The sequence below is a fragment of the Novosphingobium sp. AP12 genome, assembly GCF_000281975.1.
Taxonomy (GTDB): domain Bacteria; phylum Pseudomonadota; class Alphaproteobacteria; order Sphingomonadales; family Sphingomonadaceae; genus Novosphingobium.
Map to the genome: position 1 here is coordinate 1 of NZ_AKKE01000158.1, position 51,864 is coordinate 51,864.

General features: G+C 64.0%; 71 protein-coding genes and 2 tRNA genes (1 of these 73 only partly in view). 18 read left to right on the forward strand and 55 right to left on the reverse strand.

From position 1 onward, the window contains the following. The 4 genes from PMI02_RS22405 to PMI02_RS22420 all read right to left on the reverse strand — a co-directional run. The coding region (locus tag PMI02_RS22405) for an amidohydrolase (RefSeq protein WP_036505096.1) at positions 1-1,728 on the reverse strand (1,728 nt) is incomplete at its 3' end. A gap of 92 nt (positions 1,729-1,820) precedes the next feature. After that, positions 1,821-2,078 (reverse strand): DUF1427 family protein, encoded by a 258-nt coding sequence (locus PMI02_RS22410; protein WP_007687286.1) that lies wholly within the window; start codon positions 2,076-2,078, stop codon positions 1,821-1,823. A gap of 31 nt (positions 2,079-2,109) precedes the next feature. Beyond that, positions 2,110-2,946: an alpha/beta fold hydrolase gene (locus PMI02_RS22415; protein ID WP_007687287.1), complete on the reverse strand. Its 837-nt coding sequence runs from the start codon at positions 2,944-2,946 to the stop codon at positions 2,110-2,112. A 91-nt stretch (positions 2,947-3,037) separates the two neighbouring features. Then, entirely contained in the window at positions 3,038-3,709 is a 672-nt protein-coding gene (locus PMI02_RS22420) for a hydrolase (RefSeq protein WP_007687289.1), read from the reverse strand. 321 nt (positions 3,710-4,030) lie between these two features. On the opposite strand from PMI02_RS22420, the gene PMI02_RS22425 reads away from it, so the two are divergent. Both PMI02_RS22425 and PMI02_RS22430 read left to right on the forward strand, forming a co-directional pair. Beyond that, positions 4,031-6,538, forward strand: coding sequence for a bifunctional diguanylate cyclase/phosphodiesterase (locus PMI02_RS22425; RefSeq protein WP_007687297.1), 2,508 nt, complete (start codon positions 4,031-4,033; stop codon positions 6,536-6,538). Between the two features lie 89 nt (positions 6,539-6,627). After that, positions 6,628-6,703: transfer RNA gene (locus tag PMI02_RS22430), tRNA-Thr, on the forward strand. A gap of 96 nt (positions 6,704-6,799) precedes the next feature. On the opposite strand, the gene PMI02_RS22435 is transcribed toward PMI02_RS22430, so the two are convergent. From PMI02_RS22435 to PMI02_RS22655, 45 genes are all read right to left on the reverse strand, one after another. Further along, positions 6,800-7,924 carry a hypothetical protein gene (locus PMI02_RS22435; RefSeq protein ID WP_007687299.1) on the reverse strand — a complete coding sequence of 375 codons (1,125 nt, stop codon included), beginning with the start codon at positions 7,922-7,924 and terminating at the stop codon, positions 6,800-6,802. A 262-nt stretch (positions 7,925-8,186) separates the two neighbouring features. Then, positions 8,187-8,381 carry a hypothetical protein gene (locus PMI02_RS22440; protein WP_007687301.1) on the reverse strand — a complete coding sequence of 65 codons (195 nt, stop codon included), beginning with the start codon at positions 8,379-8,381 and terminating at the stop codon, positions 8,187-8,189. A gap of 605 nt (positions 8,382-8,986) precedes the next feature. Beyond that, positions 8,987-9,982: a DUF4062 domain-containing protein gene (locus PMI02_RS26650; protein ID WP_081496762.1), complete on the reverse strand. Its 996-nt coding sequence runs from the start codon at positions 9,980-9,982 to the stop codon at positions 8,987-8,989. A 231-nt stretch (positions 9,983-10,213) separates the two neighbouring features. Further along, positions 10,214-11,053, reverse strand: a complete 840-nt coding sequence (locus tag PMI02_RS22450; RefSeq protein ID WP_202948646.1) for a DNA adenine methylase — start codon at positions 11,051-11,053, stop codon at positions 10,214-10,216. A gap of 306 nt (positions 11,054-11,359) precedes the next feature. Further along, the gene (locus PMI02_RS22455) at positions 11,360-11,626 is read right to left on the reverse strand and encodes a hypothetical protein (protein WP_007687307.1); all 267 of its coding nucleotides are present in this window, start codon (positions 11,624-11,626) and stop codon (positions 11,360-11,362) included. Further along, on the reverse strand, positions 11,620-11,961 hold the full coding sequence (locus tag PMI02_RS22460) for a DUF6527 family protein (protein ID WP_007687309.1): 342 nt from the start codon (positions 11,959-11,961) through the stop codon (positions 11,620-11,622). Before PMI02_RS22460 ends, PMI02_RS22455 begins: the two co-directional genes overlap by 7 nt. Beyond that, positions 11,958-12,404: a hypothetical protein gene (locus PMI02_RS22465; protein WP_007687310.1), complete on the reverse strand. Its 447-nt coding sequence runs from the start codon at positions 12,402-12,404 to the stop codon at positions 11,958-11,960. The genes PMI02_RS22460 and PMI02_RS22465 overlap by 4 nt, the downstream gene beginning before the upstream one ends. Further along, entirely contained in the window at positions 12,401-12,769 is a 369-nt protein-coding gene (locus PMI02_RS22470) for a hypothetical protein (protein WP_157222655.1), read from the reverse strand. The genes PMI02_RS22465 and PMI02_RS22470 overlap by 4 nt, the downstream gene beginning before the upstream one ends. Continuing rightward, a complete protein-coding gene (locus PMI02_RS22475; RefSeq protein ID WP_007687314.1) occupies positions 12,744-13,208 on the reverse strand; it encodes a hypothetical protein in 465 nt (154 codons plus the stop codon). Before PMI02_RS22475 ends, PMI02_RS22470 begins: the two co-directional genes overlap by 26 nt. 41 nt (positions 13,209-13,249) lie before the next feature. Next, the gene (locus PMI02_RS22480; protein WP_007687316.1) at positions 13,250-13,642 is read right to left on the reverse strand and encodes a hypothetical protein; all 393 of its coding nucleotides are present in this window, start codon (positions 13,640-13,642) and stop codon (positions 13,250-13,252) included. Further along, on the reverse strand, positions 13,633-14,217 hold the full coding sequence (locus tag PMI02_RS22485) for a hypothetical protein (RefSeq protein WP_007687331.1): 585 nt from the start codon (positions 14,215-14,217) through the stop codon (positions 13,633-13,635). Before PMI02_RS22485 ends, PMI02_RS22480 begins: the two co-directional genes overlap by 10 nt. Before the next feature lie 108 nt (positions 14,218-14,325). Further along, a complete protein-coding gene (locus PMI02_RS22490) occupies positions 14,326-16,368 on the reverse strand; it encodes a hypothetical protein (protein WP_007687333.1) in 2,043 nt (680 codons plus the stop codon). Between the two features lie 14 nt (positions 16,369-16,382). Continuing rightward, a complete protein-coding gene (locus tag PMI02_RS22495; protein ID WP_007685858.1) occupies positions 16,383-16,655 on the reverse strand; it encodes a hypothetical protein in 273 nt (90 codons plus the stop codon). Positions 16,656-16,658: 3 nt separating this feature from the next. Beyond that, a complete protein-coding gene (locus tag PMI02_RS22500) occupies positions 16,659-16,838 on the reverse strand; it encodes a hypothetical protein (protein ID WP_007687335.1) in 180 nt (59 codons plus the stop codon). Continuing rightward, complete coding sequence (locus tag PMI02_RS22505) at positions 16,835-19,462, reverse strand: hypothetical protein (protein WP_157222656.1); 2,628 nt, start codon at positions 19,460-19,462, stop codon at positions 16,835-16,837. Before PMI02_RS22505 ends, PMI02_RS22500 begins: the two co-directional genes overlap by 4 nt. A gap of 50 nt (positions 19,463-19,512) precedes the next feature. Beyond that, entirely contained in the window at positions 19,513-23,394 is a 3,882-nt protein-coding gene (locus PMI02_RS22510) for a hypothetical protein (protein WP_007687339.1), read from the reverse strand. Positions 23,395-23,477: 83 nt separating this feature from the next. Continuing rightward, entirely contained in the window at positions 23,478-23,732 is a 255-nt protein-coding gene (locus tag PMI02_RS22515) for a hypothetical protein (RefSeq protein ID WP_007687341.1), read from the reverse strand. A 30-nt stretch (positions 23,733-23,762) separates the two neighbouring features. Continuing rightward, the gene (locus PMI02_RS26090) at positions 23,763-24,107 is read right to left on the reverse strand and encodes a hypothetical protein (RefSeq protein ID WP_007687343.1); all 345 of its coding nucleotides are present in this window, start codon (positions 24,105-24,107) and stop codon (positions 23,763-23,765) included. Positions 24,108-24,175: 68 nt separating this feature from the next. Beyond that, the gene (locus PMI02_RS22525; RefSeq protein WP_007687345.1) at positions 24,176-24,625 is read right to left on the reverse strand and encodes a hypothetical protein; all 450 of its coding nucleotides are present in this window, start codon (positions 24,623-24,625) and stop codon (positions 24,176-24,178) included. A gap of 107 nt (positions 24,626-24,732) precedes the next feature. Further along, entirely contained in the window at positions 24,733-25,206 is a 474-nt protein-coding gene (locus PMI02_RS22530; RefSeq protein WP_007687347.1) for a hypothetical protein, read from the reverse strand. A 69-nt stretch (positions 25,207-25,275) separates the two neighbouring features. After that, positions 25,276-25,482, reverse strand: a complete 207-nt coding sequence (locus PMI02_RS22535) for a hypothetical protein (RefSeq protein WP_007687349.1) — start codon at positions 25,480-25,482, stop codon at positions 25,276-25,278. 1 nt (position 25,483) lies between these two features. Continuing rightward, on the reverse strand, positions 25,484-25,891 hold the full coding sequence (locus PMI02_RS22540) for a DUF3168 domain-containing protein (protein ID WP_007687350.1): 408 nt from the start codon (positions 25,889-25,891) through the stop codon (positions 25,484-25,486). Then, entirely contained in the window at positions 25,891-26,457 is a 567-nt protein-coding gene (locus PMI02_RS22545) for a hypothetical protein (RefSeq protein WP_007687353.1), read from the reverse strand. The genes PMI02_RS22540 and PMI02_RS22545 overlap by 1 nt, the downstream gene beginning before the upstream one ends. Continuing rightward, positions 26,454-26,807: a head-tail adaptor protein gene (locus tag PMI02_RS22550; RefSeq protein ID WP_007687355.1), complete on the reverse strand. Its 354-nt coding sequence runs from the start codon at positions 26,805-26,807 to the stop codon at positions 26,454-26,456. The genes PMI02_RS22545 and PMI02_RS22550 overlap by 4 nt, the downstream gene beginning before the upstream one ends. Beyond that, a complete protein-coding gene (locus tag PMI02_RS22555; RefSeq protein WP_007687356.1) occupies positions 26,804-27,361 on the reverse strand; it encodes a head-tail connector protein in 558 nt (185 codons plus the stop codon). The genes PMI02_RS22550 and PMI02_RS22555 overlap by 4 nt, the downstream gene beginning before the upstream one ends. Then, positions 27,361-27,675 carry a hypothetical protein gene (locus PMI02_RS22560; RefSeq protein WP_007687358.1) on the reverse strand — a complete coding sequence of 105 codons (315 nt, stop codon included), beginning with the start codon at positions 27,673-27,675 and terminating at the stop codon, positions 27,361-27,363. Before PMI02_RS22560 ends, PMI02_RS22555 begins: the two co-directional genes overlap by 1 nt. Before the next feature lie 2 nt (positions 27,676-27,677). After that, positions 27,678-27,941, reverse strand: coding sequence for a hypothetical protein (locus PMI02_RS22565; protein ID WP_007687360.1), 264 nt, complete (start codon positions 27,939-27,941; stop codon positions 27,678-27,680). 93 nt (positions 27,942-28,034) lie between these two features. Beyond that, positions 28,035-29,282 (reverse strand): phage major capsid protein, encoded by a 1,248-nt coding sequence (locus tag PMI02_RS22570; protein ID WP_238539143.1) that lies wholly within the window; start codon positions 29,280-29,282, stop codon positions 28,035-28,037. A 20-nt stretch (positions 29,283-29,302) separates the two neighbouring features. Further along, positions 29,303-30,121 carry an HK97 family phage prohead protease gene (locus PMI02_RS22575; protein WP_007687364.1) on the reverse strand — a complete coding sequence of 273 codons (819 nt, stop codon included), beginning with the start codon at positions 30,119-30,121 and terminating at the stop codon, positions 29,303-29,305. A gap of 2 nt (positions 30,122-30,123) precedes the next feature. Next, entirely contained in the window at positions 30,124-31,506 is a 1,383-nt protein-coding gene (locus PMI02_RS22580; RefSeq protein ID WP_007687366.1) for a phage portal protein, read from the reverse strand. After that, the gene (locus PMI02_RS22585; RefSeq protein WP_238539144.1) at positions 31,506-33,188 is read right to left on the reverse strand and encodes a terminase large subunit; all 1,683 of its coding nucleotides are present in this window, start codon (positions 33,186-33,188) and stop codon (positions 31,506-31,508) included. Before PMI02_RS22585 ends, PMI02_RS22580 begins: the two co-directional genes overlap by 1 nt. 73 nt (positions 33,189-33,261) lie before the next feature. Next, positions 33,262-33,684 carry a hypothetical protein gene (locus PMI02_RS22590; protein ID WP_007687370.1) on the reverse strand — a complete coding sequence of 141 codons (423 nt, stop codon included), beginning with the start codon at positions 33,682-33,684 and terminating at the stop codon, positions 33,262-33,264. A 239-nt stretch (positions 33,685-33,923) separates the two neighbouring features. Then, positions 33,924-34,097 carry a hypothetical protein gene (locus tag PMI02_RS22595; protein ID WP_157222657.1) on the reverse strand — a complete coding sequence of 58 codons (174 nt, stop codon included), beginning with the start codon at positions 34,095-34,097 and terminating at the stop codon, positions 33,924-33,926. 8 nt (positions 34,098-34,105) lie between these two features. After that, complete coding sequence (locus tag PMI02_RS22600) at positions 34,106-34,501, reverse strand: HNH endonuclease (RefSeq protein WP_007687372.1); 396 nt, start codon at positions 34,499-34,501, stop codon at positions 34,106-34,108. Positions 34,502-35,096: 595 nt separating this feature from the next. Then, entirely contained in the window at positions 35,097-35,396 is a 300-nt protein-coding gene (locus PMI02_RS22610; RefSeq protein ID WP_007687373.1) for a hypothetical protein, read from the reverse strand. A 1-nt stretch (position 35,397) separates the two neighbouring features. After that, the gene (locus PMI02_RS22615; protein ID WP_007687374.1) at positions 35,398-36,036 is read right to left on the reverse strand and encodes a hypothetical protein; all 639 of its coding nucleotides are present in this window, start codon (positions 36,034-36,036) and stop codon (positions 35,398-35,400) included. 594 nt (positions 36,037-36,630) lie between these two features. Further along, positions 36,631-37,044, reverse strand: coding sequence for a DUF1064 domain-containing protein (locus PMI02_RS22620; protein ID WP_007687375.1), 414 nt, complete (start codon positions 37,042-37,044; stop codon positions 36,631-36,633). Beyond that, the gene (locus tag PMI02_RS22625) at positions 37,044-37,280 is read right to left on the reverse strand and encodes a hypothetical protein (RefSeq protein ID WP_007687377.1); all 237 of its coding nucleotides are present in this window, start codon (positions 37,278-37,280) and stop codon (positions 37,044-37,046) included. The genes PMI02_RS22620 and PMI02_RS22625 overlap by 1 nt, the downstream gene beginning before the upstream one ends. Beyond that, complete coding sequence (locus PMI02_RS22630) at positions 37,277-38,149, reverse strand: hypothetical protein (RefSeq protein WP_007687379.1); 873 nt, start codon at positions 38,147-38,149, stop codon at positions 37,277-37,279. The genes PMI02_RS22625 and PMI02_RS22630 overlap by 4 nt, the downstream gene beginning before the upstream one ends. Next, complete coding sequence (locus PMI02_RS27440; protein WP_007687381.1) at positions 38,146-38,313, reverse strand: hypothetical protein; 168 nt, start codon at positions 38,311-38,313, stop codon at positions 38,146-38,148. The genes PMI02_RS22630 and PMI02_RS27440 overlap by 4 nt, the downstream gene beginning before the upstream one ends. Beyond that, complete coding sequence (locus tag PMI02_RS26095; protein ID WP_157222658.1) at positions 38,313-38,708, reverse strand: hypothetical protein; 396 nt, start codon at positions 38,706-38,708, stop codon at positions 38,313-38,315. The genes PMI02_RS27440 and PMI02_RS26095 overlap by 1 nt, the downstream gene beginning before the upstream one ends. A gap of 94 nt (positions 38,709-38,802) precedes the next feature. Further along, positions 38,803-38,997, reverse strand: a complete 195-nt coding sequence (locus PMI02_RS22640) for a hypothetical protein (protein ID WP_036505076.1) — start codon at positions 38,995-38,997, stop codon at positions 38,803-38,805. Between the two features lie 3 nt (positions 38,998-39,000). Continuing rightward, positions 39,001-39,246 (reverse strand): hypothetical protein, encoded by a 246-nt coding sequence (locus PMI02_RS22645; protein ID WP_007687386.1) that lies wholly within the window; start codon positions 39,244-39,246, stop codon positions 39,001-39,003. A 162-nt stretch (positions 39,247-39,408) separates the two neighbouring features. Continuing rightward, complete coding sequence (locus PMI02_RS22650) at positions 39,409-39,714, reverse strand: hypothetical protein (RefSeq protein WP_007687390.1); 306 nt, start codon at positions 39,712-39,714, stop codon at positions 39,409-39,411. Then, a complete protein-coding gene (locus PMI02_RS22655) occupies positions 39,711-39,950 on the reverse strand; it encodes a hypothetical protein (protein WP_007687392.1) in 240 nt (79 codons plus the stop codon). The genes PMI02_RS22650 and PMI02_RS22655 overlap by 4 nt, the downstream gene beginning before the upstream one ends. An 80-nt stretch (positions 39,951-40,030) precedes the next feature. Here PMI02_RS22655 and PMI02_RS22660 point away from each other — a divergent pair, with 80 nt between their 5' ends. Continuing rightward, positions 40,031-40,324 (forward strand): hypothetical protein, encoded by a 294-nt coding sequence (locus tag PMI02_RS22660; RefSeq protein WP_007687394.1) that lies wholly within the window; start codon positions 40,031-40,033, stop codon positions 40,322-40,324. Between the two features lie 114 nt (positions 40,325-40,438). Here PMI02_RS22660 and PMI02_RS22665 read toward each other — a convergent pair whose 3' ends face one another. After that, positions 40,439-40,630, reverse strand: a complete 192-nt coding sequence (locus PMI02_RS22665) for a hypothetical protein (protein WP_007687396.1) — start codon at positions 40,628-40,630, stop codon at positions 40,439-40,441. 173 nt (positions 40,631-40,803) lie between these two features. Between PMI02_RS22665 and PMI02_RS26100 the strand changes: the two genes are divergently transcribed. From PMI02_RS26100 to PMI02_RS22710, 10 genes are all read left to right on the forward strand, one after another. Further along, positions 40,804-41,619, forward strand: a complete 816-nt coding sequence (locus PMI02_RS26100; RefSeq protein WP_052025707.1) for a LexA family transcriptional regulator — start codon at positions 40,804-40,806, stop codon at positions 41,617-41,619. Positions 41,620-41,667: 48 nt separating this feature from the next. Next, the gene (locus PMI02_RS22675; RefSeq protein ID WP_007687400.1) at positions 41,668-41,853 is read left to right on the forward strand and encodes a hypothetical protein; all 186 of its coding nucleotides are present in this window, start codon (positions 41,668-41,670) and stop codon (positions 41,851-41,853) included. Continuing rightward, positions 41,850-42,269, forward strand: a complete 420-nt coding sequence (locus tag PMI02_RS22680) for a hypothetical protein (RefSeq protein ID WP_036505088.1) — start codon at positions 41,850-41,852, stop codon at positions 42,267-42,269. The genes PMI02_RS22675 and PMI02_RS22680 overlap by 4 nt, the downstream gene beginning before the upstream one ends. Then, positions 42,266-42,670: an HIRAN domain-containing protein gene (locus PMI02_RS22685; RefSeq protein WP_052025708.1), complete on the forward strand. Its 405-nt coding sequence runs from the start codon at positions 42,266-42,268 to the stop codon at positions 42,668-42,670. Before PMI02_RS22680 ends, PMI02_RS22685 begins: the two co-directional genes overlap by 4 nt. A gap of 90 nt (positions 42,671-42,760) precedes the next feature. Next, on the forward strand, positions 42,761-42,994 hold the full coding sequence (locus PMI02_RS22690) for a hypothetical protein (RefSeq protein ID WP_007687402.1): 234 nt from the start codon (positions 42,761-42,763) through the stop codon (positions 42,992-42,994). A gap of 97 nt (positions 42,995-43,091) precedes the next feature. Then, positions 43,092-43,328: a hypothetical protein gene (locus PMI02_RS22695; protein ID WP_007687404.1), complete on the forward strand. Its 237-nt coding sequence runs from the start codon at positions 43,092-43,094 to the stop codon at positions 43,326-43,328. Positions 43,329-43,441: 113 nt separating this feature from the next. Beyond that, positions 43,442-43,609 (forward strand): hypothetical protein, encoded by a 168-nt coding sequence (locus PMI02_RS27445; protein ID WP_157222659.1) that lies wholly within the window; start codon positions 43,442-43,444, stop codon positions 43,607-43,609. A gap of 4 nt (positions 43,610-43,613) precedes the next feature. Continuing rightward, positions 43,614-44,141, forward strand: coding sequence for a hypothetical protein (locus PMI02_RS22700; RefSeq protein WP_007687409.1), 528 nt, complete (start codon positions 43,614-43,616; stop codon positions 44,139-44,141). A gap of 1 nt (position 44,142) precedes the next feature. Then, positions 44,143-45,351 carry a hypothetical protein gene (locus PMI02_RS22705; protein ID WP_007687410.1) on the forward strand — a complete coding sequence of 403 codons (1,209 nt, stop codon included), beginning with the start codon at positions 44,143-44,145 and terminating at the stop codon, positions 45,349-45,351. Further along, on the forward strand, positions 45,348-47,228 hold the full coding sequence (locus tag PMI02_RS22710; protein ID WP_007687417.1) for a DNA cytosine methyltransferase: 1,881 nt from the start codon (positions 45,348-45,350) through the stop codon (positions 47,226-47,228). The genes PMI02_RS22705 and PMI02_RS22710 overlap by 4 nt, the downstream gene beginning before the upstream one ends. 14 nt (positions 47,229-47,242) lie before the next feature. On the opposite strand, the gene PMI02_RS22715 is transcribed toward PMI02_RS22710, so the two are convergent. Then, complete coding sequence (locus PMI02_RS22715; protein WP_007687419.1) at positions 47,243-47,536, reverse strand: DUF1488 family protein; 294 nt, start codon at positions 47,534-47,536, stop codon at positions 47,243-47,245. A gap of 101 nt (positions 47,537-47,637) precedes the next feature. Here PMI02_RS22715 and PMI02_RS22720 point away from each other — a divergent pair, with 101 nt between their 5' ends. The 5 genes from PMI02_RS22720 to PMI02_RS22740 all read left to right on the forward strand — a co-directional run bounded on the left by PMI02_RS22720 (position 47,638) and on the right by PMI02_RS22740 (position 50,339). Next, positions 47,638-48,138, forward strand: a complete 501-nt coding sequence (locus PMI02_RS22720) for a hypothetical protein (protein ID WP_007687420.1) — start codon at positions 47,638-47,640, stop codon at positions 48,136-48,138. After that, the gene (locus PMI02_RS22725; protein WP_007687423.1) at positions 48,135-48,368 is read left to right on the forward strand and encodes a hypothetical protein; all 234 of its coding nucleotides are present in this window, start codon (positions 48,135-48,137) and stop codon (positions 48,366-48,368) included. Before PMI02_RS22720 ends, PMI02_RS22725 begins: the two co-directional genes overlap by 4 nt. After that, positions 48,365-48,604, forward strand: coding sequence for a hypothetical protein (locus PMI02_RS22730; RefSeq protein ID WP_007687425.1), 240 nt, complete (start codon positions 48,365-48,367; stop codon positions 48,602-48,604). Before PMI02_RS22725 ends, PMI02_RS22730 begins: the two co-directional genes overlap by 4 nt. Further along, entirely contained in the window at positions 48,601-48,984 is a 384-nt protein-coding gene (locus PMI02_RS22735) for a hypothetical protein (protein ID WP_007687427.1), read from the forward strand. The genes PMI02_RS22730 and PMI02_RS22735 overlap by 4 nt, the downstream gene beginning before the upstream one ends. Before the next feature lie 146 nt (positions 48,985-49,130). Beyond that, positions 49,131-50,339: a hypothetical protein gene (locus PMI02_RS22740; protein ID WP_007687429.1), complete on the forward strand. Its 1,209-nt coding sequence runs from the start codon at positions 49,131-49,133 to the stop codon at positions 50,337-50,339. An 18-nt stretch (positions 50,340-50,357) separates the two neighbouring features. Here PMI02_RS22740 and PMI02_RS22745 read toward each other — a convergent pair. From PMI02_RS22745 to PMI02_RS22760, 4 genes are all read right to left on the reverse strand, one after another. Beyond that, positions 50,358-50,433, reverse strand: a tRNA-Val gene (locus PMI02_RS22745). Between the two features lie 121 nt (positions 50,434-50,554). Beyond that, positions 50,555-51,022: a nuclear transport factor 2 family protein gene (locus PMI02_RS22750; RefSeq protein WP_007687431.1), complete on the reverse strand. Its 468-nt coding sequence runs from the start codon at positions 51,020-51,022 to the stop codon at positions 50,555-50,557. Next, complete coding sequence (locus PMI02_RS22755) at positions 51,019-51,795, reverse strand: SDR family NAD(P)-dependent oxidoreductase (protein WP_007687433.1); 777 nt, start codon at positions 51,793-51,795, stop codon at positions 51,019-51,021. The genes PMI02_RS22750 and PMI02_RS22755 overlap by 4 nt, the downstream gene beginning before the upstream one ends. Continuing rightward, positions 51,792-51,864, reverse strand: partial view of a nuclear transport factor 2 family protein gene (locus PMI02_RS22760; protein ID WP_007687435.1) — the end only. It continues 428 nt past the right edge of the window; the window shows 73 of its 501 coding nt (coding positions 429-501); the start codon falls outside the window, past its right edge; it ends in the stop codon at positions 51,792-51,794. The genes PMI02_RS22755 and PMI02_RS22760 overlap by 4 nt, the downstream gene beginning before the upstream one ends.

The window sequence follows — 51,864 nt, forward strand, 5'->3', positions numbered from 1 at the left end:
CCAGCCGCAGGCCGAGGCGAGCTTCTGCTTGGCCTCGGGTGTCTGGTAGTAGCCGCCGAAAGTGGCGACCGGCGACCAGTCGGGCATCGGGCGCGGCAGCTCGGCGGCGAGCGGACGGAAGTCGCCGTCACCGTGGACGACCTTGCCGCCCAGCATCGTCAGGATCGAGCGGATGTGGACGATCTCGTTGTCCGGAACCGCGAAGTAATCGTCCGAGAGCAGCGCCAGATCGGCGAGCTGGCCGGCCATGATCTGGCCCCTCTTGCCCACTTCGCTGGAGAACCAGGTGTTCTCGTGCGTCCACATGCGCAGCGCCTTTTCGCGGCTCATGCGGTTGTCGCCGCGGTAGAGCGAGAGGCCGCCCACAGTGCGCCCGGTGACCAGCCACGAGAGCGAGACCCACGGGTTATAGCTGGCGACGCGGGTGGCGTCGGTGCCGCCGCCCACGGGAATCCCGGCAGCCTGCATCCGCGCGATCGGCGGAGTGCGCTCGGCAGCCTTGGCACCGTAGCGCGCCACGAAATCCTCGCCCTGGTAGGCCATGCGGTGCTGGACGGCGATGCCGCCGCCGAGCGCGGCGATGCGGTCGATGTTGCGGTCCGAGATGGTTTCGGCGTGGTCGAAGAACCAGTTGATGCCCTGCAGCGGGATGTCCGCGTTGACCTTCTCGTAGACGTCGAGCGCGCGGCCGATCGTCTCGTCGTAAGTGGCGTGGAGGCGCCAGGGCCAGCGGTTCTCGGCGAGCAGGCGGATGACGGGTTCGAGATCGCCTTCCATGCTGGGCGGCATGTCGGGGCGGGGCTGGCGGAAGTCCTCGAAGTCGGCGGCGGAGTAGACGAGCATCTCGCCAGCGCCGTTGTGGCGATAGGTATCGTCGCCCTGGCCGGGCTTCACCTGCGAGACCCAGCCCTGGAAATCGGCCAGCTCCTCCTTGGGCTTCTGCGTGAACAGGTTGTAGCTGATGCGCACCGTCAGCTGGTCGTCGGCGTGCAGCTTCTCGATGATGTCGTAGTCGTCGGGGTAGTTCTGGAAACCGCCGCCTGCGTCGATCACGCCGGTGACGCCCAGCGCGTTGACTTCGCGCATGAAGTGGCGGGTCGAGTTGATCTGGTACTCGGGCGGCAGCTTGGGGCCCTTGGCGAGCGTGGAATAGAGGATCGTCGCGTTGGGCTGGGCGAGCAGCAGGCCGGTGGGATTGCCTTGTCCGTCGCGCACGATCTCGCCGCCCGGCGGGTTCGGGGTGTCCTTGGTGTAGCCCACCACCCTGAGCGCCGCGGCGTTGAGCAGCGCGCGGTCGTAGAGGTGGAGGATGAACACCGGGGTGTCGGGGGCGACCGCGTTGAGTTCGGCGATCGTCGGCAGGCGCTTTTCGGCGAACTGGTGCTCGGTGAAGCCGCCGACCACGCGCACCCACTGCGGGGCGGGCGTCTTGTCGACCTGGGCCTTCAGCATCGCCATCGCCTCGGACAGGCTGGTCACGCCGTCCCAGCGCAGCTCCATGTTGAAGTTCAGCCCGCCTCGGATGATGTGCATGTGGCTGTCGATGAGGCCGGGGATCAGGCGGTGCCCCCTGGCGTCGATCACGGTGGCCTCGGGAGCCGCCGCGCGCACTTCAGCCTCGCTGCCGACGGCGAGGAACTTGCCGTCCCGGATCGCCACGGCCTCGGCCACCGGGTTCGCGCGGTCGAGGGTGGTGACCTTGGCGTTGATGATGATCGTGTCGGTCATGGGGGCGTCCTTCGGTCGGTTCGTCTGGGCGTGAAGCAGGGTGGGCAGGAGCGAGCTGGCGGCCGCCCCCGCAATGGTCTGGCGGCGGGTTATCATGCGTCGGCCTTGCGCGCGGGCTTGTCGCCGGGCAGGCGGCCGAGCACATGATCGCGGCAGTCCGTCTGGACGAAGTGGGCGACGTCCTCGGACGCCCACGCCTTCTTCGCCAGCGGCACCAGCTGCTCGCCGAGCAGGATGCCCAGCAGGCCGACCAGCGCGATCATCGGCGGTGCGGGCGAACGAACGCCGAGGAAGCTGTAGACGACACCCACCAGCAGCCCGGCGGCAAGCGAGAGAAGATAGGGTTTCATCTTAAGTCTCCTCGGCGTTCGGTCTTTTAGGTCAGGCCTTCACGAAGGCCAGCAGGTCCGGGTTGATGACGTCGGCGTGGACCGTCAGCATGCCGTGCGGATAGCCCTCGTAGATCTTGAGCGTCCCTTGCGGCAGAATCTCGGCCGAGAGCACGCCGGCATGCTTGTAGGGGACGATCTGGTCGTCGTCGCCGTGGAGCACCAGCGTCGGGACGGTGATGGCCTTGAGGTCGTCGGTCTGGTCGGTCTCGGAGAAGGCCTTGATGCCGTCGTAGTGCGCCTTGGCGCTGCCCATCATGCCCTGGCGCCACCAGTTGTCGACCACGGCGGTCGAGACTTCGGCGCCCTCGCGGTTGAAGCCGTAGAACGGACCGGCGGCGAGGTCGCGGAAGAACTGCGCGCGGTTGGCGGCGAGCGCACTGCGCAGACCGTCGAACACGGCGATCGGCAGGCCGCCGGGGTAGCGCTCGGTCTCCAGCATGATCGGCGGCACCGCGCTCACCAGCACGGCCTTGGCGACGCGGCCCTGCGGGATGCCGTGGCGTGCGACGTAGGCAGCAACCTCGCCGCCGCCGGTCGAGTGGCCGATGTGGACGGCATTCCTGAGGTCGAGATGTTCCATGACGGCGGCGGCATCGGCGGCGTAGTGCGCCATGTCGTGACCCTCACTCACCTGCGCGGAGCGGCCGTGGCCGCGGCGGTCATGGGCTACGACGCGGTAGCCCTCGGCCAGGAAGAACAGCATCTGCGCGTCCCAGTCGTCCGACGAGAGCGGCCAGCCGTGATGGAAGACGATCGGCTGGGCGTCCTTCGGTCCCCAGTCCTTGTAGAAGATCTCGACGCCGTCCTTAGTGGTTACGTAAGCCATGATGCTGTTCCTTGCTGGTGTGGAGGTGGGGAAAGAAAAGGGGGTGGGACCGGCGGACGCGGGGGGTGAGGCCCGCCGGCCCCGTGAGAGATCAGTGACCGCCTTCGGAGGCGCCGAACATGGTCTTGGCGTAAGTAACACCCAGGCCGTAGGCGCCGCCCCACTTGCGGGCGATGCCGGTGGTGCTGTCGTAAGTCTCGGTGCGGGCCCAGTCGCGCTGCAGTTCGAGCAGGTACTGGAGCGAGGTCATCGGCACGGCGCCGAGCTGGATCATGCGCTCCACCGCGCGCTCGTGCGCCTCAGTCGAGATGTCGCCGCTGGCATCGGTGATGACGTAGGCCTCGAAACCCTGGTCGATGGCGGAGGCGACCGGGCCGACGATGCAGACCGAGGTCCACAGCCCCGCGAAGACGATGCGGGGCTTGCCGATGCGGTTGATCTCTTCGATCACCGCGGCGTCTTCCCAGGTGTTCATGCTGGTGCGGTCGAGCATCGGCTGGCCGTCGAAGGCCTCGACGATCTCGTCGAACATCGGGCCCGAGAAGCTCTTTTCAGCGACGGTGGTGAGGATCGTCGGCACGTTGAACGACTTGGCGGCACGCGAGACCAGCGCGGCGTTGTTGCGCAGCAGTTCGGCCGAGATCGACTTGGTGGCAAACGCCATCTGCGATTGGAAGTCGATCAGGACCAGTGCATGATTATCGGGCGAGATCAGCGACTTGCCGGGGGTTGCGGTGGCAGTGGGGGCAGCGGTGATGGTCATCTCGAAAACTCCTCCTGAGTGGGCGTTGCTGCCCGGTGAGAACCTTTTTGCTCACATCCCGCCTTCGAGAAAGCCGGATAAAATGATGCGTTACATTCGAATAATTGGAACATTGCGAAACGGAGCCCGTCCCTGCTCCGGCGCCGTCCATCTGGGCCCAAAGGTGGGATCAGGGATATCACCCGTAGGTATGACCCGACCTTCGCATTAGAGTCCGGACAGGCGGGGCGGCGAGGGGCACGGGGGCAAAATCCTCCACGGGCGTTAACCATTTATTCCGGTGGGGGGCCTAAGCATCCTCCCGGTGTGTAGGGGCTTGGGATGCCGATACGTTCGATTCTGATCTTGCTGTCGGCGATAGTCGCGGCGCTGGCGTGGCCAGCAGCGGCACAGGCGGAGATCGTCCGCCTGCGCTCCGACGCCTGCGTCGCAGTCGCCCCGGCGAGCCTTCCGGCCGACGCCGCTGTGGTCGGCGCGCTCCCCTTCGACTGCGCAAAAACGCCCGCCTACGCGACCTACCGCGACGGCTGGGTGTGGCTGAAGGTCCGCGACCCGCGCGTGCTTTCGCAGATGCCCGCCCGCTGGCGCCTGCTCATCGACCAGTCCCGGTTCGAGCGCATGACCGCGCTGGTGGTGGCCACCGACGGGAGCGTCCAGCGCATGGGCCTGACGCGCGCGATCGTCGGCGACCACGCAGCCCCCGGCGGCATGCTGCGCTTCACGATCGACAGGCCCGGCGCCGATGTTCGCGCCGTCTACGTGGGCTACCACCGCCTCGACGACCTCTCGCTGATGCGCAAGCTCTCCGCCGCGACGCCCGAGGACGCCGCGACGCTCGACGGCCGGTGGCTGGCGCTGATGGGCATATTCGCCGGCGCCATCCTTTCGGCCTTCGCCTACAACCTGCTGATCTACACCGGGCAGCGGCTGGTCTTCCAGCGGTGGTATCTCGTCTGGTCGACGCTGGCGCTGGGCTACGGTTTCAGCTGGACCAACATGGCCGCCTTCGCGATCCCGGGCTTTGCCGGCCCGATCGCGGTGGATGCCAACTACCTGCTCGTCTCCGGCCTGATCGCGGCGGGCAACATGTTCTTCGTCTCGGTGATCGAGGAAGGCGTGCTGCCGCGCTGGCTGGCCCGCGCCGGCTGGGCCTTCGCCGTGTCGAACGTACTGGTCGGGATCGCCGCATGGAGCGGCTGGTTCGCCAGCCCCGTCATCGTCGACCGCGTGCTCAACGTCGTCTTCGTCATGAGCGCTCTGTGCGTGGGCACCGGCGTCGTCATCGCGCTGCGCGCCCGCAGCCGGGTCGTGTGGTTCTACCTTGCGGGCTGGACCCCGGTGCTCGCCGTGTTCGCCCTGCGCGTCGGCCGCAATTTCGGCCTGCTGGTGCAGGACGACACCATCGACATGGGCACTTTCGCCGCCCTCGCCTTCGAATCGGTGGCCCTCTCGCTCGCCATCGCCGACCGCTTCCGCCTGCTGCGCAACGAGCGCGATGCCGCCGAGCAGGCGCGCAAGGTCATCCAGGTGGAAAGCGAGACTTTCCGCCGCGCCGCCCAGACCGACTTCCTCACCGGCCTCGGCAACCGCGCTGCCTTCCAGACCGGCCTGCGCGCCCTGTGCGAGGCACCCGGCCGCGCGCCGTTCATGCTGCTGCTGATCGACGTCGATCATCTCAAGGACATCAACGACCGCCTCGGCCACGACGGCGGCGACATGTTGCTCGAAAGCGTCGGCCAGGGCCTCGTCGAGGCGAGCAGCGGACGCGCGCAGGTCTCGCGCATCGGCGGCGACGAATTCGCCATCCTCCTCCCCGGCGGCGCGGGTGAGCAGCAGTGCATCCAGAACGCGCTCGAGGCGCTGCAGGGCACCACCCTCACCCACGCCGGCCGGTCGTGGGCGCTCTCGCTCAGCATCGGCTCGGCGCGCTTCCCCGAGGATGCCGTCACGCCCGAGGTGCTGGTCAAGAATGCCGATCTCGCGCTCTACCAGGCCAAGCAGACGGGCCGCCGCCGCCTGCAGAAGTACGATCCGCCGCTACGCGCCCGGCTCGACCGGCGCCGGGTCTTCAGCGAGGAGGCGGGCCTTGGCATCGAACGCGGCGAGTTCTCGCTGCACTACCAGCCGATCGTCGATCTCCAGACCGGCGCGGCGAATTCCTACGAGGCGCTGCTGCGCTGGCAGCACCCGGTCCACGGCACGATGACGCCCGTGACCTTCGGCGACATGCTGAACGAGGGGAAGACCGGCTTCGCGGTGCAGCAGCACGTGCTGGGTCAGGCGCTCGCCGCCTTGCGCGACCATCCCGACCTGCTCCCGCGCCTCTCGGTCAATCTCACCGCCGCGCAGCTCGACAGCCCGCACGCCGCCGCGCGCCTGCTCGCCCGCATCCGCGACAACGGCATCGCGCCCGAGCGGCTGTGCATCGAGGTGACCGAGGACTTCGTGCTCGACCGCGCGATCGACGACACCGCCAGGGCGCTCGGCCTGCTGCACGACGCAGGCGTTTCCGTGGCGCTGGACGACTTCGGCACCGGCTACGCCTCGCTGATCCACCTCAAGCACCTGCCCTTCGACATCCTCAAGATCGACCGCTCGTTCACGCTCAGCCTGTTCGAGGACGACGGCCAGAGCGAGGAGATCATCCGCGCCATCATCGGCCTGGGCCATGGCCTGCGCAAGCAGGTGGTCGCCGAGGGCGTCGAGACCCCCCAGCAGCGGCGCCGCCTCGCCGAAATGGGTTGCGAGTTGGGCCAGGGCTACCTCTTCGCCCGCCCCGCCCCGATCGAGGCCATGACCCGCACGATGACCCGAACCTTCGCCGCATGAGGACACTTCGAGCGCTCACAAAAAACCCGCGAAAGGCGATTGCGTCCGACCCCTCTGCCATGTAAATGGCCCGCCTGCCCGCAAGGCACGCCGCTTTAGCTCAGTCGGTAGAGCACATCATTCGTAATGATGGGGTCACAGGTTCGAATCCTGTAAGCGGCACCACCTTCCTAAAGGCACTTCCACCCAGACATCGGCGGTTTTCGGCGCGCTGGGCGTGTTCCCGCGCCTGAAACGCTGTTCCGGCTCTCCCGTGGTCGGTCAGAAGCTCAGCATCACGTCCGTGCTGAAGACCCAGCCGTCGCCGCCGACGATGTAGGGCACGGCCGCGAAGCCGACCGGGGACTTGTCGAGATACTGGGCCTGGCCGTTGATGCGCAGTTCGCGACGGCCCATCGGATACCAGTTCACGCCGAGGCTGAGGTCGCTCGGGTCTCCGTAGTCGCCGTAGATCTTCGAGCCCGCCGCGTAGAACTGCAACTTGTCGGGGATGGCCATCATCGACGCCTGGATCTGGAAACCATAGTCGTCGACGCTGTCGATCGGAATGTTGCCCACGACCTTGAAGTCGTCGAGCCAGCGGCGGTAGAACTCGCCTTCCAGAGACCAGCCTTTGTACTTGAAACCGGCGCTGGCGGCGAGGAGCTTGTAGGTCGCCTTGGTGATCTGCCCCCCGGTGAGGAACGCGTCCGGCTGGAACAGGCGGGTGCCGTCCGAGAGGCGAAGCTGGCTGTTCTCGAAGTCGTTCACGCCGGGCTGGCTTTCGGCATCCTCGCGGCTGCGGGAGACATTGACGCTGAAGAGCGTGGCTATCTCCCTGTGGTATTCATAGTCGCCGAAGCCCTGCGCCGGGCCGTACTCGCCCGTGGTGGGCATCCAGGTCAGCGCGCCGGAGACGGTGTTGAAGCCGGCGTCGAGCTGCCCCGAATCGACCCCGAGCTGGCTGAGGTTGTTGCCGAGCATCACGCGGTACTGCAACCCCTTGGCGATCGTCCCGGAAGCCCAGATGCCCGAGGTGTAGGAACCGCGGAAGTAGTCGTCGGCGATGGTGCGGTTGTCCACCTTGAGCCAGTTGGGGAAGGTGTAGTTGGTCGAACGCGTGGTCCGCAGCGAGCCGATGCCCGCATAGAGGCTGAACGCGTCGCTGAACCGGTAGCCGACATTGCCGCCGAGCACGAGCTGGGCGCCCTGTCCCTGGCTGGTGTTGCTCGTCCAGACGTAGAGCAGGTAGCGGAAGTTCGGATCGAACATCCAGCCCTTGAAATAGAGCAGCGCCTTCTGCAGCTGCAGGTCCTGGCGCCGGTGGAGATCGGACGTGCGTCCGAAGCTGTCGGTGTAGGTGGAGTCGAGGCCGAGCTGGTTGAGATAGCGCGTATAGGCGAGCACGCGGCGATGTAGAGCCGCAGCTGCGGGCTGCGCCGGAACACCATGCCGGTCGGGCCCCTGTAGTCGATGACATGGGGAAAAGGTCGCCGTCCATGAACAGGCTGTTGGTCTGGCCTCCCAGCACCGGGCCCCAGCGGCCATAGGCGTGCCGCAGGCGGAAGGTCGTCTGCCCGGCATCGCCGCCGACGCCGAACAGGTCGAATTCGAACTTGGTCTCGAAGTCCTGGCCGCCCGCCTCGCCGCTCGCCTTGAAGCCCAGCCGCTACTGCTTCACCGAAACCGAGGTCTGCCCGTCGGACCCGTAGAGGCCGGGGTCGGTCGGAATCTTGGAGGGACGGAAGGCGTCTTCCAACGCGGGATCGACCTGGTCGGTGTCGTGGATGACGTCCACCTGACCGAAGCCGTAGATTTCCCGGTCGTCGACCGCTTGGCCATAGGCGGGGCTGGCGAGAACCATTCCGGCAGTCGCTCCTAACAGCGCAGGGCGCATATCCGATCCCGTTCGGTCTTGTCCCTGGGTGTCTTGAGGACACCAGCGAGGATATGGATCGGGGCATGGTTCTAGGAGGGATTGCCCGGATAAAACCGCAAGGGAATCCCCGCCACCTAACTGCGCGTTTCCCCCCGTTTTTCCCCCCTGCGACACCGGGAAATTGGCAGGCCGAATCTGGGGAGTGGTTTGTAGGCGATGCCGCCGGGCACGCCGGTTGCCAGCGCCATGCAAGCGGCCCGCCCATCGATGAACCTCACCGCCCCGCGCCCCGCGAAGGCTGCCTCAGCGCGGTTACGCCGTATAATACTGGAGGCAGGAAGGGCTGGAGCGGGTAGAGGGAACACGCCATAACCGTACATGGCAGCGAGCCTCAGTCTAGCGCGGGTTCGATTCCCTGAAGCGCTCTTTCCTAGAGAGTTCGTTCACCATCTTAACCGCGTTGACGATCGCTTTCGCCGCCAAAACACGGATCCCATCGTCCAATAGTTATCGCCACCCTTGCAAGAATCGCAAATTATCCTCGTCGGGAGCAAGTACTATACGCTCGAAATATATGAACCGTTCTGTGTTCAGACTTCCGATTTTACATAGGAGTTTTCCTGCCAATACTTAATACCCAGCGGAGTAAGTTGGTATCCCGTCACACTCCTCTTTCTGTCGGTGCTTTTGGCAGACTCCATTCTAACAAGTCCTGAAGCAACAAGATGCAACAACACATCATGTATTTGCGTCCGTTGTGATGACACCCCGTATCCACTAGTTACGCGACCATGACGCTCTGTTATGGCACGATCAAATGACACCTTCACGCCTTCCAAAGTCACAGGGTTGAATAGTGTAGCCGCTACATCCATAAAAAATTTATAAGCCGGCAACGTGATGCTACTCTTTTGCCCCGCATTCCGCTCACGATAGGTAAAGGGAAACTTAAACTCTGTATCTAAGCTAGCAACATCATCGAATTTTGGAGCTATGCTGGTCCGCAAATTATTTAGTTCGCTTCGGAGTTTGTCGTTTTCCTCACGGTACTTGACCACATCAGAAAGGGCACTTTCGGATGCAACTAAGTTTGCCCGCACCCAACCGGTCTGTGGGCTTTCAGAGAATGCTTTTGTCAAAGAGACAATAGCATTCGCGCGCAGTTCCATTGCGCTTTCCCAATATTGAACCAACCGGCCAGTTGTTACGATTGCAAGGAATGCCTCTAGCTTATGTCGCTTAGAGTCGTCTTTGTCTGTTTTGCCCTGTGGGATCGCGTCCGGTTGCCTGTGCGGAAAGGCGATAACAGTTTTACCATTTTTAACGGCGTATTCGTACTCTCGTTGAGTGTAACTCACTCCCTCTTCATCGAGGGATCCATACCGTGCACCAATCACGAGGACATAGTAGTCGCACTCGTCTATAACCTTTTCGATGTAAGTCAGCTGTTCTACGTCTGCTGCCGGAAACATCTCCATGCCTGCGGGGATGTGACCCATGTCTAAGATGGCGCGGGATATCGCTTGCCGCTCTTCAACCAGATCAGCGAATGTAGAGGAGATAAAAATCTGATACTTCTTGTTCATGCCAGAATGTTGGCATGGCGGAGTGGGTACATCTAGAGGCCCTCACCCCCTTCCCGACTAGATATCCACGGAAGTAACTACCGCCAAATGCATGGGGTAGCCGTAACGCCGGCCAGTTTGGGCACCGTGCGGGACAGTCAGGTCACATAGATGAGCTCAGTCGTTTCGCTGAACGTGTTTTCGACTATGCAGGGCGATCAACATCAGGTGCGCGTCGATCGCCCACGCATGTCAGGCCATTACCCTTTGGAGCTCAGCTTGCGAGACGTTGCTGATCACCAACTCAGTCACCGGCTTGATGCTGTTCCCCCCGCCCACTGAATATGTGAGTTCTACTTCCACCATCGAGAAGGCAGCAAAGGTCTCTCGAACCGCCGCGTGATCATTAAGGCTCAGCAGGAACCGGCCTTGGGCGGCCTCAAGCTTTTCGGCCATGGCGGCAAACTGAGACCTATCGAACAGCTCTTTGCCGTAGTCGGCTTCTGATCCGTAGTAGGGCGGATCAAGATAGAATAGCGTTTCAGGCGTGTCGTACCGAGTGATGAAGTCGAACCATGGCAAACGCTCGATCGTGACGCCGGCCAAGCGTTCGTGGATCGTCTCCAGGAGCGGTCCCACCTTCGACACATCAAACCCGCTTGAACCGCAGGGGTCCACGCCAAATGACCGTGAGGTTACTTTGCCGCCATAAGCGAGGCGCTGGAGATAGAGGAAGCGCGCTGCCCGCTCGAGGTCGGTCTGCGTCGATGGATCGACACGGATCAATCGCTCGAACCCAGAGCGAGTCGCGAGCTGGTAACGAAGCATGTCCAAAAACGCCACGTAATGCCGCTGCAAGATGCGGAAGAAGGTGGAAACGTCTTCGGACCAGTCGTTGATAAACTCGGCTGACGGCACGCGGGTACGACGCAGGAAAACTCCGCCCATACCTACGAAAACCTCAGCGTAGCGGCGGTGCGGGATGCGATCGACGGCACGGCATATCACCCGGGAGAGCTTACGCTTACCTCCGATGTAGGCGGCCGCTGGATGTACTTGGTCAACGATCTCCGGAAAAAGATTCGACAGCACAGATGTGCCCTTCCATATGGCCCCCGCCCTCTCGAGGGGTGCGGGGATGGCCTGTCGCAGGCCGGGTAGGTCATGACGGTGTCAGCCGTCGGCGAGGGCGTTACCGCGCCCTTTCCCCCCGCTTCATTCCGCGGGAAACCTGGTAAGCTTGATTATGTCAGGGGATCCGCACCCGACTTGAGTGCCAGTGGAAGTCCGAGCCGGGCTTCGCGATCTGCGGAAATCTGCGCCTTGCGAATGTCTAACCTACCTCCGCCGACCCACGCTTTCCCGCGGCGTCCGGTGGGCAGTGTCTAACCGTTTCACCTATTGTTTCGGGCAGACCACGTCGGGCATCCCCGTGCGCTCGTAGAACCGGCACAACCGCATGCCGGCAGCGCGGACGCGATCGCCCCACCCCTCAATAGCGCTGTCGTAGCGATCGCCGGCGGCCGGGTCGGTGAGGATGTCGGCGCCTGGCGTGGGCTTCGCTTCCGTGACTTCGACCATGTCCTGGCGTGGCGGGAAAGCACTGGTGGTCTTGCATGCAGAAAGCAGCAGAAGGGCGGCGAGGACGGTGGTGCGCCTCAGCATGAGCGAAACTCCCCATCGGTGAGGTAGCCGTGCCAATGCTCGCCCACGCGCGCGCCCGTGCCTTCCTCAAGCTGATAGATAAGGATCGAGGGCGTCGTGGTCGGCGCTCCCTCATTCCCATTCCACGACCAAGTCTGTCCGCTGCCGCCTTCGGCGATCGAGATCGACATCATCTGGCCGCAGCCGCATGGGCAACCGAACAGAATGCCGGCACGCGGATTGTCTCCCCAGGCGTAGAAGCTGAACAGCCCGGCAGGCACATGATCCGGCCATTCCCCGTCTTTACGGACGGCAGGCGCGCTACCGCGTTGGTTGACGGGCGCAATACTGGTCATCGGCACTTCTCCTGGTAGGCGGGCATCTTCGCCAGTTGCTCCGACGAGTAGGTCCTGAGCAGCTGGGCGCAGCGCCGGGCGATGGTGGTGGGAGGAACGACGGCGCGCAGCTCGGGCGGCTTGGCGACCTCGGTTGCCTCGGCCTTGGCAATCGCTTCCTCGCGCTCTCGTTCGGCTTGGAGGTTGGTCACCGCATCGATGGCGCGTTCCTCGGCGGAGATCTCGCGCGCATCTGATGCAGCGGCTTCCCGCCTCTCCTCGTGGAGCTCGACCACCTCGGCGTCGTGGAAGTGCATCCAGAGGCGGACACCGCCCCAGACGGTCGCGACGAGAGCCGCGACGATAGCCAGGAGGGCGAACCCGGCGAGTATCCATGCTACGGCGCGCTGGAATCGCTCGGCCACCAGGCGCCCAGCGACGCGGATGAAGAATGCTTCGATCACGGTTTCAAATCCTCTGCGACTTTTTGAGTGGCCTCGGCCGCAAGCTGGGCGCCCGCCGCAGCCGCCGCGATTTCGCGGTCATCGACCTCGAAGCCGGATCGCGAGCCTCGGATCGCCATGCGCCGACCGAGCACGAATCCCAGCGCGCCCATCCCCACGAGCAGCTGCAAGTGGGCGGCAAGGCCAAGGAACAAGACATACCGGAGGTTGGCGCGCACCAGGTGCATCGCCCACGCCGCCATGAGCGTGAAGACGATGCAGCCGAGCCAGATCGCGACGAAGGCCCATGCTCGCCGGCCGTCGGCGGTCGAGATGGATGGGATGGGGGCCATGACGATCTCAGGCCAACTGGTAGTGCGGGCCATCAAGGAAGTCCGGCCCGGGGTGGCGTAGCTTGTACGCCTCGACCTCGGCCTTCAGCGCCGCGGCCCCACCGCCGTATTGATCCATTCGACGATCCCAGACGGCGCCCCAGATGAGCTTCACGCCCAACTCGGTAGCGGCGACGTCGACCGCCTGGGCAATCTCCCAGATCAGCGGCCATTCCCAGCGCGGCTGACCGTTCAGCCAAGGTACGAGATCCATGGCATGTCCGTAGCCGTCGGCCTGCTTCAAGTGCTTCGAGGCCAGCGTCTTCGATGCACCGCGCTTCACGTAGAGGCGTTGCGTCTCGATCGAGCGCAGGCCCTCCTGCACCGTGAAGTCCTGCTTCGAGATCGCGATCGCGCGGTGTGCGACACTCACGAGGAGCGGGTGCACGCCGACAAGCTGCGCCAGCGAACGCTGGCCCAGTGAATAGGGCATCGGATTTTCCTTTCAGAAGTCGCGGCCGGGCCGCGTGGGGATTAGTCTTGCTCGGTCGTCCCGAGCATCGCCTTCATCATCGCGATCACGCGCTCGCGCATCAGCCGCACGACGAGCAGGCCGGAGAAGCCGAGCCCGATGCCGGTAACGACAGCCATGCCCGTCTCCATGGGCTTCCCGCTGCCAACGAGCGGCATCTGGCCCGTCACCGCCAGAAGCAGGATAATGATCAGCAGCGCGGTCAGCGCCCATTCCTGCTCTCGGGTCATCTTCTCGAGGCTGGGCGGGGCCACGAACCGGGCGAGAAGTAGCGATGCGGTAGAGAGGCCGAGGGCCAAGATAGGGATGTCGAGCCCCGCCAGCGTGACGACGGCCGGGCCGATGGATGGTGCGATGGGTACTGCCGCTGCCGCGAGGATCGGTTTCACTTCCATGCCTTGCCTATCGTGACACCCAAGGCGATGAAGCCGATCAAACCGGTCATGCCAACGGAACCCTTCACGCGATCCCACTTCGGCGGACGTACCGCCTCATTGACGCGTATCAGGGCGTGAGGAATTGCCTGATCGGACCACTCACCGATCATGAAAGCCAGCATGAACGGGACGATGGTGGCCCCGTCGAGCGCCCGGTCGAACGCCAGCAGGAACTCCATGGTCCGTGCCGAGACCTCCCGCCAAAGCAGCATGACCAAGACGTCTCCGGATGCGCCCATGAGGATGCAGACGTAGAGGCAGGAGATCTTCCACCGGAAGAGCCCGAGCGGCGTCCAGAAGAGAATGGCAGGCCGCCTAGTGAACCCCACGCCTACCTTGCGTTCGATCGCGCGCTCGCGTCGCGCTTCGGTAAGGACGCTGAGCAGCTTCTTGAGCGACAGAAAGGACACCAGCGTAAGGCCGAACAGCGCGAAGGCATAAGCCCATGCGTTGCCCTCGAACGAGGGCGGCAGAGCCGAGAGAGGCACGTGGTGCGGCATCAAGTCGGCGGCGGCGATGCTAGGCGGCGCCATAGTCAGACTTTCCGTTCCGTAGAGCGGACAGGGAAGTGCGAGGGGAAGCGGAGAAATATCATTGCGCCGCCTCCCGAATGTCGCCCACACAGGCGTCAGGAGTGGCCATCATGTAGTGAACCTCATCACCATTACGCGCATGGCGAAAGTCCCGCTGGCCACGCTGGCGGCACTGTGATTGGTCCTGGTGATCGTCAGCGTGTTTGCTGCGGTCAGGGAAACGGTAATTTGCACCCCGCCTGGCATGCCGGCGACATGCACGGACGGTACGAAATCGGTGTCGGTGGCCGCGATGCCCAAAGCTGAGCTGGCATAGTTCCAGCTATCCGTCGCGCCTGCGGCCAAATTCGGCAGCGCTTGGTTGACTGTGATGCTATAGATTTTCTTGACCGGCGTTCCGTCCCCGATCAGCAGCTTGCTTACCCGCTCGCCGCTGCGGACCGAGTAGTCTTTCACGGGGCCGAAGACGTTGCCGCCGTGGCTGGCCACCGCTGCCGCTCCGGTGCCATCGCCGGTGATAGTGACGACGATCGGAGCGCCCGGCAGTTCCGGGAAGCCTGGCGAGGCGGGGCGACCAGCGTAACCCGCACCGCCATTCGTGATCGTGATTCCGACTACCTTGCCGTCGACCACGGTTGCCGTTGCGGTCGCACCAGATCCCGAAGCGGCGCCGGTAATTGCGACATTGGCAAAGGTGTAGCCGGACCCTTCGCTCGTCACTCGGATGTAACGGATGACACCGTCGCGCGGCGATGTCGGCATATCATAATCGACTTGCGCTTCGACCTGATCGGTGCCGACGATGAGGCCGTAGGTTTGAGGTGAACGGCCAGCGTCCGCACCGTCTGTATTGTTCCCTGTGGCCAGACCTCTGGCTGAGCAGCCCTGTGCCGCCCCCGCAAAGAAGACGCCGGAGCGAAGGTCCGTGGCGTAGCCGACGCCGAGCAGATCGAGGCCATTGCGAACCGCCGTCGAGCCGTCGAGGTTGACGCCGATGCGTGCGCCATTCACGTAGATGCCGCAACGATTGTTATCGTAGGCGGAACCCTGCACGCGCATCCAATCACCCTCGATGTAGATGCCATCGACGCCGTTGTTCCAGGCCAGCGCTCCCAGCAATTCGGTAACCTTGCTGATGTTAAAGCCCGACCCGCCGTTCGCGCCTGCAATCAATCCGAAAGCTGCGGTGTCCGGGCAAGCCAGGAAGAAGCCATTCCCGCGATTATACAGCGAGACAAGTTGCCGAAGGCGCGTGTTTGACTGCGTCGCGGCCTGCGGACCGCCGGTCTCTGCCCTAAACCCGGCTCTCGCGTGTTGCAGGAAAATGCAGTCGTCGGCCTGCGCGTACCGCGCTCCAGTGAACACCAAACCGTCCGCGTTGCTGTTGAGATTACCCTTGTTGCCGAAGAAGGCGAAGCCTGAGACCCGCGCGGCAAGGCGGCTATCTCGCTGCGCTCCGTGATACAGAATGCGCATGAGGGCCTTGCCGACCGGCAGAGCCGCATCATCTTTAAGCTTCCAGTAAGCGCCTCGAGGGATCGCGCCATAGTTCTCGAAATAGCCACCCGGGCCGATCAGGTGCAGCGGTGTCGTGATCCGGATTTCATCAGAGACGACAATCGGTCCGGCATCCCGGAAGTCGATGACGCCCATGCCCACCGAAGCAAAGCGCGCGCGGACCTTGTCCGTCTGATCGACCTCGCTGGGAACGATACCGAGCTTCCGCGCGGTCACCTTTTCCTTGAGGAGGTTTTCAAGGTCAGTGGCCACAGGAACGCCAGCGAGCAGGCTGAAGCCGACTTTTTGCGATCCCGACGGATCAGCCAGCTCTTGCCTGCCAACCAGCGCCTCGGCTTGTGGGTCGCTGACAGGAAGCTGACTAGAGTCGGCAGGATAGCCGATCAGCCCCACATCGCCCGGCTCTACGAACGGCCCTTCATCGACGAAGCCTGGCGCGGCGTCGATCCGCCGATACCGACGCCGCAGGCCGGTCTGCGGATCAATGCTGTTGAAACGTGCATCTATGGGCAGGTCGGCTCCCGCTTCAGGCGTGTCCCGCCGATACTCGACGCCGTTCTGGATCGGCTCCATGCCGGCGAATAGCGCGGCATTGCGCTCTAGAAGTGTCGCCAGCTGATCTTCGTATGCCACGGCAAGCCCTCCTATCAGTCGACCAGCTTGCGCAGGCGGGCCAGTTCGATGTCGCCAATCTTGACCATGGCCGTGCGGGCGCTAGCCCACTGTGTGACCTGGCGCCGCGTGCGTTCCTCGAGGGGGCTGGCAGCCGAAGCAAGGCGATCAAGGAACTCCGTGATCTCGTCGCTGCCCAGCAGCGCGAGGAATTCCTGCATCGGCGCGATCGTGGCTTGAGCCAGTTGGCGTTCAATCTCGTCGCGCTGGGTGCGCATGGTCTCGATCGACGGGTTGTCGTCCTTCATGGCTCAATCCTTCGGCTTGCGGGTGACATGGCCATCGACAACGATGTGCGTGGCATCCCAGTCGGGACGGAATTCAGTGACTTCGACGAAGGGACGGCCATCGACCTGTGCCCACTCGATCGGCCCCGTGGCGCACTCGCTGATGACGCCGGTGGCTGGATCGAAGAAGACGACCGCCGTCATGAGTAGACGATCGTCGTAGCGAGGTTGCGGCCTATGATGGTCATATTGGAAGGTCCTTCAAAGGCGACTTCGACGCTGTAGGTACCCGCCGCCAAGGTGTTCGAGCCGGCGAGAACCGCCGAGATTTCACTGGTCGCGCCGCCGACCGAGAAGACCTGAACGCCGCCGATCCGAAGCGTCAGGTTCGAGTTGGAAACTGAACCGGCGTAACTGATCGCCAGTGCGGCGAGGGCTTGGATGGAGCCAGGCGCAAGGAGCGTGACGGTGCGCGTGAGCACTGTCAGCTTAGTGCCCATACCGGCACCGGGTACCGGCGTTGAGGCAGCGACCGCAGCGAATTGCGCACTGTTGCCCGATCCAGCCTTCAGCCGGTCCACCTCAACGTTCGGCATCTTCACGGTGTCGCCGTCGATCTCGAACACGGCCTGGCTGAAGGTGCCAGCTGCATCCCAAACCCGGAAGTAGTCGGCGACAAAGTCGAAGCCGCCTTCGACCCCGTCATTATTGGCAAGGAAGCCGATGACATGTCCGTTGCTATCCAGCTTGACGCCGTAGCGCAGGAACAATCCGTCAACGGATTCTGCCAGGATCACGATCTCGGCGGTCTGGCCTTCGAACGTGGTCTCGAGCGCGAACAGCTGGGAGGCCAGCGCCTCATCCTCGCTCACACGCGCAGTTTGCTCTTCCAACACGAGGGCGCTGACATCGGCAATGCCGCCAGAGAGAGTTGCTGCCAGCGCGGCCCGCGCCGTCGCCTCGGCTTCGTCTGCGGTAACGCGCGCGTTTTGCTCGACCAATATCGCTGCATTCAGGTCGTTCACGGCGCCGTCTAAAGTGGCCGCAAGGGCCTGACGTAGATCGGCCTCGGCGCTGTCCGCGTCGGCCCGGGTCGAAGCCTCGCTGACGATCGCTGCCTGCAGGTCAGAGACCAAGCCGCCGACATCGGACTGAAAGAGCGAGATGGCCAATTCCCGTGCAGCCGTTTCGGCCGAGTCTGCAGAAGCGCGCACGACCTGCTCCAGTTCGATCGCGGCCATGGCGGCATCGATACCGTCGGTGGCGGTTGCCTCGATCGAGGTCAGCATCTCTATGAGCGCCTCGCCCTGTTCGGTGCGTTCGTTGATCTCCTGCCGGACGCGGGTTCCAATTTCGCTGCCATCGAGATGCGTCAGCCGTTCCCACCTGTCCTTCCGCTCTTCGGCGAGGATCTGCATGTTGTAGGTGGCGAGCAGGTTGTTGCGCTGCCGCTCGACGAGGGATTTAGCGCCCTCCACGATGTCTGCCGCGGTGGTGGTGGATGCGAGCGCCTTCAGCGCATCCATCGCGTCCTGCGCGTTGCCATCGCCTACGGGCGTGCCCGGAGGGGCGCCCACAGTAGCGTTCTCCTCCGGCTTGGTGCCATCCGGATCCGCAATGTCCGGCCAATCGACGGCAGCACCCAAAGGCTCAACTTTGCCTGCCGTGCTCAAGCCCTCGATCGAAAGCGAGAGGCGGCTGACCGTCGCGTCAACCTCGATCGAGAAGTCTTTGAAGAACCCGTATATGGTCAGGCTTTCCAGCCCATCCTTGCCGATCCACAGCGCCGGACGGGCCCGTACCGCCGCGATGCGGCCGGCGACGACATCGATGGCGTCGGTCCGGATCATCGCGCGGGCCGTCATGCGCTTCGCCCAGGCGCGCTCGACTACGATGACTTCGCCGAATTCGTCGGCTTCCTTGCGGCTGTAATCGTCGATCGCGGCTTTCGGGGAATCGGTCGTAGAGCCCAGGCCGACCAAGTCGCCGACCAGCAGCGTGCCCACCTCGACGATGCCTGGCCCCGCGATAGTCACGGTAACCTGGCCGCCCGTAGACGGCAGATCGAGGAAGGTGACGGTGCCGCTTTCATTCGGCGCCGTGGTCCGGTCATACGCCCCAGCTTGAACACGCACCGTCGCCGCGTGCACGTCGAGCAGCGCAACCGCGTTGATCACGCCGGCGGCGATCGTCACCGAGATCTGGTTCGCTGCCGAGGTTGCCGACCCCAGCGCCTCGTCAAACATAGCCCACCGGTTCGTGGGGCCAATGTCGAGCCATTTGCCGGACGCGGCCGCGGGATCGTCACCCAAGTTGCCCGGAACTACACTCTCGTAGATCCGGTGCGTCGCCGCCTTGATGACGTGCGCTCCAAGGGGGTAGGTGTCGCCCACCGCCCATTCGGGATAGTCAGTCTCTGGAACGGACGCAGCGACCAGTTCGGCGCCTACGACCGGCACCGGCTGCAGCAGCTGCAGTGAAGACGCCAGGCCGCTTGGCGCCGGATCGCCGCCGGGATCCGCGAACGGTTCCGATGCGGTCAGGCCCTCGACCGACAGAGTGCAGTAACTGACCGGCGGCAGCGCCAGGTCAATTTCGAAGTCCTTGTAGAAACCCTGGAAATTGAGCCAGTCGAACCGCTCGTCCGCAACCCACTGCACGGCCTGAGCGCGAAGGTTCGCCAGGTTCCGCTGTAGCGCATCGACTTCGGCGAACGGCGCGATCAGGCGCACCGACATGCGCCGCGCGAACCCGCGCTCCACAACCGTCGTCACGCCAAAGTCGTCGGTCTCCCGCCGGCTATAGTCGACGAGGCCGATGGTCGGCATCGCTTCAGTTACGCCAAGATCGATGACCTCGCTGTTGGCCCGAATGACCCTCATTTGGTGCCGGTCACCGAGATCGCGTTGCCGCCGGCGGCTGCCGTCACGTCATCGAATCTCTTCGCAATCTTTCCGGTGTTACCTGCAATCGCGGCGTTGCCGGTATTAATGTCCGTCCGCAGCTGAACCACCTCGGCCCGCAGGCCCCGCACCTCGGCCGCAAGATCGCTGGTCGCGGTCGCTTCGGCCGACGGCGTCGACGTGCTGGTGGCCGCGCTGGTCTCGGCAGCGGTCGAGGGCGATGTCGCAGACGCGTCCATGGCCTGGATGGCGTTGTAGACCCCTTCCAGAGTTGCGGCGGTCTGCGCCTTGATACGCTCCAGCTCCTGCCGGCTTGTCGCCGTGTTGCCAGCCACCTCGAGCAGCGACTGGCTCAGGTCCACCAGCCTGCCCGCAGCGGCCTGGTCGCCCCCGCGCGCAGCCGTCACGGCGGCATTGAACTGGCCCTGCAGGGCAGCGAAGCTGGCGGCGTCGCTGCCCCCGGTCAGCCCCCGAATGCGGTTGACCTCGTCCATCAGGTCGTCCCCGATCGATGACCATGCCTGGCGAAGCTGTTCCGCAGCAGTGGTGGCTGCGTCTTGGGCTTCCGTTAACTTCTCCTGCGCCGCGTTCGCATCCTCGATCGCATAGAGGCGCTGCAGCTCCGCGCGCTGCGCATCGCTGGTGGCGTCCTTCAGCTCCTTGGCGCGCGCAATGGCGGTCACGGTGGCGTCGTCGCCCTGGGCCTCGGCAATGCGCGAGCGAATGTCGTCGAGCGCATCCTTCTCCTTGTCCATCGCCTCTTGCCGCCTGATCGACAGCAGCTGCTCAAGCTGGGCATACTCCTCAGCACTGGCACCGGCCTCCTTGAAGATGGCGCGCAGGTTCGCAAATTCCTTGTCGATCGTGTCCAGCTCGGCGCCAACCGGATCGAGGTAGCCCTTCAGATCAGTAAAGACGCCTTCGAAGCTCATCGCCTTGGTCAGCTGGGCAGACAAATCATCACCCGCCTTCAGCAGGTTGTTGGTCGACTGACGGATGCCCGTGATGGCGCCGCGCTCGATCGCGAGTTTCATGGCGTAGGCGATCGCTGCTTCGGCATCGTCGTTGAAATCGACGGCGCCTTTCTTGACCTTCAGAGAAGTACCGCTGGCGTTGACGCGGTAGTCACCATGCCGGACGCCGACGCTGATATTCCCGAAATCGCCAATGAGGCCGCCGAACTGCGATGCCAGATCCGTCAGGCTGCTGAAGATGCTATTGCCGGCCGCGAGCGCCGCCTTCTCCGACGAGCCGCTGTTGCCGGACGTACCGGACACGCCTGCGGCCGACAGATCAACGCGGCCCCATTTCACCTTCGTCATCAGTCCGCCCAGGACATTGCCAATGATACCGCCGGCGATCGAGCCGAGCGGGCCTGCGAAGTCGCCGAGCCCCTTCGCGATGCCTTCCAGCCCTTTCGACAGCGCTTTCTCGACTACCTTGCTGCCGCCGAGAGCGCCGCCGATTGCTGATCCAGCCTGCTCGGAGGTCGACTGCTTGCCAAACAGCGCCGAGCTAGCGGCCATACCTGTGCCCGCGCCCTGGAGCAGGGGAACCATCGCTTTCGCGAATGCGCCGTCCTTCTTGAACACTTTGCTGACCTCGGCACCGATGGTGCTCGCGATCTTTTTGCCGTCCTGGTCGGTGCCGGTCATCCCGACGTTCAGAAGGTCGCCCAACTTGCCGCCCACGCTGCCGGTGTTGCCGGTCAAAATACCGAGGATCGCGCCGAGGCCTTCGCCCACTTTCCCGAGCTGACCCAGGATGCTGATCGTCTGCCGCAGGCGATCGTTATACCGATCAAGCGCGACGGTCTGCTTTTCGATGTCGTAAGCGACGTCGACCTGGGTCTTGTCGGCTTCGGCCTTGCGCCGGATCGCTGCGGCGGCCTCGGTATGCCCGATCTCGAGTTCACGCGCGGCATCCGCCTCGGCGCGCATCTGGATGGCGATCTTGGCATGCGCAGCAGCAATCCGCGCCAACTCGTCTTCTAGAGCATCGCCGGACAGACCTCGCAGCGCATCCAGACGGGCGGCGCCTAGATCCTTAGTCAGCTGCGTCTCGCGGCGCGTGTCGTCGATCGAGCGGTTGATCTGAGCAGTCAGCAGGTGATCTGCCGCTTCGCGACGCGCCTTGTTGTCCGCGATCTGGGCAGCAGTCAGCGCCTGAAGCGCCTTCTTCGCGGCCTCATAACCTTGCACGTCGCCATTGGCGCCGGCGACGTTCATCGCGGTCAGGAGACCACGCTGCTGCGCCATATCGGCAAGAGCGGTGGCAGCGTTCTCTACGTCTAGCTTCCCGGCCTTCACCGCGGCGTTGACGAAGTTTTGCGCCCGCGCCTGCTGATTGAGGTCGGCCGCTGCCTGGGCGCCCGCGACGATTTGCTCTGCCGTCGCCTTGCGAAGCTGCTGCGCGACGTAATCGGCGACGTCGGCCTGTCTCCTGATGCCCTGCTCCTGGGCACGCGCGGTTACTTCGGCCTTGAGCGCAGCCGCGTCGCTGACGCCGTAGGCGTCGGCCAGCTTGTACAGACCGGCTATCAGCGCGTCAGTCGCTGCGGATTCCCTCCCGAGCGTCTCGGCGCGCCTCTCCTCGGCAGTGGGCCCAGCTGGCTTCTTCTTAGCGTCTTCCGCGGCCTTGATCGCCTTGTCTCGCGAGACCTGCGCAGCTGTCTCCAGTTCGATATATCGCTTTTGGCTGATGAGCCCGCGAGCGCGCTGATCGTTGAGCGATTGGAGGTTCCGCTCATACTTGCCGGTGGCAGCGGCCGCAGCGTCGATCGACTCCTTCACGGCGCGCTGATCAAGCGGTATCTCAGCACGGCGCTGAGTTTCCAGAGCTTTCGCAATGGCAGCATTGGCTTCATCCAGGCGCTTCTGCACGCGTTCGACTTCGGCCGCGTACTGGTTCGCTACGAGCGACTGCGCACCGCCAGGGCCACCGGCGAAGATGTGTTGGCTCTTGGCGTTCTCGGCCAATACTTTCTGCTGCTCAAGAAGAGCCGCCGTCTCGCTGCGAATTTGCAGGGCGGTTTCGGCATGCGATTTCGCCAGATTGTAGGCGTCTATTTCAGCTTGCCGGGAGGTCGTCTGAGACTTCACGAGTTCTTCGTTCTGATCTCGGATTGCGGCAGTGACCCCCTCCAGCGTTCTCCCAAATGCATCCTTTGCTTTGGCTACTGCGACAGTTTCGATCGCGTCGTTGCGCAGCTTCTCCACCCCCTCGGCTAAGGTGTCGTTGGTCTCAAACAGCTTGGCCACCAAGGGCGCAAGCAAAGCCAAGGCGGTGGTGATGCCGATACCCCAGCTGCTGCTGAAGAATTTGATGAAGGCATTAGTGCTGGTGCCCGCGACGCTCATGCCAACAGCGATGTCAGGAAGCTGCATGGCGAAAGCCTGGACGGCGCTGGTGCCGGCCATGACCTGCTGGCCCACCTGGCTCATCTGCATGGCGAACTGCCTACTCGCCCCGCTGCTGGTCGCAACGGCCTTGCCCACGTTCTGATATGTCGAGACGGCGCCGCGCAGCTGTTCGACAAACTGTTTATGCGTGATCGCACCCTCGGCCAGACTCTGGCGGAGTAGAGCGACCTGCTGTTTGTATTTCTGCAAGGATGCCCATGCGGGATCTACCGACGCCTTCAACCTGGCGACGTCGCGCGAGAAAGCGATTACGTTCGCGCTTGCGCCCTTGCCGATCCCGGCGAGGTTGTCGTTCGCAAACTTGGCACTGCGCGCAATATCGCCGCTCGCTGCACTCACCAGACGCTTGCACTTATCCATGTCAGCCTGAAGACGTGCGATTTCCGCCACGATTTCAATCGAAAGACGGCCGGCGGGGATACCGTTTCCTGACATGAGCCATCCTTCTAATAAATAAGGGCAGCTAATTGAGCCGCCCTTGGAGGTTGATTTAAGTATTTAGATTTGCGGATGCAAAACTATGGAGCAGCGAGTTGACCTGCCGGGGCCGCGCAGTCCAGATAGGCGCGCATGTGCCATTCCTTGTACGCAGCTTCGTCGTGCGCTTCTAAAACGGCTGCCTCGACCTTTTGGGCCGCGCGACACTTCTCGCCGTTTGTCACTGAGGTGAGATTTCCGACCATCTCGTACTCTTTGATTGCCGCCTCGGTCGGGCTCTCACCACATGCCGAAAGGGTAACGAGCAGCGGGGCCGCGAGGATGATGCATTTCATGTCTGCGACAATACATCTAGGCAGCGCAGTTCAAACCTTCTTTCGTGCCGCGAAAGCCTTGACCATAGCCGTGAACTGATCATCGACCCGCTTCTGGGCCGCTACCTGGTCGGCCTTCAACCGCGGTTCGATGCAGGCAGGCTTCCGGGCATCTTCACGCTGGTTGACGTAGGCGCGGGAGAGGCGGCGCAGCGTCCGCGCCTCCCATGGGGTCAGGTCGACCCCCATGATGCGAGTCCATGCCGCCATGTGGCGGAAATCGATGGCCGCATCCCCCATGCCCGCCGGCGCGCTGGGCCCGATCTCGAACAGCCAGTCCGATAGGTAGGGCAAAGGATTGAGCGGCAGCACCGGCTCCAGACCCTGCGCCTTCATCGTTTCAAGCCGCGTTGCCGGGTCGGGGGCTTTTCCCTTCCCGGCATGCTCCGGCGCCGGAGCGGTGTTTAGCCAGGCGAGTTGCCGGACCCAAAGCTCGAGAGAGCCTGCGAGGCCTTCATAAAATTTTCCCAGTTCTTGGTGTCGGCTTCCATGTGGTCGCGGATGAAACCAAGCAGGGGATCGCTGTAGACAGCATGAACGGTGTCTTTCTCGCCATGCACGTCGTCGAATTCGAGATTGTTGAACCGCTTCGTGATCGCACAAAGGAATTCGACGGTGTCTTCCGCCTCATTGTCGAGAGCGGCTTCAAACTTGCCATTGGCCTCGCGCGAACGCTTGATCGCCTTGCGGCGCTTGGCGGCGTCGGCAACCTGCCAGATCTTCGTGCCTGGGCCGAAAACGGTCGCGGTGACCGGGGCGCCCGTGTCCGGGTCGCGAAGGGGTACGCCATCGGCGTTCTTGATGGGAAGATCGCTGACGTCGGCGACGCGCTTGCTCGTGATGTTCAGAGCCATGGGGTATTAACCTCTCAGGGAAGGGTGCCGGCCGATCACCCTGATGACCGACCGACGTAGGAGGCCACGCCGAGGGCGGGCCGAAGCTCAGGGGCGACGAAGGCCGGTTAATCCGGCGCGATGATGACCAGGCCATCCTCGTCGTCCGAAACGATCGTGTATTCGAACGTGATCTGGCGGGTGGCGACGGTGTTCACATCACCGTAGTTCTTGGTCCCACCCATCACGAGCGCGCGGGCGCAAATGTCGCCGAGGCGCGGGTGCGAGATGATGACGGAATAGGGATCGTCGTCGGTGGTCGCGGTATCAACCAACAGCTGCCCGGCGTCGTCGGGGTCGATGCCGACGGTAACCGTCTGGGTGCCCAGCGTGTAGCCGCCCTTGGCCTTGCTTTCGCCGCGACTGGCGATGTTGCGCCAGCTGACGATTTCATAAACCCGGTCCGGAATATCGCCGAGGTCGCTGACCTCGCCGATGGCCGTCGCGGTGGCTTTCAGGGTCGTATAGCCGGCTTCGTTGTAGGTTGCCGGAGCAGCCTTTGCGAGAAGCAGCTTCGTCCCGGCCGAAGTATAGACCGTCATCTGTGTTCTCCATGAGGAAAAGCCCGGCGTCTGCCGGGGGTGGATATCGCCGGGGACGGCAATCTGGGATCAGTCGGCGGGGGCGCTCGACTTGGTTTCGGTCGCTTTCGCCGCTGCAGTGGTCGGCGGAGCCGCCTTGTTCTGCGCCGGGCCGCGCTTGAAACGCCCGGTCGGCTTTAGTTCTTCGAACTGGCCTGCAGGCATCGGAACGGTGTCGCCCTTTTCGTAGGTCTTGCCATTTAGGGTCGTGCGGCGAGTTGCGATGGCGTCGATCATGTCAACGAGACTCCGTGTAGGTCGTGATAAAGTCCTGCGAGCCGATCCAGATGGAGGCCTCTTCGGCCATCAGGTCCGGGCCGGCGCCGGCCGTGTGGATTGTCACGTCGGCGATGCCAGCTACCTCCGGATTGACTTGGTCAGCGGCGGCGCGTTTCACGGCGCGAAGGAGCGCCTTCTGCTCCGGATAATTGCGAGCCATCACGGTGACCTGCACGCGCTCGTGGACATGCCGGGATGCGCCAGGCGACGGGATGTTCCGGTCCACCGTGGACACGCTTTCCAGCATGATCGACGGGAGCGAGGCCCCCAGTCCTCGCGGACCCGCACTAGTATCATCTTCAGGCACCAGGAGGCGAAGCTCATCGTCAGCAATGAGCACCGAGCGGATAGCGGCCACACCGTCCATCAGGCAGCCTCATCTTCCGCCGCAGCGAGGTTGAAGCCTGTCTTTCGCTCGACCACGCCGACGATCTTGTCTCGAAACGCGGCGATCGCTTGTTCCGCAGTCATGTCGAGGGAAACTCGCATGAACGGGTGTGCTGCGTGGCCTGGGTGGCGCACGATGCCGGACACGAAGCGGTCACCAATTTTCAGCACGCCGGTGTTAACCTTGCCTTTGCCTTCGGCCGCCTTCCGGATCGCAACGCGGCCTTGGCGCGCTCCAGTTCGCGCGATGAGGTGCGGTGCAACCCCGTATTCGGCGAAGTAGCCCAGGAACCCGTCCGGCTTGCGCTCATCGACGTAGATCCTGATCGAATAGGTGCCGTCCTGGTTTTTCCGGGACGAGCCCTTTGTGATGGCGGCAGCGACTTGGGCCGACCACGTCCCGGCGCGCAAACGCGCCTCCTCCATCGGCGGGTTTGCTGCGGCAACGAGACCCGAACGGATAGCTTGGGACTCAATCCTTTTTCCAAGCGCCGTGAGCGTCGCAGCGATCTGCTTGGCCCCGGAAACTGGTAAGTTCCGGCTCATGGATCATGCCCCTCGGCGCTAAGTTCCTCAGCCATCATCTCCCACTCCTTGCGGTGACCCTTTTCCGCTGGGCCTGCGACGATGCGGAGCTTGCGACCGTCGATGTCGATCCGCATGCTCGATGTGACATCTATCCCGTCGAAATAATCCACTCTGATGCGGGCCGGCCGGCGCTGGATGTTGACGTTCTGGTCGATGTTCTCGGAGCGTGAAGGCAGCACGTCCTGCACTTCGGCCCAGGCATCCGACGCCTTTACCCAGCCGCCCTCGACCTTCGTGCCGTACGTCGGTTCGCGAGTGAACTCGCGAACCTCGAAGATGACGAAGACATCGCGCTTACCGATGCTCATGCGAACACCCGAAACGGCTGCAGCAAGTTTTCGACAGTCGTTGACATCGGGATGGACGCGGTGCTGGTGCCGGCGGCCGTCGTCTCCCGGTTGGCGTAGAGGTCACCCGTCATCAGCAGGATGGCGGCGCGGATAGCTGGCGGGAGGGTGTCGTAGCCGGCCCGGTACTGGATGCGCACCGATTCGGGCTGGGCGAGCACCGAGGGCCAGCGCTTCCCGAAAGCCGAACCGATTAGCAGGCCGCGCACCTCATACTCTGACGGCAGAATGGTAACCTCGGCAGCGGCGGCATCGAGGTGCTTCACGCTGACAATGTCGACGATCGGGGGGAACGGCAGGCGCATGCAGTCGCGGAACACGTCTTCGCGAACCTCCAGCGTCTGCATCCCGATCGCGCGGCCGAGCCATCCCTCCGGCCCGTCGATGTGCCCGGTCGCCGCCGCTACGTAGGCTTTGATGAGGTCGTCTTCGGCGCCATGCCGCACTCGCAGATGGGCTTTCGCTTCATCAAGCGAGACCACAGGCTCAGGCGGCGTAACGACGAAGACGCGCATTAGGCTATGGCCGCAGCCGTGGGCAGAGACACGCCGCGCGCCGTGTTGGCGCTGTTACGGGTGCCGGTGGCCGTTACTTCGTATGTCAGAGTTGCCCCAACATCTGCGGCCTGGACGACATAGGTTGTCGCGGTAGCCGCCGCGATGGCCACACCATTACGGAGCCAGCGGCGAGAGGTATCCGAACCATCGGCGATCGTTCCGCTCGCGCCCGTGAGCGTCTGGCCGACCTGGGCGGTGCCGGTGATCGTCGGCCGAGCGGTGAACCTCGGCACGCAGACAAAGCCGCGCGAGCGGCGAGCGGAACGTGCCATGGTCAGGCCGCCTTGTTGTCAGGCTTGGGGGCCTGCTTGTTCTCGGGCTTCGGGCCGTCCTTGCCGCCGGCATCGTCCTGCTTGGACTCGTCGACGTCGAGGGCATGCTGGTGACCAGCCTTGACTTCCTTCTCGGTGGCCTCGCGCACGAGGCCCTTCTTCTCCAACTCCTCGAAGCGGCCATTGGCCATGTCAGTGAGGATCATGCCGGCTGTGACGCTGCCGTTGTCACCGAAGTGATCGTCCAAAACATATGCGTTTTTCATGGGTCTCTCCTTCTCAGGTCAGAGGCGCACACGGCGCCGCTGACCGGAAAAGAGGTCCCTCGGAATTCCGAGGGACCTCGATCCTCGCGCCGGTCAGGCGATGACCAGCGAGCCCTTCACCAGCGCGCCGGGACGACGCACCACGAGGGCGAGGCGCTTTTCCGCACGAACGGTCAGCATGTTCTTGATGAAGTTGTCGCGGTCCTGGTCGGAGATGCGGACTTCAGTGTCCATGCGGTCGAAGATCTGGCCGGCGAGCTTGAAGTTGCCGGTCAGGAAGTTCGAGGCGCCGATGCGCTTGGTCGACACGACTGGGCGACCCCAGAGGATCGGGCCGGCCACGCCCTGAGGGTTAGCGAAGATGTAGCCGTTCGCCGCGTCCTTGGTCAGCTCGATATTTGCCCAGGACGTGGGGTGCAGGACGATGCCGTCCGGCGCGTAGTCCGCCAACTCGACCTGCAGGATGGCGAGGCGCAGACGATCGATGCGGGTTTCCCCAGTGACCACGACCCCGGCCGGCTGAGCATACGCAGTCGCCTGCGTGTACAGGCCGTTGATGTGCTGGCCCGTGCCGTCCCCGAGGAGCAGTTCCGCATCTTCGACGTCGTCGAGGCCGTAGCGCAGTTCGCCGTCGATCAGGCTTTCCAGCTGGGGGATGTCGTCCATCGCCTGGCGCGACACCGGGACCCAGTGGGCGATGGTGCGAACCGGGGCATTGGCGACGTCCCAGGTGTAGTTCGATTCGGGCTTCTGCGCCGTTTCTGCGGTAGCGGCGGCGGCGTTGGTGCGCGCCGTCTGGTAGGCATACTCGATCGAGTTGCCATCGGTGCGGCCCGGGGTCAGGAGATCGCGGACGCGCATCTGCTGGCGCTGCAGGCCGACGATCTCGGTCTGGCGGTCGGGACGGATCAGGCCGCCACCCGAACCGGTCGCGGTGGTGACCGCCTTCACGCTGAAACCGACGGTGCCCTTGCATCCAGCCTCGATGTACGACTTGACGTCGGGGTGGTTGGCGACTTCGACGCCGAGGCTCTTGAGCAGCTGCTCATCATCACCGCCGCCGCGGCGGGACTGGGCAAGCTTCTGGGAAAGTTCCGTAACCTCACCGCGGATGGCTTCCAGGTCGACAAGCGCCTTGTCTGCCTTCTCCTTGGTTTCGGTCGTGATACGTTCGCCGGCCTCGCTCTTCGTCTTGAACTCGACGGCAAAGCCCTTCACCTCCTCGAGGGCGTGGGCGAGACGCTGGTCGAGCGACTTCTCTTCCTGGTCGCCATCCTTCTTGCGGCCAAACTCCGGCACATGTCGGGCGCCGACGGCGAGGGCCGCGGCAGAAACGATCATATTCATGATGGGTACTCGCGTCAGGCGGACTTCAGGGAGAAGCCGGCCAGGGTGTCCGAAAGAGCCTTGAGGCTCGGGTTGTTCGTCAGGTCACGCTCGGACTCCCTCCGGCGTAGTTCACTCAGGCCGTTGCCGACGAGGCCGGCGGCCCGGGTTTTCGAGAAGCCTGCCTCGCGCAGGAACTTCTCAAATTCGCGATCTGTGGGAAGCTCCCCATGGGCGAGCTTCAGTTTGACGGCTTCGACCCGCGCATCGTCGTTGGCAGGGAAGGTCACCAGGCTGATCTCAACGAGATCCAGCTTGGTCAGGGTGCGAATGCCCGTTTTCTCGTCGAAACTGCTCTCGCGAACCCAGTAGCCGATCGACAGGCCGGTGACGGTGCGGGCCTTCATGTGGGCGAAGGCGCGCTGTTCCATAGCGCCAGCGTCGAGAAGGATCTGCCCGTCGCCGAAAAGGCCGCGATCGTCTTCCTGCAGATTGGACCAGGCGCCGATCGGCTCGCTGGACTGATGCTGCCAGAGGATCGGCACCGGGCGCCCCTTGCCCTGTATCTCGGCAAGGCTGTCGGTGAATGCGCCCCGCGCGACAACCTCGTTGTAGCTGTCGACCACATCCCAGACGGAGCCGTAGCCGTTGAAGCTACCGTCGTCCTGGACGGCCTTCACCTCGAAATCGAAGTCGCGGACCTTTAGGGCACCGCTATGCTTGCGACCGAACAACGGGCGCTCAAGCAGGGGAGTGCGCATGTCATCCCCGTGAATGAACATTCCGGCCTCGTCTTGCGCGCGCAGCATCGCGAAGCGCGCCGCACGTTCAGCGATGACGTCGTCGATTTTCATCGTCACTTCTCCTGGGGGACGCCGGCCAGATGATTTATGATGGCGCTTCGGCGGGCTAATTCAGCCGGGTCCGGGTTTCCGGCATCGAGGCTGAGGCCCAGCCAGTTGATGAGAGCCGAGCGAGCTTGCTGGTCGGCTCCGGCGCTCGTCTTCCCCAACATGTCGAGCGGCACCAAGTTAGACTGCACGGTCAGGATGTTGTCGCCGGGCATCGACGGCAGGTTTTCCTTCGAGCGCATCTCACCGCGCGTCATCACGCCGTTCTGTCCAAAGGCCGAGTACAGGGCTGCACGGGCGGCACTGTCGGCGGCCATGAGTGCTTCGCGATTGATCTCGGGGTAGACGCGCTTGCGGTCTGCGGCGGGCAGTAGCTGCTTCTTCACAGCCTGCTGGATGTTGGTCAGCAGAGGGTTGAGAAGCAGGGTTTGCCAGCCGAGCAGGAGCTGCTCGATGCCGCTGCCCCACATCGTCTGGCCCTTGGCGGCATGGCCGATAAGCATTGGTAGCATGCCGAACCAACGGCAGATTTCCTCGACGTCCCAGGCTCGCGATTCCAGCAGCTGGACCTCGGCCGGGTTCATCTTGAGCGGAGCGAACTTGAAGTCCTTCTCCAGCGGCACGATGCGACCGCGCATGGCATCGCCAACGAACGTGTCGAAGATGGCAATAAGGTCGGAGCGCTGCTCAGGGCTGAGCTTTGTCCCGGCTGTTTCCATGAAGCCGGCCAGCTGCAGGCCGCTGCGGAATGTATCGGCAGCCGTCTTGTTGGCAGCCATGGCTCCGCCGAGCGTGCGCCGGCCGAACTCGATAGCTGAAAGCCCTACGTCGCCGCCAAGGGTCAGGCCGCGCAGGTGGAAGATCTTGTCGGCCGGGAGCTCCTCGGTCTTGCCTCGGTCGGCGACCAGGTACACCCGCTCGTTGTAGCGGTTGCGGGCGACCTGCACGAGATGCGGCGCGATCGGCGTCAATGCGGTGACCCGCTGCCCCAGCGTCTCTTTCTCGGCGTAAGCGTTGCCCCAGAGGTCCATCGCGGCGACCTGCCCAGACCAGAACTCTGCAGCGGTCTGGTCCCGGTTCGGTTCCTCATGGACCAGGTCGTAGAGCCAATGGTCGGGCTTGCTCTTCCGACCGCCGTCGGCAGCCTTTTCGAAAACACCCATACCCATGGACCCGACGACGTCGGATTTCAGCCGGACGCAGGCCCAAGCGGCAGGAAGGCCGAGCGTGGTCTTCTGGTTTACCGTCTGGCCAGCACTATCAATGCCTGAGGCGATCGCATGTTTGCGCCGCGTCGGCTCGTCCTCGGGCGCGCCGCTCAGCTTGCCGTTGCTCTGTGAGCCCGAGCCCCAGCTCAGTACCGAGCCCACCCACTCCCCGAAACCCATCAGGCTGCTTTCATCTGGGAGATGAAGTCGTCGAGAGTGTTGTCGATGTCGTCCGGTTGGATCATCGGCTTAGTCGCGTTGATCATGGCGTCTACTCCGTCGATCTTGTTCTGGCTGTTCGGCGTCACCTTCTTCGGAAGGAGGCTGCCGTTGATGCGCCGGTCGACGACCGCGTTGCCGATCATCCACGTCATCACTGGGTTGGCGTCGTGGCGCAGTCGTTTCGCACCGGCCGTCACGCGGGCCTCGATGTCCCGGGCGGGGTCCGTGAAATTGTTGGCGTTCTTCGACATCTGCTCGGCGAAGGGTTGGCCGCCGTCATCCAGATCCTCGTTCAATCGGGAAGCCATGGCGAGGCCGCTGTTCCACTGGTCGAAGGTGGCTTTGTGGACTGCCAGCTGCTCCTTCAGGTCCCGGATCTGCGCTTCGATGACACGGTGGTCGATGAAGTCGCCCTCGGTTGTGACCAGGTGTCCGTCCTTCGCCCACTTCCGGTACATCTCAGTGGCCTGCTTGGTGGTAGCATCCTCCCGCAACAGACGCGCTTCTGGGCAGTAGAACCAGCTCTTCACCAGCAAGCGATCGTCCTCCCCCATCGCTGCAAGCACGATAGCCGAGAGATCATCCACGTTCGAAAGGTCAGCGCCGATGTAACAGTCGAGGCCCCGGAAATCTTCCAGCGTCAGCGTGGGGTCCGAGCAGGCGATCCACTTCGAGACGTTCAACCAGGCGCTGGCCGCGCCCATCCACTTGTTGAGACGCTTCGTGAAGAACTCGCCCTCAGATCCCGGCGCGCCCTTCGCACCCGTTGCCTGGCGCCGCATGGCGGCGAGGCTGGGCGTGACGGGCATGAGCGGATTGGCCTTGATCCAGTTCGCCTCGTCGTAGGGGTCATCCCCTGTCTTGCGCTCGGGCTTGAAATCCTTGGCTTCGTCGAGGGTGAAGATGATGGCGAAGAAGTGCTCGGCAGCGAGGGACTTCTCCAGCACCTTGGCCGCGTAGCTGCGCTGCTCGTAGCAAACCCCGTGCAGGTCAAATCCTGCTGTCGTGATCTTCCAGTACAGCGGGTTGCGACGTGAGCCGTCCGCCGAGTGGATGACGTCGAAGAGCGCGCGATCCTTGTGAGCGTGCAGCTCGTCGAGCACCGCGACGTGCGGGTTGTGGCCGTCCTGCGTCGAGCCCTTGGAGTTGATGGTCTGGATCTCGCCGGCATTGTCGGCGATCGTGATGGACTTGGCCCAGACCTGAAGCCCGAAGGCTTCCTGAAGGGCGGGAGAGCGCATCGCCATGATGCGCGCCGGCTTGAAAACCTTCAGCGCCTGGGCGCCGGTCGTGGCCCCGATCAGGATGAGCGGGCCCGGCTCGTTCTCGCAGCAGGCGCAATAGAGGACGACACCGGCCGTTAGCGTGGACTTCGCGCCCTTGCGGGCCATCTCGATGTACACATCGGTGAACCGGCGCAGGCCGGTGGCCTTGTCCCGCCAGCCAAACACGGTGGCGAGGATGAAAACCTGCACCGGCTCGAGCGAGAGGTTCGGAGTCTCCCACTGGCCTTCGACGTGCGGCAGCTTTTCGATGAAGTCGCAGACGTCGTTCGCGTGCCACTCGTCGTACCGGTATGGGTAGTTCCGGCGGCGCGAGCGCTTCAGATCGTCGAGGTGCCGCTGCGCCGCCTGGCGCACGAACTTGCAGTACTTGCGCTGCTTCTTGTCCGCCACCGCAGCCTTGGCATAGGCAAGCGCGACAGCGGCATAGTCACGGGCGTGGCCGGTTGCCGTTACGGGCGAAGGGGTTGCCGGTTTTCGTCGGGTCATCCGTCACCTTGCCAACACGGCTCTTGCGACCAGCGATCCCGAGAAGCTCGGCATACTGCCGAAGCACAGTGAGCGACGCCATCGGGGGCGGCTCACCACCGGCCTTGAACGCCCGTCGCACAAGCTCCTCGAGCGAGCAGTAGCGCGCGAACAGATCGCTATCGAGTTCAACGATGCCAGCCGACATGACGCGGCCGAGGTTCTCCTGCCAGATCTCGATCGCACCGGGGGTCAGGTAGTCCGGCATCGCTGGTGGCGATCCGGGAACGATGATCTCGGTGCGCCCAAAATCTGCGGTGCCGGGAAGCTTACCCTGCCGCGATGCCTTCACGGCCGGGGGGTCCGGCTTGCGGCCTCGCTGCATGCGGGCACCTCCAAAATTTAATTGGGCTCCAAAAATTCAATTGGTCCCAGAAGTTTAAATCGTGCGCGCAAAAAAAGTGGTCGGAGGGCGGTCCTGAGCGCCGGGGCGCCGGACTTTCGACCCGCCCCCCGGCGCTCTGAATAAATCACAGAATTGTTATTAAATTACGCGCAATATTATTGCATAAAACGGATATAATATCAACCAATAGTAATATTATTACTCGATCGGCAATATAATTACGCGTGGTCACGTAGCGGTGGCGTCATTTCCACGACGACACACGAAGCGCCGACGCCCATGACTCGTGCGGCAAGGCGCATGATCCACACACCGGCCCGGATGCGCACAGCGGCACGGAGTTTTCCGGTCACCTCGATGTTGAGCGTCATGTCCTTCATCACCTCGCTCATTGGTACGCTCATTGATACCGGGATGGCGGCCATTGACGTCTCCTGTCTCGCGCCCGCTTGCTCTCGGCAGCGGTCTTGAAGTGGTGGCATGGCCGGCAGATGCCCTGGTAGTTCTCGCGGTCACTCGTGCCGCCTTCAGCCAGTGGTTTGATGTGGTCGGCGATCGTCGCGGCGGTGACGCGGCCCTCGGACTGGCAGACCCGGCAGAGCGGCTCCTCGCGCAGTACGATGTCTCGCATGATCTCGTGTTCGCGCCCGTACCCGCGGGCCTGCCTGCTCTTGCGGCTCGTTGCCCATGCCTTGGGGGCAGGGCGCTTGCTGTTGTACTTGGGTGGTCGGGTGGGCATCAGAAGCGCTTCGCGCGTCCCCCCAGAAGCGAGGTGCTCCTGTGAGGTGGTGCGCATGTGGCTATGCCAACTGAGAACGCCTGCTGCTCCTGGCAGCTGATAAGTAGATCAATACGTGAACATGGGTGCATTCGTCAAGCTGCCGCCGCTAATGGAAGCAAGCTGTTCCCAGGGATCCTAACCGGGACGTTGAAGCCCGGGAAGTCGACCAGCGTATAGCGCCCTGCTGTGCCACGCACTCTGCCAATCAAGCCCTCGAACCCCGCATCTGCGAACCGCACCAAATCGCCTGTCCCGAACGCGCGGGCCTGCGATCGAGGTCGGCCACGCTGCTCCGCCATGCGCAGAGCATCCAATGCGCGATCAGGGACACGAGGATAGCCGTCGAGATACCGAAACACGCGGAAGCTGGGCATTCCCATCGATTGGCTGGGGGGGCGGCGTGAGATATCGACGAACTCCGGAACTCGATCGTACTCCGCAAACACGATGGATGGCACCATGGCACGCGATACCTCCTTGCGATCGCGCGATCTGCCCACGCGGACCGTCCGCGCCTCTTGTGGGGTCCATGCAAGATACCCTGCATCAATAAGCGATGACGCAAGGAGCAGCGTCCGACTCGGCGAGGTGGTTAGGATGCACCACATCTTCATGGCACGTCTCCGGACGTGGGCGTTGACGCGCTGCGAGGTGTGAATGGATCGCTTCCAGAGATCCAGATCGGCGGATGCGTATGGCCCCAGCAGTTGAACCAGAAGGCGCCACCGCTCGCGACGACCTCGGCCAGCTCCTCGGGCGTGAACTGCCACTTGCTGAACACCTGAGGATTGCCGTCGAGGTCGCGGTACCGGTACACGTGCAGATCGTAGACCGTGCCCGCTGCCGCATCCTCAGGTGTAGGCGCGCGGAGGATCAGGTTTGCCTGTTCGAAGGGAATGCCGACTGCCATGTCAGGCCTCCTGATCCGCGGGCCGCACCCGCGACACGTAGGTGCCATCCTCTTCGCGGCGCAGGTGCCCGCGCGTCTCACCGACCTGCTTGCTCCAGTCGTCGAGAGCGTCGATCTCCGCCTGGTCGCATTCACCGGCGGCCAGCTTGCGCATGAGTTCGTCAAAGCGCGCCTGACGTTCGTGCCGCGCCGCCACGCCGGCTGCGAGCTTCGAGCGGGTTGCGGCATCATCCCGGCGCCACCGGCCCATGATGGCAACGCACTCCGAGGTGCTGGGGAAGAACTTGGAATCGCGCAGGGCCTCGGTCACGAGGAACTCCATCGCCTGACGCGGGTACCGCCCGATCGCCAGCTCATAGGCGCGATGGCGCAGCTTTCCGCCCACGGTGTCGTCAGCACGGCGGGGAAGTACATCCATCATGCGCAGGATCTGGGCGAGGAATACATCGTCGGCCATTTCCAGCGCGGGCAGCGGCGCGGCGGCGACAACCAGCGCAGCGGCAAACTGGTCATTGGAGAGGCGGGGCGGCGCTTCGTCCGCGAGCGATGGTGTCGTCCAGGGAGCGAGTGAATCCATCCCGCTTGTCAGGCTGGTGACTGCCGGCAAAACCTCGCCCAGTGCCCGCGCTTCGATCCCCATGTCGTTCTGTCCTGTATTGTTCGGCTTTGGCGATCCACGTCCGGAATGCTGCCTGCCAGTCCTTGGTCACTCGGTCGGTCGATGCAGCATGAGCCTCGAAGGCCATCCGCTCCCGGTCCAGCATGCCAGGCGGCCATCCGTCGACGATCGTCTGGGCGGCTGGCGTGAAGCAGGGCTCCCAACCCGCCGGCATCGGCGTGGCATCGGCTAGGGCGCGCTTCGGCTTCGACGGCTTGGCGGGCTTGGGGAGGTCGTCGGCGGCAGGGTCAGGAGAACCGTCAAGTTCGGTCGGCTCGCTCGCGCCCGTAGTCCCTTCCGGGAGGGTATGGGTGGAGGGGTTAGATTTATTCTCATTGGGGAGGCGGGAAAGGGAGGTCCCGTCACGTTTGTCGCCGTTACCCGTTGCGTAACGCGTTACGTCACTTGTTACGTCACCTGTCGCATTACCCTGCGCCTTGCGGGCACGATACCGCGCTTGACGCTCCGCAGATGCCGAGCGCTCAACCGGCGGCGGCACGTCCATGGTCTCCGCGACCTCGAGAATGTCCTCGGCGGAAAGGCCCTTGGCCACCAGAAGGCGTAGCGTGTCGAGGTTCACACGACCCTCCAATCGATCTCAGGCCATAGCGTGCGTGCCAGCGCCCACCGCAGCGGGAAGTCGCGCACGATCACGCCCTTCCGATCCTCGACGACCTTCCGGCCGTTCTCGACGTAGGCGAAGTCCGCGCGGAGGCGGGCCTGCTGGCCGTTGTCGAGCATCACCGGGCGGCCATCGACCGTGAACTTGAATTCCGGCTGCTGCTCGAGGCCGACGATCGCGCCGCCACGCTGCAGAAGGTGCAGTTCGTTGCAGCGCCTCGCCTCGGCCTTGCTGTCGTGCAGGTGTCCAGCCGCGCAGGTCGTTTTCTTGGCGCCGTACTTGTTGCCAGCCGCCTCTGCCGGGGCGAACGGATTACCCGGCGCGGGCGCGCGCTTGCGGCTGGCGGCGAAGGGGTTTCGACCGCCCATCAGAAGATCTCAATCTGCGGGTCAGGGTTCGCGGCGATGAACGCGGCCTCTGCGGCCTTCTTCACCTCGAGATAGCGGACGGCTTCGTCGTGTTCCGCATCCGCGACGGCGCACTTCGCCACCGCGCGCTGCAGCCTCTGCTCAGCAAACTGCACCTCGGCCTCGTGACCCTTCCTGCTGGGAGGGCGCGGCGTCATGCGGGCGCGCAGCTGCGCCTCTATGGTTTTCCTGCTCATGCCGCCTCCAGCCGCTGTTCGCCGCGGCTTGCCCAGGCGCTGGCAATCACACCGACGGCGCATGCGAACTCGGGGTCGACGGACTCACGCTCCATCGCCCGCTTGACCCAGTACATCGCGGTAGTGTGGTCAGTGCGGTTCAGAGATCGCGCGATAACCGGCAGCGACATGCCTCCGCGCTTGAGGGCGAGCGCAATCGCAAAGCGGGCTGGCATGAGATGGGACGCCGAGCTGGGCGAGAGTACCTCGTCCTCCTGCAGCTGGAAGATGCTGCCAGCCGCCGCGAGGGCGCGGCCAAATGGCTCGCGCGGGGCCGCGACAGCAACTGCGCGGCGCACCACTTCCATCGCCTTGTCGCATCCCTCGGTGAAGGCTGCCAGGATCGCTACATCGCTAACCTCTTCCGGGGCTCCTATCGCCCGGCGGAAGCGCGCCATCTCGACGGTGTGCTGATCTTCGATGATCGCGCGGGCCTCGGCCGCTCTGTACCCAGTGCGTGTGAGAGCCTTGTAGTCGTCCAGCAGGTGAGGCGGGCACCAGGCGTTCTTGGTGGCGGACTGACGGCGGCCGCCCCTGATGCGCGGCGCTGATCCTTTCGGCTGGCTGGCGTTGCCCACCTTCCACAGCTCGCGTTCGATGCAGTGCTTGCGCCGGGCCTCCACCGCTTGCGGAAGCTTGCCCATCTCGACCGCCAGCGCTCGCATGCGATCCAGCCGCTCCGGGTTTGAGCGGAGGGACATGCGCGCGGCGTTGCGCTGCTTCTCCCGCCATGCAGGATCTTGGGCGAGCGCCGCCGATATGTGCCGCTTGCAGTAGCCGCTCTTGTTCTGGGGGTTCAGCGGCTGGTCGCATGTCTTGCATCCGCTCATGACGCCTGCGCTCCCAGCCCGGCCTTAACGTGGCCCCAGACGTTGTTGGTCTGCCCGGTTGTGAGACCCATGGCGGCGCCTGCGGCGATGAGCGGCTCACCATTAGCAACGCGCTCCGCGAGGGCGTCCATCAGCTGCGGCATATCCTTACGAGGTGCGGGCATCAGGCGGCCCCCTCGCGGCGGCGGCGAGCGCCATCCAGTCGCCACTTCAGGTGGCCGAACGCCACGTAAGCGGCTTCGATGTCGTCGGCGCCTTCGAGCAGCTCCGCTTCGCTGATGTCGCGGTCAGCGAGGGCGACGGCAAGGAACAGCTGTCCGCGGGCGGCGTGGACCGGCAGGTCGAGGTCTGACGTGCAGACGGCTTCCACGGGTGCTGCCTTTCCGCCGACCAAGCCGAGCACGGGCCCGAGGCGATGGAGGCCGTATTCCTTGCCGATGCGCAGGAGCGTGACGGCGTTCAGGTCGCCGCGCTTGTTGCTGGCGTTGTTGATCGTGCCCGAAGACGTACCGAGGCGCTCGGCCATGTCCTGGTCGCTTTCGCCGAACTCGCTCTTCAAGCCGTTGATAATGCCTGCCACCGCAGCGCGGTAAGAAGTTTGATGCAGCGCAGCAGAAGCGCTCAGCACATTGGGCGGGGTAACGATCATACGATCACCTATGAACAGAGATATCGAGATCCCCGGGGCGCGCGGCGCGAGTGATGGCCGCGATTACCTGGGGCGTTGTGTTGAAGATCTTCGCCAGCGTGGCGCAGTTCGCCTGCTCCCAGCCGAATCGGCGCGCGGCGATGACAGCGCGTTCGTCAGCGTCGAAGGATGCGGCGGCGCGCCCGCTGGCGGCTGGCATGGGTCAATTCGTCAGGCCGAGGGTCTGGCCACGCGACCGATCGCCGAACAGGTCGGTATCGAGCTCGCGCACGAGGCCCTCGTTCATGAGGTAGCCGAGGGTCACTCGACCGACGCTCTTGCCGCTCGCCCACTGCACGCGGCCCGCGCTGTCGCGCAGGATGCGCTCGCCGCGCTTCATGCGGGCGACGTAGCGGGCGGCGGTCTTCAGCGTGGTCTTGGAAACCTTCTTCTGCTCGGTGTCAGCCATCGTCGTGAACTCCTGCGTAACGGAGGATCGAACGGACCTGTTCGACGGGGAGGCCGTAGGACGCGGAGAGCGACGAGCTGCTCGCGGACGTGCGGCCGTGAATGTGGGACTGGATCATCGCCATCTTGCGAGACGTGTCGGAGGAGGGCTTTGCGCGGGCCATCAGCACGGCGCCCAGACGAAGCCGCGACCACGGAGGGTCGAGACTGGGTAGCGTTCGCCGAGGGCCTTGCGGATCATCCGCAGGTGATGCGCGAGGGTGCCTTCGCCGCAGCCGGGGATGTCGTGGTGCGTGATCGGCTCGCCGTTGGCGCGAGCGACGGCGTAGAGGACGCGGGCCTGTTGACGGCTGATCGGCTGCGGATCGCCGTGCAGGAACGCGCCGGCGGGATGGAGCCACCAGGGGCCGCGCTCGATAGCTGCGTCCTCGCTGATGTCCTTCGAGCAGTGGGGGCAGGTCGCGGTCATGCGTCTTCGCCTTCGCGGGTGATGTTGAACTCGGTGACCGTGACCTTCCGCCAGCCGGCCAGCCGCTCGATGGTGATCTGGCCGGAGCGCTCCAGCCGCTTGAGCGCGGAGGCACCGGCAGCCGCTCCGCGCGCGCCGATGGCGGCTGCGAGGGCATCGTTCGAAGGGCACGCGCTGCGCTGGATGATCAACCGGAGGGCGGCATGATCGGTCGTGTCCTGAGTGCGGGGCCTCATCCGACACCTCCACGGCCGAGGCTTGTGGCCCCGGCCGCTTCGGCTACCGTGCGGTTGTCAAAGCCAGCACAGGAAATGAAATGGACGAAACGGAGAAACTCGACCTGCAAGCCCAAGTTCTCATGCTCATGCATGTCACCGCGAGCCTGTGGGCGAACTTCCTTGTCAACAGCGGGCCCGACCCGCTCGGAACGACCCGCCGCATCACCGAGGAAAGCCTCGACAGCCTCGAAGGGCTTTACAATCGGCTGGCCAGTGACGAGCCAAACCCGGGGCTGCACCCTACTGTTCAAGCGATCCTCCATCATGAGGAGAATTTTTGGAAGCAGGTGGAAAGCCAAGTGCAGACGCATCGAGGGTCGCGACGGCGCTGATTTCGAAGCGCGGGACAGAGGCCGACCACTTGCGATAGGCCCGGTCGTCACGCTGAAAGGCGCGGCGTTCGCGAAATATCTCGATGTCGCGGAGCTTACGGGGGCGCGGCACGCTCATGAAAGCATCACCGGTGGCGGAACGATGCCCGCGAATGCGAGATCGCTATGATCGCAGTTGGCTTTGCCGCAGACGGCGCAGCGGGCGACCGCATCGCGGGCAACGACCTGCTTGCCCCGCATCCAGACGACGAAGGTAAGATCCTCGCGACCGGACAGGTCGAGACCCATGAAGACCGGCGCGCTCATGCCGCCGCGCTCTGCGAAGGGTATGAGGCAATGAAATCGAGAACCGCTTTAGCGGTCTTCAGAGTGAGAGACCTCCCGGCACGCAAGTTTGTCACGAGATTAGGATCGCCAAGGGCTGACCGGCCAAAGGTCGAGACCCCCATCGAATTTGTTGAACAAAAGGTCTCGATCTGATGCAGGACGTCAGCGTCGCTCGCCAGCGGGATAAGCATGAAATCCTACTTAGTCGGAAATATCCGACCGATCAAGTTGGAAAGATCATGCTATCTCCTACAGCCGCCGCGTGGGAAATATCCGACATGACGGCTATTTCCGAACTCCGAGGGCGGGCGCTCTATGATGCGCTTATGGATATTAAACCCGAGGGCCTAGCTGAAACCGAATGGGCGGCTAGAGCGGGCATTAATCGGGGCTTTTTTACGAACCTCAAGTCCTCTGAGATCAGCCCGCGTGGCGTGACGCTGGAGAAGCTGCTGGCTGCGGTCGGCGCTGCTGATCGTGTCCCATCCATTGTTCGGGCAGCGCCGGGCGCGGGCAAAACCAAATCGTATACAGAAGTGATTTCCCGGGCGGCTGAAAACGTTGTCACCCTTCGATCCTTTGACCTGAGCTATTCGATGGGCCCAGGCACGAACATTGACGACTATGTTGAGGACGAGGAGGTCCAGTTCGACGCGGGTATGCTTGCGAAACTGACGCGCGCGCCGGCAGAGAGCTTATTCGTCGCCCGCGGCGAGGGCGACAGTATGTTTCCCACGTTGTTGAATGACGACACGATCGTGATCGACACGACGCAGAAGGTCGTCAATCTGCGCGACCGGATCTGGGCATGCTCTATCCACGGAGCCGGCGCGATCAAACGCCTGCGTCCATCTGCAGAGGGCAAGGTCGAGGTGATTTCCGATAATCCGGCGATCAAGGACGATCTGGTGGATGCGGTAGATATCCACATCATCGGGCGCGTAATCTGGCTGGGTCGGAGAGTATAGAATATGTCAGATCAATCAGAACGTGAACTCCGCGAGGCGGTTCAGCAAATGCAAAAGGACGTCGCGCTGCTGGCTGCCAATCACACTCTGGGAATGAGATCAGTTTATCTGGCTATCTTAGCATCACGGGGGGATGAAACGGAGAGCCTCGAAGCGCAGTTGGAAGACATTTGGCGTTACGCAGATGAGACTTGGGAGATTTGGAAGCGCCGTGGCGAGGTGAAGCTGAAATGAGCACCGTCGATGAGGATGGAACTGTTGATGTCAGACTCGTGTTGGATCGACACGCCCAACAAACCAGGGAACTCGCTCAAGCCAAAGCCGACCTGTTGAAAGCGGGCGGGGGAGGTGGCATATCTGATGGAATGGATGGCCGCGTTTCCAAACTTGAAGCACACATGGAACATGTTCGGGAGGACATGCGTGACATCAAGCAGGTATTAGGTGATGTCGCAACCAAACTTGATAGGCTGACTGAGCTTCCGACAAAGTCGGACCTGTCGTCCTGGAAGCTTCAGTGGACTGCTTTGGCGTTCGCAGCCGTGGCGATCATCATCGGTGGTATCATCGGGGGGCTTGCTTGGATTCAGCCGACGCCAGAGAGGTCAAGTCCTCCCCAGCCGATCGTAATTACTCTCCCGAAAAATTGAAGCTTCTGGGGCAATCCCTTGCGGTCGTTGGGGCCGGCTTCCCAAACAAAGCGAAGGGGCCAACGCGGCGCTTCGAGATTGCCGTCTGCACGCCTGGCGACCCCATCGAACTTCGTCCCGAACCTAAGAATCCGGCCGATGAACGAGCTATAGCCGTTTACTCCGAGCGGGGTGTTCAGTTGGGATACCTTCGGGCCGAGCATGCCTATCGGATGGGTAAGTACCTCCAGGCCGGGCACACCATCATCGCTGTCTTCCAGGAAGCAACGAGCTACGGCGCTGCGATCCGTGTCGCGTTCGATGGCAAGTTACCCTTGTTGCCGGAAACAACGGCGGACGAAACTAGATCGCCACACCAAGAGCAAGATTTCTGGCCGGACGAAATATGGCCGGATGAGTAAGTAGGAAATATCAAACTTAGCGTTTGACACGTCGGAAACATCCAACTAATCCTACCTCCATCAGGGTACACCGCCCTCGTGGAGATCACGATGCACCGCGCATCCATCATCACCGACCAGACCACCCCCCGAAGCCAGTCGCCAAACGCGGTTAGCTTCGTCGATCGCGACCTCGCCGCCAGCCTGATCTGCGACTTCCTCACGGCGGTCGAGTGCGAGGGGCCGCAGCGCGACGTCTGGATCGAATACGCCTGCAGCCGCGCCGAGGTGCAGCTGCGCGATTGGGGCGTCACCCGCCTGCCGATCTTCGGGCTGGGCGCATGATCCGCCTCCGCCTCACCACGGGCCACTACGTCACCTTCGACAACGCAGTCGACATGCTCGACTTCGTGCTGGAGCGCATGCTCCTGGCAGGTGAACTGTGAAGCGCATCCTCGCCATCGGCCTGATCGCCCTCGCGGTCTTCACCGCGCACGCATGGACGCCGGTCCTTCTCGATAGCCCGGCTGTGATGGCCTTCGTGCTGTCTGACGCCTTCTGGCCCGAGATGTTCGGCGCCGTGCTGGTGATCGGCATGCTGTTCGCGGCCTGTGCCGCCGCCATCCTCTTTCACCCCGGCAGCCTGTCGGGTCGCACGGAACCGGAGGGCGGCCTGTGATCGCCCCCGGCTCCCACCTCTCCCCCGCAAGCTACCGACCGGAAAACCCCACCCCCTGCCGTTCCGGGATTGCGCAACCAGCTCGCGGCGTCGGTGCCGTCGCGAGCCTCTATTTGACTGACGAAGAGACGGACGATCACGCCGACGCCATCGCGAGCAAGTGGACCGGTATCACCGGCCTGCCAGTCGCGCCGGCGCCTGAGATGCTTCGCGTCCTCGTCGAGCACACCCTGCGCAAGGCCCGCGAGACGCTGGCAGCGCGGCCGGACAAGGATTTCTGACCCTATGAACCTCGGTTACGCAACCCTTCCCGAGATGCAGGCATGGGCCGAAGGCATCATGCAGCGCGAGCAGGACTTCGTCATCGGCGACCGTCAGTTGCTGCGCTGGTGGATCATCCCGCGCAACGAGCAGCTGAACGTCTACCTCCACGCCGTGCTCAAGAGCGACGAGGACCGCGCGATGCACGATCACCCCTGGGCGAACGTCAGCTATCTGATCTCGGGCAGCTACATCGAGCACACACCCGAGGGCCGGGTCATCCGCAAGGCTGGTGACGTCGTGAAGCGGTCGGCCGAGGCCATGCACCGCCTCGAGGTGATCCCAGGCGAGAAGGCGATGTCCCTGTTCATTACTGGGCCGAAGGTCCGGGAGTGGGGCTTCGACTGCCCACATGGCTGGATCCACTGGGAGGACTTTGTCAGCCGCGAAAACAAGGGGCTGATCGGGCGTGGCTGCGGCGAGCATGGCGACTTGTCGCCGGTGACGCCCGCGGGCCACGCGCGGCCCGTCCCGGTCGGCGAGAGCATCTGACGTGCCCGCGCATCGCATCCCCCGCTGGACCCCAGCCGAACTGGAGATCCTGCGCGCCCACTACCCGGCGCGCGGCATCGACGTGGCGGACCAGCTCCCGGGCCGCTCGTGGCATTCGATCTACGTCAAGGCGAACAAGCTGGGCCTCAAGTCGACCAGGCAGGCCGCCGCCCCCAAGCCGCGCATTGCTGGCGCTCAGCTGGATGAAGCGATCCGCCTCCGCGAAGTCGAAGGCTGGTCGTTCGCCCGCATCGGCGCCCAGTTCGGTACCTCCGAGATCAGCGCCACCAACGCCATCCTGATCGGGCTCTGCACCAGGCGCGGCTACACGCCAGCCGAGCGCGACTCGCATGGTTGCCTGACGGAGCAGGGTCGCGAGCGGGTACGCTACGCGCTGAAGAAGGGCCTCAAGGCCGTCGACATCCAGCTGCGCATGGGCGTGTCAGCGGCGTGCGTGGCGCACCAGCGCCGCCTGTACAACCGTGACCTGGTCGGGCGCGGCAAGGCTCTCCTACCACCCCCCGGCGGCGGTGAGGCGTATTCCGGTGTCAAGCTGAGCAAGGCGAAAAAGGGCGAGGTGGAGCAGCTGTTCCTCCAGGGCCTTGGTACCGCCAAGATCTCGGAGCGGACCGGTGTCTCGAAGACGAGCTGCACCCGCATCCGCACCCGCCTGATCAAGCGCCTGAAGCGTAAAGGCGAGGTCCTGCCCGGCTGCGACGACACCGGCGCGCGCCATGCGCAGGCCGAGAGCAACCGGTTCATCCCCGAGAGCCAGAAGCAGGCCCTGCGCTCTATGCTGATGGACCGCATCCCGGTCAGCCGGGCGGCGAAGATCGCGGCGATCGGCTCCTGCGCGGCCTACAAGTTGCGCAACGCTTTCGCGGCGGAACTGGCTGAGCGCGGCGAGACGCTACCCCCTCCCGCGCTGCCTGGGCGGGTGACGCCGGGAAGCTTCGTGCAGGCCAACTGGCCGCCGCAGGGTGCGAGCGAGATCTACGCCTTCCGCCAGCTGCTCACCGAGCACGGCTTCGACGACGCGAAATCGCTTTGGCGCCGTCAAAAGGGCGCTGCCGAGAAGGCGGAGGCGCGGCGCCCGAAGACCTTCGAGGAGCAGCTTGCCCTTGTCGAGGCCGGGAAGCTGCAGATCACCGCCGCCGTCGGCCGTGCGCACCTCGAGCCCCATTTCCAAGACACCAGGAGAGCCGCGTGAACGGTCTGATTATCGACAATTTTGCCGGCGGCGGCGGGGCATCGACCGGCATCGAGGCTGCGCTGGGTCGCGCAGTCGACATCGCCATCAACCACGACGAAGAAGCGATCCGGATGCACGAGGTCAATCACCCCGGCACCATGCACATCCGCAACAACATCTGGCAGATCGACCCGCGCGACATCGTGAAGGGCCGGAAGGTCGACCTCGCGTGGTTCTCTCCCGACTGCAAGCACTTCAGCAAGGCGAAGGGCGGCAAGCCTCGGGAGAAGTCCATCCGGGATCTCGCATGGATCGTCGTGCTGTGGGCGCAGCGCGTCCAGCCCGATCTAATCCTGCTAGAGAACGTGGAGGAGTTCCGCACATGGGGCCCGCTCTGCGATGCCGGGATGCCGATCAAGGAGCGCGCGGGCGAGACGTTCGAGAAGTGGTGTAAGGAACTGCGGAGGGCTGGCTACAAGCTCCAGTTCCGCGAGTTGCGTGCCTGCGACTACGGCGCGCCGACCATCCGCAAGCGCTTCTTCATGATCGCCCGCCGCGACGGCAAGCCCATCGTGTGGCCGAAGCCGACGCACGGCAAGCCGGGCTCGCCCGAGGTACTGAGCGGCAACCACAAGCCATGGCGTACGGCATCTGAGATCATCGACTGGTCGATCCCGTGCCCATCGATCTTCGAGCGCAAGAAGCCGCTGGCTGAGAAAACCCTGCGTCGCATCGCGCACGGCATCATGAAGTTCGTCGTCAACAACCCGGCGCCGTTCATCGTGCCGCTGACCCACCATCAGGCCGGCGCGCGCGGGGCATCCGTCGACCAGCCGATGGCGACGGTGACCGGGGCGAACCGCGGCGAGCACGCCATCGTCGCGCCTCACATCACGAAGTTCCGCTCTGGTGCCATCGGGCACGGCGTCGACGAGCCTATGCACACCATCACGGCGAACAGCTTCATCAAGCGGCCGGGAGGGAGCGCACCCCTTGGCGTGGTCGAGGCGTCCGCCGTCCCATTCATGACCTATGCGCAGCAGGGCGGTGCCAGCCGCTCAGTCGAGGATCCGCTTCATACGGTCACCGCATCAAACAAGGATCAGAACTGCGTGGCTGCGGCGGTGCTGCAGAAGTTTGCTAGCGGCAACGCGCCGACTGACCCCTTTGCGCCGCTGCAGACGATCGAGGGCAACGCCAAGCATTCCGTCGTGGCGGCCTTCATGCAGAAGTTCGCGCAGAACGGGCAGGGCGTCGATCCCAGCGAGCCCCTGCATACCGTCATGGCCGGCGCGCCACGACACGCCGTAGTGTGCGCTCACCTCGAGCAGGCCAACGGCGGCCCGAACAACGAGAACCTCGCGGGTCGCCCGGCGGACGCGCCGCTTTCGACGGTCGCTACGACGGGCAGTCAGCAGCGCCTTGTGACGTCCAACCTTGTGAAGTTGCGCGGCGGAGAACAGAGCCACCTCGAATCGTGCGGCGTACCCGTGGGCGAGCCGATGCATACGGTGTGCGCCAGCGGCACGCACATGGCCGAGGTCCGCGCGTTCCTGATCAAATACTACGGCAACGAGGAAGACGGACACGGGCTGACCAACCCGCTCGGTACTGTCACCGTCCAGGACCGCTTCGGCCTGGTCACGGTGACGATCGAGGGCGAGGAATACGTCATCGTCGATATCGGCATGCGCATGCTCACCCCGCGCGAGCTGTTCAACGCGCAGGGCTTCCCCGCCGACTACATCATCGACGTGGACGCCCACGGCAAACCGATCACGAAGACGGCCCAGGTAGCTAAGTGCGGCAACAGCGTCTGCCCGCCGCTCTCCGAAGCCCTCGTGCGCGCCAACATGGCCGACGAGATCGCGGCGAGGGAGGTGCAGGCAGCATGACCCGCGTCAACACTTTAGAGGTGAAGGTCCTGGAGCAATTCGTCTGTGATCAGGTACGACCCCGACGCGCCGCCGTCTCGCTCAGCCACAGTATGAGCGGCCGCGTAAAAGCGGTCCCGCTGTTGATCGAACATCTCTTCGGCCTTGGCACCGCTAGGCGGGCCATTGCCGCTGTCTTGGTCATCGAGCGCTTCGGCGGTTGCATAGAAGGTAAGGTCGCGATCCTCCGCCATGCCTACAAATCTGACACTATCACGCGCCGCGACCCAGGTCCGGTCTTCGTCGAAGAACCCAATCTTGAAGTTCATTATAAGCAAACCTCTTCCCGCAAACTCAATAGCAAAGTGCCCAAGCGAGTAGGGCTATGCAAGCCTAAGATGGCGGGGGCATCGTCCGGAGTGCGGCTGTCATGAGCTACGCGAACATGGATCACGCTCGCTGGGCCGAGAGCAACAACGCGGCCTCCAATCGCAACAATGCCAGCCGCCGCAACTGGAAACCCGTACCGGAGACGTTGAGCGCCTTCCAAGCGAAAGTGATCGATATATGCGGGATGATCGGCAACGGCATCTACAACGCACCGATCAACTGGGACAAGATCAACTGGGGCGTTGGAGCTTGGGACGGCCACGGCCAAATGACAGTGCCTTGGCGCGACGGCACGATGTCGACCTACGACTTCATGCCACTGACGCGGCTCGTTCTGCTCTGCCACGAGGCGCGCATCAGGTGCGAGATCCGCGCAAAGGCAGCCGGTCACTTCGAACTGATGTTCCATGAGCGGACAGCGCACGAGGACATGGTGCTTAATCACCCAAGCATCGACGAGGCGGTCGCCGCGTTCCGCAGCTACCTGCCCCAGGATCACCGCATCCGATACCGGGCGCCAGCCGAGGAGAAGGTCGCATGACACCTTGGAGATGGTGGGCCGGCCACGTCGGCGAAGAATCATACGACATCGCGGAAGAAGCCAGCCGCGAGGCGGTCATCGCGGCGGCCGAGCGCGAGCTCGGGCCGGGCGACACGTTCGAAATCATCGAAGCGCGCTCCAGCGAGGCGGCGGAGTATGAAGGGAGCGACTTCGTGCCGTTCCTGCGCACCCGCAACCACGAGATCCGCACGGTGGGGCAGGTAGAATGACGCGCGTGAAGATCCGCTTCCTCACCAACACCGAAGTCCTGCGAGCGATCGGCTCCGGGGCTCAGACCTATCGCATCCTCGATCGCCTTCGCCCCCTAATCGATGACCGCGCGGGGGAGCACCTGCTCCTTGCTCAGATGCGCCGCAAGCTCCGGCAGATGGAGCGCGACGGCATCATCCGCCAGCCTGCGCGGTGGAACATTCCGAACGCACTATTTTGGGAGCCGGCGGCATGAGCACGCAGATCAACACCTACGTCCTCTGGGGCGTCGTGCTCGACTATCGCGAACTGGCCGACCTGTTCAGTGCTCCCGACGGCGACGACACGATGTATGAGTTCTTGGAGCCCTACTGCGATAGCGCCTTCAAGCCGGAGGCTAATCCCAAGGACGGCCTGACCTGCCTCTTCGACGGCAGGGACGGGAAGTATGTGGCCGTTGGCCATGTGGCCGTGAAGACGGCAAACCTTCAATTTCTCACCAACCCTGTTTCGTTTGACGTGCTCAACCGCGCATGGGCCCCGCCGAAAGCGGTGATGGCGCTCGGCGCCCTACTCAGCAAACTCGACATGGAGATGCCCGAGCCGGGCTGGCATGTCATCGCGCATTGGAGGTGAGGCAACATGACCGCCCAGGCCATCAATTCGAAGTTCCGCCGCGCCCTGCGCAACGGCACCGGCGCCACCTTCAGCCTCGACCAGCTGAAGGAGCTTGCCGGTTTCGGCGTCCTCCACCTACTCCTCGAGATCGAAGCGAACGAATTATGCCCCGCGACACCTCCCCGCTCATCGTCGGAGACTTCTGGCTCGACAAGCGGCGGGACGGGAAGTCCCCCGACATCTGGCAGATCGCCACCGCGACCGGTCGGACCGTTATCTATCGCAGCACTAAGTGCCGGGATGTAGAGCGGGCCGGCGAGGTCCTGCGCAGCCACGAGGCGGCTGCGCGGTCCAAGGCGCCGCAGCCTGCCGACCAGGCAGAGCTGGTGCCTCACCTGTTCCACTACCTGCGTGAGCACGGACCAGACGTCCATCGCCTCGATACGGTGAAGTCGTCGTTCCGTGCCTGGATCGGCTGGCTGCAGCAGGACGAGCTTACGACGGGCGCCACGGTGGCCGGGCTGACGAAGGGCGCGGTCGCGCGCTTCCGGCGCTGGCGCATGGGCCCGCACTCGTGGGAGGTCGAATGGGGCGGCAAGGTCTACCGCCACACCAGCAACGGCGTGTCTGGCGAGGCGGTGCAGCGGAACATCGACGACATGCGCGCCGCCCTGCGCCACGCGGCCGACGAGAAGCGCATCCCGGCCGCGCCGAACATCCCCAGCGTCGAGAAGACGCTGCGCTCGAAGCCGCGCCGCACGACGCTGACCCCGGCGCAGCTGGGCGCTATCGTCGCCTTCGCGGACCACGAGCCGGACGTGCAGGCATGGATATGGCTGATGATCGGTACTGCCGGCCGTCCCGACGCGCTGCTCGCCTTCGATCCAGCCGCCCAGTGGCGCGGGGAGGTCGCGGACCTGCACCCGGCCGGATGGGCGCTTACCGATAAGCGGAATCCCATCGTGCCGGTCATCGAGCCACTGCAGAAGCTGTTCGCGGCATGGCCGGGCGGCACGAAGGTGAAGTCGCGCAAGATCTGGTGGCGCACGATGCGATCGAAGCTGGGCTTGCCGGTGGCCGTGATCCCCAAGACCATCCGCCACACCGTCGCGACCTACCTGCGCGGCCAGGCAGTGCCGGGCGAGCAGATCAGCGCGCTGCTCGGGCACAAGGACAAGGACGACACGCTGGAGAGCACCAGCGACATCTATGCCCACGTGGACCCCCTCAAGATGAAGGCGACGAATCGGGCGCTGACCAAACTGTGGGGGCAGGTCGACCGCGAAGCCACCCGCTGGCGCGCTGACCATTTGCTGACCATTACGAAGGACAACAACAAAATCCTCACAACCCGAAAGGGCGTGAGGTCCTGAATTTCCGTGTGTTTTGGATGGTGGGCGGTAACGGGCTCGAACCGCTGACCCTCTCGGTGTAAACGAGATGCTCTACCAACTGAGCTAACCGCCCCATCGTGCGATGGCCGCGCTCATGCTGGGTTTTGGCCGTGTCGTCAATGCCCTGTCGAATACGCGAAGCCCGCTGCCGGGCATCCCACCTTAGTTTCTCGCTCTTCACCGATGCTGGAATATCAGCCCTGCGCGTTCGCGACGGCGGCCTTGAACAGGCTGCCTTCCGCTTCCCAGTCCAGCCGGACGCGGCGGTGGGCGATCAGCCATTCGCCGTCCACACGGCGAAAGCTGTCGAGGTAATAGCCGGCGTGGTCGGGGCCGATGTCGGTCCAGGCGGCCCAGTAGGTGCGCCCGCTCGCCACGTCCGGACCGGTGAGATCGATCCTCGAGGTGGAGAGGTGGTGGCGCACGAAGGTGGCGCCGTGCGTGCCGCCATCGCCTGCCAGCCAGCGCTCCTGCCAGGCGCGGATCGCGGCTCGGCCCTCGTAGCGGAACAGCCGATCGGGGGCGACGCGCTCGCTTTCTATCACCGCGTCGTCGGTGAAGCAGGCCACGAACTCGTCCACGCGCAGGCGGTCTCCGGCGGCGGTGTAGCGCGCGACGAGGTCGCGGATCGCCTCGCGGGCGAGGAGGTCGTCCAAGGTCACGACATCACCAGCCCGGCATCGACGTTCACCGACTGCCCGGTGATCGTGCGCGCCTCGTCCGAGGCGAGGAACAGGGCGAGGCGGGCCACGTCCTCGGGCGTGGAGAAGGTCTTGAGCGGAAGGGGGGCGACGATGCCGGCCTCGATCTCCTCCACCGGCCTGCCCTGCTCGGCGGCGACGCGCTTCATGTAGTTGACCATCAGATCGGTGCCGATGGCGCCGGGGACCACGCAGTTGCAGCGGATGCCGTATTCGCCGACCTCGCGCGCGATGGTCTTGGTCAGGATGCGAAGCGCCCCCTTGGCGGCGGAATAGTGGCTCTTGCGGACCATGCCGTCCCACCCCGCGCTCGACGAGAAGTTGACGATCGCGCCCTTGCGCCGCGCCATCATCGAGCGGTTGAGCACCTCGCGCGTGCAGAGCATCGCGGCCATGCAGTCCACCTTGTAGGTGTCGAGGAAGTTGTCGACCGTCTGCTCCCAGATGAACTTGTCGACGCCGGGGACGGCCGCATTGTTCATCATCACGTCGACCTGGCCCCAGCGGCCCATCGCCGCCTCGACCATGGCGGCGACGTCGGCCTCGTCGGTGACGTCGGCGCGCACGGCGATGGCATTCGCGCCGATGCCCCGGGCGACCTCCTCCACCAGTTCGAGCCGCCGCGCGGCCAGCACGAGGTTGGCGCCCTCGTCCGCCAGCATCCGTGCCATGACGGGACCGAGCCCGGTCGAGGCACCGGTGATGATCGCGACCTTGCCTGCAAAACGGCTCATGCGGCGAGGACCTTGCGCATGATCGCGTGGCTGTCCTCGCTGCCGTCGAGCGCGCGGTTGAGGCGTTCG

What these genes read in the sequence shown, in the direction of transcription:
- PMI02_RS22410 (WP_007687286.1), bottom strand. Translation starts at nt 2,078, where the DNA reads ATGAAACCCTATCTTCTCTCGCTTGCCGCCGGGCTGCTGGTGGGTGTC.
- PMI02_RS22415 (WP_007687287.1), bottom strand. Translation starts at nt 2,946, where the DNA reads ATGGCTTACGTAACCACTAAGGACGGCGTCGAGATCTTCTACAAGGAC.
- PMI02_RS22420 (WP_007687289.1), bottom strand. Translation starts at nt 3,709, where the DNA reads ATGACCATCACCGCTGCCCCCACTGCCACCGCAACCCCCGGCAAGTCG.
- PMI02_RS22425 (WP_007687297.1), top strand. Translation starts at nt 4,031, where the DNA reads ATGCCGATACGTTCGATTCTGATCTTGCTGTCGGCGATAGTCGCGGCG.
- PMI02_RS22440 (WP_007687301.1), bottom strand. Translation starts at nt 8,381, where the DNA reads ATGGTTCTCGCCAGCCCCGCCTATGGCCAAGCGGTCGACGACCGGGAA.
- PMI02_RS26650 (WP_081496762.1), bottom strand. Translation starts at nt 9,982, where the DNA reads ATGAACAAGAAGTATCAGATTTTTATCTCCTCTACATTCGCTGATCTG.
- PMI02_RS22455 (WP_007687307.1), bottom strand. Translation starts at nt 11,626, where the DNA reads ATGCTGAGGCGCACCACCGTCCTCGCCGCCCTTCTGCTGCTTTCTGCA.
- PMI02_RS22460 (WP_007687309.1), bottom strand. Translation starts at nt 11,961, where the DNA reads ATGACCAGTATTGCGCCCGTCAACCAACGCGGTAGCGCGCCTGCCGTC.
- PMI02_RS22470 (WP_157222655.1), bottom strand. Translation starts at nt 12,769, where the DNA reads ATGGCCCGCACTACCAGTTGGCCTGAGATCGTCATGGCCCCCATCCCA.
- PMI02_RS22475 (WP_007687314.1), bottom strand. Translation starts at nt 13,208, where the DNA reads ATGCCCTATTCACTGGGCCAGCGTTCGCTGGCGCAGCTTGTCGGCGTG.
- PMI02_RS22480 (WP_007687316.1), bottom strand. Translation starts at nt 13,642, where the DNA reads ATGGAAGTGAAACCGATCCTCGCGGCAGCGGCAGTACCCATCGCACCA.
- PMI02_RS22485 (WP_007687331.1), bottom strand. Translation starts at nt 14,217, where the DNA reads ATGGCGCCGCCTAGCATCGCCGCCGCCGACTTGATGCCGCACCACGTG.
- PMI02_RS22495 (WP_007685858.1), bottom strand. Translation starts at nt 16,655, where the DNA reads ATGAAGGACGACAACCCGTCGATCGAGACCATGCGCACCCAGCGCGAC.
- PMI02_RS22500 (WP_007687335.1), bottom strand. Translation starts at nt 16,838, where the DNA reads ATGACGGCGGTCGTCTTCTTCGATCCAGCCACCGGCGTCATCAGCGAG.
- PMI02_RS22505 (WP_157222656.1), bottom strand. Translation starts at nt 19,462, where the DNA reads ATGCCGACCATCGGCCTCGTCGACTATAGCCGGCGGGAGACCGACGAC.
- PMI02_RS22510 (WP_007687339.1), bottom strand. Translation starts at nt 23,394, where the DNA reads ATGTCAGGAAACGGTATCCCCGCCGGCCGTCTTTCGATTGAAATCGTG.
- PMI02_RS22515 (WP_007687341.1), bottom strand. Translation starts at nt 23,732, where the DNA reads ATGAAATGCATCATCCTCGCGGCCCCGCTGCTCGTTACCCTTTCGGCA.
- PMI02_RS26090 (WP_007687343.1), bottom strand. Translation starts at nt 24,107, where the DNA reads ATGAAGGCGCAGGGTCTGGAGCCGGTGCTGCCGCTCAATCCTTTGCCC.
- PMI02_RS22525 (WP_007687345.1), bottom strand. Translation starts at nt 24,625, where the DNA reads ATGGCTCTGAACATCACGAGCAAGCGCGTCGCCGACGTCAGCGATCTT.
- PMI02_RS22530 (WP_007687347.1), bottom strand. Translation starts at nt 25,206, where the DNA reads ATGACGGTCTATACTTCGGCCGGGACGAAGCTGCTTCTCGCAAAGGCT.
- PMI02_RS22535 (WP_007687349.1), bottom strand. Translation starts at nt 25,482, where the DNA reads ATGATCGACGCCATCGCAACTCGCCGCACGACCCTAAATGGCAAGACC.
- PMI02_RS22540 (WP_007687350.1), bottom strand. Translation starts at nt 25,891, where the DNA reads ATGGACGGTGTGGCCGCTATCCGCTCGGTGCTCATTGCTGACGATGAG.
- PMI02_RS22545 (WP_007687353.1), bottom strand. Translation starts at nt 26,457, where the DNA reads ATGAGCCGGAACTTACCAGTTTCCGGGGCCAAGCAGATCGCTGCGACG.
- PMI02_RS22550 (WP_007687355.1), bottom strand. Translation starts at nt 26,807, where the DNA reads ATGAGCATCGGTAAGCGCGATGTCTTCGTCATCTTCGAGGTTCGCGAG.
- PMI02_RS22555 (WP_007687356.1), bottom strand. Translation starts at nt 27,361, where the DNA reads ATGCGCGTCTTCGTCGTTACGCCGCCTGAGCCTGTGGTCTCGCTTGAT.
- PMI02_RS22560 (WP_007687358.1), bottom strand. Translation starts at nt 27,675, where the DNA reads ATGGCACGTTCCGCTCGCCGCTCGCGCGGCTTTGTCTGCGTGCCGAGG.
- PMI02_RS22565 (WP_007687360.1), bottom strand. Translation starts at nt 27,941, where the DNA reads ATGAAAAACGCATATGTTTTGGACGATCACTTCGGTGACAACGGCAGC.
- PMI02_RS22570 (WP_238539143.1), bottom strand. Translation starts at nt 29,282, where the DNA reads ATGATCGTTTCTGCCGCGGCCCTCGCCGTCGGCGCCCGACATGTGCCG.
- PMI02_RS22575 (WP_007687364.1), bottom strand. Translation starts at nt 30,121, where the DNA reads ATGAAAATCGACGACGTCATCGCTGAACGTGCGGCGCGCTTCGCGATG.
- PMI02_RS22580 (WP_007687366.1), bottom strand. Translation starts at nt 31,506, where the DNA reads ATGGGTTTCGGGGAGTGGGTGGGCTCGGTACTGAGCTGGGGCTCGGGC.
- PMI02_RS22590 (WP_007687370.1), bottom strand. Translation starts at nt 33,684, where the DNA reads ATGCAGCGAGGCCGCAAGCCGGACCCCCCGGCCGTGAAGGCATCGCGG.
- PMI02_RS22595 (WP_157222657.1), bottom strand. Translation starts at nt 34,097, where the DNA reads ATGAGCGAGGTGATGAAGGACATGACGCTCAACATCGAGGTGACCGGA.
- PMI02_RS22600 (WP_007687372.1), bottom strand. Translation starts at nt 34,501, where the DNA reads ATGCGCACCACCTCACAGGAGCACCTCGCTTCTGGGGGGACGCGCGAA.
- PMI02_RS22610 (WP_007687373.1), bottom strand. Translation starts at nt 35,396, where the DNA reads ATGGCAGTCGGCATTCCCTTCGAACAGGCAAACCTGATCCTCCGCGCG.
- PMI02_RS22615 (WP_007687374.1), bottom strand. Translation starts at nt 36,036, where the DNA reads ATGGGGATCGAAGCGCGGGCACTGGGCGAGGTTTTGCCGGCAGTCACC.
- PMI02_RS22620 (WP_007687375.1), bottom strand. Translation starts at nt 37,044, where the DNA reads ATGGGCGGTCGAAACCCCTTCGCCGCCAGCCGCAAGCGCGCGCCCGCG.
- PMI02_RS22625 (WP_007687377.1), bottom strand. Translation starts at nt 37,280, where the DNA reads ATGAGCAGGAAAACCATAGAGGCGCAGCTGCGCGCCCGCATGACGCCG.
- PMI02_RS22630 (WP_007687379.1), bottom strand. Translation starts at nt 38,149, where the DNA reads ATGAGCGGATGCAAGACATGCGACCAGCCGCTGAACCCCCAGAACAAG.
- PMI02_RS27440 (WP_007687381.1), bottom strand. Translation starts at nt 38,313, where the DNA reads ATGCCCGCACCTCGTAAGGATATGCCGCAGCTGATGGACGCCCTCGCG.
- PMI02_RS22640 (WP_036505076.1), bottom strand. Translation starts at nt 38,997, where the DNA reads ATGCCAGCCGCCAGCGGGCGCGCCGCCGCATCCTTCGACGCTGACGAA.
- PMI02_RS22645 (WP_007687386.1), bottom strand. Translation starts at nt 39,246, where the DNA reads ATGGCTGACACCGAGCAGAAGAAGGTTTCCAAGACCACGCTGAAGACC.
- PMI02_RS22650 (WP_007687390.1), bottom strand. Translation starts at nt 39,714, where the DNA reads ATGACCGCGACCTGCCCCCACTGCTCGAAGGACATCAGCGAGGACGCA.
- PMI02_RS22655 (WP_007687392.1), bottom strand. Translation starts at nt 39,950, where the DNA reads ATGAGGCCCCGCACTCAGGACACGACCGATCATGCCGCCCTCCGGTTG.
- PMI02_RS22660 (WP_007687394.1), top strand. Translation starts at nt 40,031, where the DNA reads ATGGACGAAACGGAGAAACTCGACCTGCAAGCCCAAGTTCTCATGCTC.
- PMI02_RS22665 (WP_007687396.1), bottom strand. Translation starts at nt 40,630, where the DNA reads ATGAGCGCGCCGGTCTTCATGGGTCTCGACCTGTCCGGTCGCGAGGAT.
- PMI02_RS26100 (WP_052025707.1), top strand. Translation starts at nt 40,804, where the DNA reads ATGCAGGACGTCAGCGTCGCTCGCCAGCGGGATAAGCATGAAATCCTA.
- PMI02_RS22675 (WP_007687400.1), top strand. Translation starts at nt 41,668, where the DNA reads ATGCAAAAGGACGTCGCGCTGCTGGCTGCCAATCACACTCTGGGAATG.
- PMI02_RS22680 (WP_036505088.1), top strand. Translation starts at nt 41,850, where the DNA reads ATGAGCACCGTCGATGAGGATGGAACTGTTGATGTCAGACTCGTGTTG.
- PMI02_RS22690 (WP_007687402.1), top strand. Translation starts at nt 42,761, where the DNA reads ATGCACCGCGCATCCATCATCACCGACCAGACCACCCCCCGAAGCCAG.
- PMI02_RS22700 (WP_007687409.1), top strand. Translation starts at nt 43,614, where the DNA reads ATGAACCTCGGTTACGCAACCCTTCCCGAGATGCAGGCATGGGCCGAA.
- PMI02_RS22715 (WP_007687419.1), bottom strand. Translation starts at nt 47,536, where the DNA reads ATGAACTTCAAGATTGGGTTCTTCGACGAAGACCGGACCTGGGTCGCG.
- PMI02_RS22720 (WP_007687420.1), top strand. Translation starts at nt 47,638, where the DNA reads ATGAGCTACGCGAACATGGATCACGCTCGCTGGGCCGAGAGCAACAAC.
- PMI02_RS22725 (WP_007687423.1), top strand. Translation starts at nt 48,135, where the DNA reads ATGACACCTTGGAGATGGTGGGCCGGCCACGTCGGCGAAGAATCATAC.
- PMI02_RS22730 (WP_007687425.1), top strand. Translation starts at nt 48,365, where the DNA reads ATGACGCGCGTGAAGATCCGCTTCCTCACCAACACCGAAGTCCTGCGA.
- PMI02_RS22735 (WP_007687427.1), top strand. Translation starts at nt 48,601, where the DNA reads ATGAGCACGCAGATCAACACCTACGTCCTCTGGGGCGTCGTGCTCGAC.
- PMI02_RS22740 (WP_007687429.1), top strand. Translation starts at nt 49,131, where the DNA reads ATGCCCCGCGACACCTCCCCGCTCATCGTCGGAGACTTCTGGCTCGAC.
- PMI02_RS22755 (WP_007687433.1), bottom strand. Translation starts at nt 51,795, where the DNA reads ATGAGCCGTTTTGCAGGCAAGGTCGCGATCATCACCGGTGCCTCGACC.